Here is a 48,484-nt window from a genome sequence, read left to right on the forward strand (position 1 = left end):
AAAAATGCGGTAGAACATTTCCCGAATCTTATCATTTCTGATGTCTGGAACACCCAGCAAATGCCTGCAAGTTTAGATCTTGAAAGCCAGATTCCTAATACAGGATTTCCACAAACTCCGAAAAACGGAACGTATTTCAGATATGTTTCTATTCCGCCTGATAAAGATTTAGGACTAGAAGTGAAAACCGGAGAACCTCATCCGATGATGCACAAAACGCAGACGCTGGATTATATCATTATTCTTTCCGGAGAATTATATCTGATCATGGAAGAAGGCGAAACGCTGTTGAAACCAGGAGATATTGTGATTCAGAGAGGAACGAATCATGCGTGGAGCAACCGTTCAGATGAACCTTGCATTCAATTAGCAGTTTTAATTGATGGTGAAAAATAATATTCTCGCAGATTCGGCCGATTGTGCAGATCATCCTTCCTAAAAAATCTGTGTGATCTGCAAAATCTGCGAGCACTAATGATTTAAAATATCACTCAGCTTTTCCTTCAAATCTTTTGCTTTAAACTGTCCTTCTTGATAATTAATTAAGTTTTGATTTTCATCTAAAATAATCCACAACGGATAAACAGGCTGATTTTTATTTTTTGATAAAGCCAAAGTCAATTCGTGAATTCCTGAATTTCCGTTAGAAAGATAATTGAATTCTTTTCCCTGAAAATGGATTTTATCTTTCGTTTTTTCAGCTTCAAAATTAATAAAGTAAAAATTTTCATCGATGAGTTTAACCAAATCTTTATCCTTATTTAATTGGAAAAACTCAATCTTACAAATCGAACACCAGCTTGTATATAAATGAATAATGATCGGTTTAGGATTTTCTTTTTGCTGAATCTCCAAATCCGAAAAAGTGCCTGTTTTTATCTGTGAAAGACAAAAACCTGGCACTAACATTAAAAATAAAAATATTGTTACAATTTTCATTTTGTATCATTTTTTCTACCACAAAAGATTTTCGAAACCTTTTTCTAATCATTTCTTTTTCTATCTTTTACTTTAAATTATTATTTCAAAGTATATCTAACTCCCATAAATCCTCGGATTTTCTGCATCGGAGCATATCCGTAAGCCGTATCAAAAGTATAATGATTCGGATTATTGATCGGGTCATCAACATGTTTATCAAACGGATCAAACGGTCGCATCAGAGGATCTTTCGGTGTAAAATTGAACAGGTTTTTTATTCCGCAATACACTTCAAATCCTGATTTGAAACTCTTTGAAACCTGGATATTAGCCAAAGTATAAAAAGGAGAATATTCCGGTCGGAAATCATTCTCTAAAACCGGCAAACGCATCGGCCCGTAAAATTGTCCTGTAAAGTCTATCGTTAAATTATTCTTGAATTTGTATGTCAGATTGTATGTTCCACTCCATTTCGGCGCGTGAAGTTGTTGAACTTTACCTTCTTCCCCATCAAATTTCTGATAAACATCCAGATAAGTAACGCCTAAATTGATATTTAACGGAAAACTGAAACTGTAATCAAGATTCAGAGAAGCACCTCTTGAAATCCCGTAGCCATGAAGATTATCGTAAATAATTTTTTGAGGATCTGTATCAAAATCACCGACAATCTTATTACTGAAATAAGTATAAAAAGCAGAAGCATCCAAATTAATCAATCGGTCTCCTGCAGGGATTTTCCAGACATAATTCAAGTTTCCGTTAATCGATCTTTCAGGTTTTAAATTATCTTTAATCACCACATCACGCGAACCTGTCAACGCCGCATGATCTTCAGTAAATAAATTCACCACACGAAAACCTGTTCCGAAATTAAACCTCAGCGTATGATAAGGATTCGGGGAAAATTTCCATGCAAAACGAGGTGAATGAACAGCATGATGAATTCTGTCATAATCAAATCTGTAACCGAGCAATAACGTATTTTTCTCGTTAATTTCCCATTGATCCTGAACAAAAGTACCCCAAATCGGGGATTTCATAGGCTCATTGGTCAATCCGTCAGACGATAAAGTTCCAGGCGTGTTGTCATCATAAAAAGTTCTTTTAAGAGTTAAACCTACGATCAAGTCATGACTTCCCAATTTTTTATCCCAATAGGTCTGTGCAAAAGCCACTTTTTGAGTCGCGGTGAAAGGATTGGTTCCATAAAAAGAATTCTGATCATGGAAATTATACGAAAACTGGGTTACAATATTCTCTTTCATAGGCCACTGATAAACCCCGAAAGCCTCTACTCTATTCGTATAAATACTTTCGCCATATACTTCATCGCTTCCGCGGTAGGATTTATTCCATTGCATTTCACCTCCGAAACGGTCTTCATACAGATACCTCAAAGCAAAACTTGCCTGTCGGTTTTCCTTTCGTTTAAAATTCCATTTATTAAAAACTGAGATCCTGTTTTGCAAAGTGGCATCGGTAAAATTATCTTTATTTTCATCAAATCTCTTTTCAAAACTAAAGTAATTTAAACTCAATAAAGATGCTACATTTTTGCCTAAATTAAATTTCGTGGAAAGATCAATATTATTTTCGCTCCAGGTACTGGTCATCACATCAACGCTTAATTTGGGAGCTGTCAAGGCATTTTTAGTGATGATATTAATGACTCCGCCCATCGCTTCGGAACCATAAATTGAAGAAGCCGGACCTTTTACCACTTCAATTCTATCAACCAAACTGTTCGGAATTCCACTTAAACCGTATACCGTAGAAAGTGAACTAACAATAGGCATTCCATCAATTAAAATCATCGTGTAAGGTCCTTCCAATCCGTTAATGTGAATATCTCCCGTATTACAAACCGAACAATTCAGCTGAGGTTTTACCCCATTCACCATCGAAATCGCTTCAAAAATACTCGGAGTCGGATTTTTCTGAAAGAATTTCTGACTGTAAATCTCCACAGCCACAGGACTTTTCGACTTGCTTACAGGTTTTATCGTTCCTGTGATTACCACATCATCAATCAATTTGGTTTTGACTTCCTTCTTGTTTACAGTTTTTACCGAATCCTGTTTTATGGATTGATTTAAACTTAAACTATCCGTTTCCTGAGAAAAACAGTAAGTAGATAAAAAGACAACAGAAAATAATATTCGCTTCATGAAATTAAAATTGTTAGACAAAACTAACAATTATTTTTAGAACGACAAAACTCAATGAAAAAATGTTTTTTATTTGAATTCATCAAAAAATATTAAATTTGAGAGTCAACATATAAAAGTAAAATGAGATATCATCAGTCGGGAAATATCCCACCAAAAAGACATACGATTTTCAAATCTCCTGAAGACAAATTTTACTATGAACAACTTTTCGGAACTGAAGGTTTTCATGGGATTTCTTCTTTATTATATCACATTCACCGTCCGACACAGATAAAATCTATTGGCGAACCAAAGGATGTGACCCCGAAAATCGTTGTTGAAAAGAATGTAACGCCTAGAATGTTTAAGGGAATGAATGTAACTCCCGAAGACGATTTTATGGATAGCCGAAAGTTTTTGATGGTAAACAACGACCTGAAAATGGGATTGTCGAAGCCAAGAAAATCGATGGATTATTTCTACAAAAATGCTGAATGTGACGAACTTTTATACGCGCACAGCGGAAGCGGAATTCTAAAAACTTTTGTGGGGAATTTAGAATTTTCGGTGGGTGATTATTTAATTATTCCAAGAGGAACGATCTATCAGGTGGAATTACATTCTGATGACACGGTTTTCTTCGTGGTAGAAAGTCATTCACCTATTTATACTCCAAAAAGATATAGAAACGAATTCGGACAGTTATTAGAACATTCACCTTTCTGCGAAAGAGATATCATTGCTCCTACTTTTGTGGAGCCAAAAGATGAAAAAGGCGAATTTTTAATTAAAGTAAAAAAAGAAAACCAGATCACAGATTTCATTTATGCAACGCATCCATTCGATGTTGTAGGCTGGGACGGTTACTTTTATCCTTATAAATTCAATATCAAAAACTTCGAACCGATTACGGGAAGAATTCACCAACCGCCACCGGTTCATCAAACTTTTGAGGCACATAATTTTGTGGTTTGTTCGTTCTGTGCAAGAATGTACGATTATCATCCACAAGCCATTCCGGCACCTTACAATCATTCAAATATTGATTCTGATGAAGTTTTATTCTACACAGAAGGTGATTTTATGAGCCGTAACCATATTGATTTGATGGACTTTACGCTTCATCCAGGTGGAATCGTTCACGGACCGCATCCAGGAGCAATGGAAAGAAGTATCGGTAAAAAATTCACTGAAGAATATGCCGTGATGGTTGATCCTTTCCGCCCGTTGAAATTAACGGAAGAAGCTTTGAAAGTAGAAGATCCTTCGTATAAAACTTCTTGGTTGGAAGAATAGAAATGTCAGTTTAATCAACAACGAAAATTTATCATTAAAAATAATAGAAAAGATGCTTTAAATGCTTTATTTAGAGCATCTTTTTCCGTATTTTTGTAACATACGGTTAACATTTAATCATCATTATTTAAATGAAAAAATATGTAGTTAATGATGGTTAAAATTAAATCAAAATTACATGTTAGAAAGAATCAGATTAGAAAGTCTCCGCCAGAAAGTTACGACTGTGGAAGACGCTGTTAAGATTATTAAAGACGGTATGACAGTTGGCTCCAGCGGATTTACAAAAGCGGGCGACAGCAAAGCCATTTTACCCGCGTTGGCAGAAAGAGGTAAAACCGAAGATATCAAGATTACGTTGATGACAGGTGCTTCTCTTGGGCACGGAACCGATGGAAAGTTAGCAGAAGCCAATGTTTTAAAAAAGCGAATGCCTTTTCAGGTAGATCCTATTTTAAGAAACAAGATCAACAATGGTGAAATCCTTTTCATCGATCAGCATTTGAGCGAAAGTGCAGAGCTTCTTCACACCAAAAACCTACAAAGCATAGATGTTGCCGTGATTGAAGCGGCTTATATCGAAAGAGATGGAAGTATTGTTCCAACAACTTCGGTAGGAAATTCGGTGACTTTTGCGGCGATGGCTAAAAAAGTGATTATTGAGATCAATACAGAAGTTCCTGAGGAAGTTTATGGTATTCACGATATTTATCAGGCAGAAGATTATCCTTTCAGAAATGTGATCCCAATTGTGGCTCCGTGGAATAAAATCGGAAGAAAAAGTATTCCTGTAGATCCTCATAAAATTGAGGCGATTGTTTTCACCAACCGTAAAGACAGCCCTGCCGATATTGCAGAACCCGATCAAAAAACCACTGCTATCGCCAAACACCTTCTTGCCTTCTTTGAAAATGAAGTGCAGTTAGGTCGTCTTACCGACAGACTTCTTCCGCTTCAAGCAGGCATCGGAAAAGTAGCTAATGCCGTTCTTACCGGTTTTAAAGACAGTAATTTCTATGATTTGACGATGTTTTCTGAAGTGCTTCAGGACAGCACATTTGATTTAATTGATTCAGGGAAACTGAGTTTTGCTTCTGCATCGTCCATCACCGTTTCTCAGGAATGCTATGAAAGAGTTTTAGGAAATCTTTCAAAATATAAAGAAAAGTTTGTTTTAAGACCTCAAAATATTTCCAATACTCCGGGATTGATCAGAAGATTGGGAGTCATTGCCATCAATACTGCGATAGAATTTGATATTTATGGAAACGTAAATTCAACCCATATCGGAGGAACAAAAATCATGAATGGAATCGGAGGTTCTGGAGATTTCGCAAGAAATGCTTACCTAAGTATTTTTGTGACTCAGGCAGCTTCGAAAGAAAATAATATTTCGCACGTTCTTCCAATGGTTTCCCATACCGATCATACGGAACATGATGTTGATATTTTGGTAACCGATGTTGGTTTGGCTGATTTGAGAGGTTTAGCACCAAGAGAAAGAGCACAGAAAATCATCGATAATTGCGTTCATCCAGAATACCGAGAAGAATTGCAATCGTATTTCGACAGAGCTTGTGAAAGAGGTGGTCATACACCACATTTGCTGGAAGAATCTTTCAGCTGGCATTTAAGATTTTCAGAAACCGGCAGCATGAAAAAACAGGTTGCTTCTGAAGTTTTATAATTAAAAATCAATTGTACGTTGACGATATAAAAGGACTGAGTGTAATGCACTTGGTCCTTTCTCATAATTGAACTGAGAAATTAAAATCTTCGAAAAAGAACTTAAGAACTCATAAGTATTGCGCATCCCGATGATAGAGAAATGTTGGAAAAAGCAGCTTACGAAAGGTTTAAACATTAATTTTTAATCTTTCCGTTTGTGATTTAACGGTATCAGAATTTAGAATTTTGGCAGTATTTTTGATCTATTGCTTCATAAACACAGAAATTGAAGACGATATACAATTCGATAAGAGATGAAGTTATACAACATTCTAAAGTAAAAAATTCGGTTTTGGGAAGAGTAACAGAATGGAAAAGAAGCCATTATATTATTCTTTCATAGATTATTAAGGATGAATTATCTAAAGCTGACGAGCTGAAGGGAGGAAAAAAATTTGAGATTGGAAGTACTATTTCTCACGTTACTTTACAACGATTTTTCGAGAACGATTATCAGGATAAAACCCACAACGATTTACGATTTTTAAAAACCTTAGATAAAATCTGTATTTTTTTAGGCTATAAAGACCTAAACTCTTACATACAATTTGTAAAAGAGAAAAAATTATTTAACGAGCAGGAAAATGATCAAAAATTTTATCAGATGGTTTACGATTATTGTGCTACCGTGTTTGAGTTTTATAAAGAATTTCCGAATCATAAAACTGGGATTTTTAAGAATTTAGTTTTTGATGAATCTCCATTTTTAGAGAGAGTTTCACAATTTAGTAAAGAGCTTTGTGAAAGAGATTTTCATTTGGTGACGAAAAATAACCGCTCTAATTATGAAGTTTTTGATCTTCATTTGGTAACCGATGAGCCGGATAAAAAAATCATAGAATCACAGGAATTCTGGAATTTATTGTTCAAAGTAGGTGAAAGTGACGAGGAACATTTTGTGAATCAATTAAACACTCAGATTTATTTCATCCGAAAAATAAATGGTGAATGGAAAATTTGGGACAATTACAACCCCGATGCGGGAAGATTAAATAAGAAATAAACCCAATATACAAAAGAAAGCCGTGGAAATTCTGCGGCTTTCTGGTTTCGAAATATTTTTTTTCTTGCGTTTTTAGTATTACAAAAGTATACATCTTAAGCATTCTACCATAAACTTAAGAATACTTAAATGAACTTTTCTTGATACTTACTATTTAGCTTTACTAACGATTGTTTGTTTATATTTTTCGTATTTGCCGGAAATTTGTAATTTGCATCCTAGAATAAAAGTAAAAATAGAAAATATGTCAACACTTACATTTGCCGAAAAAATTGCTCAAGCAGAGAATTTTTTACCGATCAACGGTACAGATTATATTGAGTTTTATGTAGGAAATGCAAAACAGGCTGCTCATTATTACAAAACCGCTTTTGGTTTCCAGTCTGTAGCTTATGCAGGGCCTGAAACGGGCGTTAGAGATCGTGCTTCTTATGTTCTTCAACAGGGAAAAATAAGATTGATCCTTACGACTGGTCTTAAATCTGATTCGCCTATCAGCGAGCATGTAAAAAAGCATGGTGATGGAGTGAAAATTTTGGCACTTTGGGTAGACGACGCCTATGCAGCTTTCGAAGAAACTACTAAAAGAGGCGGAAAGCCTTATTTAGAGCCTATAACTCTTACAGATGAGCATGGTGAAGTAAAAATGTCCGGTATTTACACTTACGGAGAAACGGTTCACATGTTTATCGAAAGAAAAAATTATAACGGTGCTTTCATGCCTGGTTACGAAAAATGGGAAAGCGATTATAAGCCTGAAGAAGCTGGTTTATTGTATGTTGACCATTGCGTAGGAAATGTAGACTGGGACAGAATGATCCCAACTGTTGAGTGGTACGAAAAAGTAATGGGATTTGTAAACATCCTATCTTTTGACGACAAACAGATCAACACAGAATACTCTGCTTTGATGTCTAAAGTAATGTCAAACGGAAACGGATATGCAAAATTCCCGATCAATGAGCCTGCAGAAGGTAAAAAGAAATCTCAGGTAGAAGAATATCTTGATTTCTACGAAGGTGAAGGTGTACAGCACATCGCAGTTGCTACAAAAGATATTATCCACACCGTAACTGAATTGAAAAAACGTGGTGTAGAATTCCTATCTGCTCCGCCAGAAGCTTATTATGACATGGTTCCTGAAAGAGTGGGCCATATTGACGAAGATCTTAAGAAACTTCAGGATTTAGGTATACTTATTGATCATGATGAGGAAGGATATTTGTTACAAATCTTTACAAAACCTGTAGAAGACCGCCCTACTCTATTCTTCGAAATCATTGAAAGACACGGCGCTCAAAGTTTTGGGGCAGGTAATTTCAAAGCATTGTTCGAAGCATTAGAAAGAGAGCAAGAGAGAAGAGGAAATCTTTAATTTAAATAAAAATAGTATGTTTTGTCAGGATGATGAGTCTTGACAAAACTTTTTGTATAAAACACAGAATTATGAGAAAATTTTTCGTTGGAATTTTATTTATTGGAGCAACATTAGGTGTAAAAGCACAATACGGTACACTAGATCAAATTCTTACCAGACTTGAAGAAAGAAAAGGGGTAAATCAACATTTGGAAAATGTAAATATAGACGGTAAAAAGTTTGTTTACATAAAAGATGAGGCAGACCATACGGAAAGAGATTTTATTATAATCAAAGGGAATAAAGCTACTTACGTTGAGGTTTTTGATGACAAGGCAACCGGAGAAAGCAGCTCGAATGTATTTTCCGGAGATATTGTAAGAAACAAGAAAAACATCATTTCTCTACGGGCAGATATGCTTGAAAATAAAAAAGTTCCTATTCCGGTTACCAAAACTTTGCTATTGACGCAGCAGGATGATATTTTATATCTGATTGACATCAATACCAGAGCCAGATGGATCGATGAAGCCTCTTATTCAAAGGTGAAAAAATAATCAAATTAAAATTCGGGAACTCAAAAAATCCTGAATTTCATCAATTAAATTCTAAACTTATGAAATCATTTGTAGAATATTCATCAAATTCAGACTTTTCAATACATAATATTCCGTTTGGAGTTGCAGTTTTCAACAAAGAATATATCGGATGTTGTACAAGAATCGGAGATCAGGTGATTGATCTTGCGACTTTGTTCGACCTTGGATATTTTGAAGAAATCGAAGGGCTCGACGATAATATCTTTGAAGCATATACCATCAACGAATTTATAGAACTGGGAAAACCGGTGACGAATGCTGTTCGTTTAAAAATTCAGGAATTATTGCAGGAAGGTTCCACATTGTCAAAAGACGAAAAAACCATCGAAGAAGCATTCTACGATTTGGATCAGGTAAAAATGATGATGCCCTTGCACATCCCGAATTATACCGATTTTTACAGTAGCATTGAGCACGCAACCAACGTTGGAAAAATGTTCAGAGATCCTGCCAATGCCTTATTACCAAACTGGAAACATCTTCCGGTAGGTTATCACGGAAGAGCTTCATCTATCGTAGTTTCGGGAACGGAAATCAACCGTCCAAAAGGTCAGATGAAACCTGCAGATGCTGACAAACCGGTTTTCGGACCATGTAAACAATTAGACTTCGAATTGGAAATGGCGTTCGTCATCAACAAAAACACGGAGATGGGCGAAAGCATTTCTACAAAAGATGCCGAAGACGCAATTTTCGGAATGGTTGTTTTCAACGACTGGTCTGCTAGAGATATCCAGTCTTGGGAATACGTTCCACTTGGACCATTTTTAGCTAAAAATTTCGGTTCTTCTATTTCTCCTTGGGTGGTTACCTTGGAAGCTTTAGAGCCATTCAAAACGACTTCTCCTACACAAGATCCTGAAGTTTTAGATTATTTAAAATTTGAAGGAGATAAAAATTACGACATCAATCTTGAAGTATACTTGCAGCCGGAAAATGGTGAGCAAAATCTGATCTCTGAGAGTAATTACAAGCATATGTACTGGAATATGACACAGCAATTGGCGCATCATACCGTAAATGGCTGTAATGTAGAAGTTGGAGATCTATACGCCAGCGGAACAATTTCAGGAAGCGATCCAAAATCTTTCGGTTCTATGCTTGAGTTGACATGGAGAGGGCAAAATCCTTTACAACTAAGCAACGGACAGGAAAGAAAATTCATCGACGACAACGATACCGTAACTATGAAAGCTTGGGCTGAAAAAGACGGTGTGAGAGTAGGTTTCGGTGAAGTTTCAGGTAAAATTATTCCTGCGAAATAATTACAATTTTAAACAAATCATAGAGATGCTTCGATTTCGCTCAGCATGACATCGCTACAAATAGACTGTTAAAATACTACTTTTTATAACAGTTAGTATTAGAGAAATGTCATGCTGAGCTTGTCGAAGCATCTCTTTTCATATCATTAAATACTTAAATTTCAAGTATTAAAAACAAAATAAATGAAAACAGTAAACCCCTCTGAAATAACTCCCGTACAACTTCAGCTCATTATGCAAACAGCCGTTTCACCACGTCCGATTGCATTGGCTTCAACGGTTGACAAAAATGGAACGATAAATTTATCTCCATTCAGTTTTTTCAATATGTTCAGTACGGTTCCTCCGATATTGATTTTTTCACCATCGAGAAGAGTTCGTGATAATACCACAAAACATACTTTAGAAAACGTTTTGGAAGTTCCGGAAGTAGTGATCGGAACAGTGAATTTCCCAATTGTACAGCAGATTTCTTTAGCATCAACAGAATACGGAGACGGCGTAAATGAATTCGTTAAATCCGGTTTAACCATGAAAGATGCTGATTTAGTCCAACCAAAATTAATTGAGGAATGTCCTGTAAATTTTGAATGTAAAGTTTTAGAAGTAAAACCTTTGGGAGATGAGGGCGGTGCCGGAAACTTAGTCATTTGTGAAGTTCAGAAAATTCATATTAGAGAAGAATATCTTAACGAACAAGGAAATCTGGATCAAGCAAAACTGGATATGGTGGCTCGTTTAGGAGGAAATTGGTATTCGAGAAATAATGAAGCAAATCTATTTGAAGTTCCGAAACCATTGGTAACCAAAGGAATTGGTTTCGATCTACTTCCCAATGAAATTAAATTCAGTAAAATCTTTACAGGAAACGACTTGGGAATGTTAGCGAATGTTGAGGTTTTACCTTCCGGAGAATATTATTCCGATGAAAATATTCACCAAGATGCTCAGCAATTATTGCTTGAAAACAAGATTGAGGAAGCCTGGAAAGTTTTAATTAAATAATTTATGGCGGGAAGTCAGGAGCGGGAAGATGGAAGTTTTAAAACCGTAAAAAAAGCAGTATAATTTAAACCTCCATCTTCAAGCTTCCATCCTCCAGCCATTACTCATTCACAATTTTTTCATTGATAAATTCCACACACTTATCAACCACTTCATTCAGATCTTTCGGCATTTCATTCTCTTCCCAAGGCTCTTTAGCTCCAAAAGTATGATTGGCATTTTCAATGAGATATAATTCCGAATTCGGGTTTAAAATATGAAGATGCTCGGCATTTTTTACGCTTACCGATTCATCATTTATCCCGTGAATAATTAAAACGTGAGCTTTTGCCATTTCCGTGGCTCTTTCAACATCAAAACGATGCTCATCTTTTTCAAAATCTTGATAAAACTGATAATAATGAGGCATTTCCTGCTTCGTCCTTCCATTCACCACATAATAAACACCTGCTTCTTTCCATTTTTCAAAAGCTTCATTTTTTGGAAAACGTTCTAAAGTATCGACACTTGCCAAGGTAATCAACCCATTAATTCTTTCATCTTCATACGTTTTAATGATAGAAATCCCTCCTCCCCGACTGTGACCAATCAAAATTATTTTCTGATCATCAACTTTTTCATCAGCAACAAAATAATCTATCACAGCGCCTAAATCTGACAATTCTTTAGAGTAATTATTATTTCCGAAAGCTTCAAGATCGGCAAAATTGTAAGGATCTTCAACCGTTGTTCCGTTGTGGGAAAAATTAAATTTAGCAAAGAAAAATCCGGCTTCTGCAAAATTTTCTGCCATTAAGTCCCAAGCTCCCCAATCTTTATAGCCTTTGTAACCATGTACAAAAATGACTAGCGGTAATTTTTCATTGGTTCCCGGATAATAAGCATCTGCAAGAAAATCTCTTGTTTCAGGGTTGGGGATGATAATATTTTGCCTTTTTGTGATTTGCATATCTTTTTGTTTTGTTGATTTTTATCTCTCGCAGATTACGCAAATCTTTTTATGCGTAAACATCTGCGTTATCTGCGAGAGCAATTTTTAGTTAATAATTAATCAAAATTGATTTTAAACTTAAAAATAGCATAAATAGAAATAAACACAAAGGAAAAACCTTATTTTTGCATCATGTTGGATTTAAGAACGGTAACCGTCATGCGTTACATTCTGCCGCTTCGTGAAGGAGGTTCGCTTCCCGCTTTGGCAGAGGCTGATGATGATTTTAAATATGTTTTGAAATTCCGTGGCGCAGGTCATGGAGTGAAAATGTTGATTTCCGAATTATTAGGTGGAAAAATCACTGAATTATTAGGATTAAAAATTCCGGAATTGGTTTTCATCAATCTTGATGTCGACTTCGGAAGAACGGAAGCAGATGAAGAAATTCAGGATCTTTTGAAAAATTCTGAAGGATTAAATCTCGGACTACATTATCTTTCAGAAGCAATAACCTATGATCCGAGTGTTCAGGTTGATCCTCTTCTTGCCTCAAAAATCGTTTGGATGGATGCCTTTATCACCAATATCGACCGTACTTTCAGGAATACGAATATGTTGATGTGGCACAAAGAATTGTGGATTATCGACAATGGTGCGTCTTTCTATTTTCACCATTCATGGCAGAATTTTGATACGGCGGCAAAAACGCCTTTTAAATATGTAAAAGATCACGTTTTACTTCCAAAAGCTTCAAAACTGGATGAAGCAGACAAATTTGCTAAAGAAGTATTGAATGAAAAAGTTTTCAGAGAAATTGTTGATATGATTCCTGAAGATTGGTTGCATTGGAACGACGCGGAAGAATCGCCGGAGGAAATCCGTGACATCTATTTCAACTTTTTGAAAACCAGATTAGAACATTCTGAAATCTTTTTAAACGAAGCCAAAAATGCAAGAGGATAAAATTTACGAATATGCGGTAATCCGCTTGGTTCCGAAGGTTGAGAGAGAAGAATTTTTCAACATCGGATTGGTGATGTTTTCTAAAAGAGAGAAGTTTATTAAGGTGGAATTTTATTTATGTCCTGATAAATTTAAACTGATGCATAGCAAACTGGATTATGATGATGTGATTCAAAATCTGGAAAGTTTCAAAAAAATTGCAGAAGGAAAAAAAGATGGCGGTCCAATCGCACAGCTCGAAATTCCTGAACGTTTCCGTTGGCTGACGGCAGTTCGAAGTGCTGTTGTGCAGACTTCCAGACCTCATCCTGGAAAATCCAAAGATCTTGAAAAGACGTTTGGTAAACTTTTTGAGGAGTTAGTAAAATAATACTCTTCAAAATAATATTCTATGAAATCATTCAATCGCAATATAATTTACAGGTTTTCTTTAAACCTGTTTTTTGTTTTATGCATCACCTTATTCAATGTTGCCTATTCTCAACCGCCACTTGAGCCGCCAGCTTCTCCAAGTGTTCTCCTGCCTGAAAAAACAGACTTTCAGAAAGATATTCCTTATAAAAATGATGATTCAGGAAAACCTTTACTTCTAGATATTTATAAGCCTAAAAATTCGACATTAGAAAAACTTCCGGTGGTGGTATATGTACACGGTGGTGCATGGGCAAAAGGTGATAAAACAGTAAGAGCCGAAAGCTATATTGAAAGTTTTATTTTAAAATTAATAGAAAAAAACTATGCAGTTATAAGCATTGACAATACTTTGGTGAATGAAACCGTGCATTTTCCTTTACCGGTTCAGGATACGAAAGATGCCGTAAGATGGGTAAGGAAAAATGCTGAAAAATATCACTTTGATGATAACAATATTGGTTTTTACGGGGCTTCCTCAGGTGCCCATTTATCGATGTTATCAGCTTATACAAACGATAACGAATATGTTGGAAGTCCTGAACTTTCTTCTTATTCCGGAAAGGTGAATTATGTGGTCAGTAATTTTGGTCCGACCGATTTAAACAAACTTTTACATACCAGATTAGGCAAAATTCCTGTGACGATTGTGGGTTGGTTTTTTAAGCCTATTGTGGAAATCAGACAAAAATTGGTCATGGGAATTTCAGGATACGATATTCAAACCGAAAAAAGAAAAGCCATAGACTATCTCGAAACAGTATCTCCTATAAATGATGTTGAAAATGCCGTTCCAACCTTTATACTTCATGGAAATAAAGATCGTGTGGCGCCGATAAATCAATCAAAAAAATTGGTTCGAAAACTTAAAAAACAAAATATTGAAACTTCTTTAGTCGTTGTAAAAGACGGAATTCACGGTTTTGGAACTACTGATAAAATATACATGGATCAGCTGAATGATCAAATGGTTAATTTCATTATTTCTCATACTAAATAGAATATTTGACAATTTATTAAACATTATTTTAAAACCATCAATACAAATTTGCTAAATTAATATACATATCATTATTTTTTATATCTAAATTAATTAACTTGGCTTTTGTTTAAATTATTTAAATCAAAACAAATAAAAAATTTAATTATTTACTTATAAAAAACTTAACTGATATGGATTTCCTAAATAACATCAACGCACTTACGCTGGTATTTGTTTCAGTGCTTATCTTCGCTATTGCTTATCGTTTCTACGGAATTTTCATGGCAAATAAAGTATTAAAACTAAATGACAGCCATACCACTCCCGCGGTAGAATTTGCCGATGGAAAAGATTATGTGGCGACCAATAAAAATGTACTTTTTGGTCATCATTTTGCCGCTATTGCGGCGGCAGGGCCTCTGGTTGGCCCTGTTTTAGCAGCCCAATTCGGTTATCTTCCGGGAGCTTTATGGATTTTAATAGGCTGTGTTTTGGGAGGCGGTGTGCATGATATGGTTGTTCTCTTCGCTTCGGTTCGTCATAAAGGACAAAGTCTAGCAACGATTGCTTCCAAAGAAATCGGGAAAACAACAGGAACGGTAGCGGGTTTTGCCATTTTATTTATCTTGATTCTTACCCTTGCTGGATTGTCGCTTGCCTGTATCAATGCAATGCACGAAGCTTCTTGGTCATTATTTACCGTTGTGATTACGATGCCGATTGCCATTATTATGGGATTAATTATGCGTTACCGAAAAAATTCAGTGACTTTTGCGAGTATTTTGGGTGGAATTTTATTGATTGCAGGAATTATCGGCGGACATAATCTGATGCAGAATGAAACCATGAACAATCTCTTTTCATGGGATATTACAACGATTTCCATTGCCATTCCTTTGTATGGATTTTTGGCTTCAGTTTTACCGGTTTGGTTGCTTTTGGTTCCGAGAGATTATCTTTCAACTTATCTAAAAATCGGGACTATTATTATGTTGGCGATTGGAGTTATCGTGATCCATCCAACCGTTCAAATGCCGGCTTTAACACAATTTGTAAACGGTGGTGGTCCGGTCATTGGCGGTCCGGTTTTACCTTTTATATTTATTGTAATTGCCTGTGGAGCGATTTCTGGATTTCATGCGGTTATTGCGACGGGTACCACTCCAAAAATGCTGAACAGAGAAAGAGAAATTCTTTTTGTGGGCTACGGAGCGATGCTGGTAGAAGGTTTTGTAGCTTTAATGGCTTTGATTGCGGCTTGTACCTTAATGCCGGGTGATTATTTTGCCATCAATACGCCGAAAGATTCTTATGATGCTTTTCTTGCTGCTCATCCATCCTTACATGGTGTTGATATAGATTATTTTTCTCAAAAGATCGGCATTGACCTTCACGGAAGAACAGGAGGAGCCGTTTCCTTAGCTGTTGGAATGGCTCATATTTTCAATAAAATCCCTTACATGGATCAGTTAATGGCCTATTGGTATAACTTCGCCATTATGTTTGAAGCAGTGTTTATTCTGACTGCGATTGACGCCGGAACGAGGGTGGGAAGATTTTTCCTTCAGGAAATGTTAGGTTCCGTTATTCCAAAATTTAATGATAAAAATTGGATGCCTGGAATTATCATCAGCAGCCTTCTTTTCACTTTCGCCTGGGGATATTTGGTTTTTACAGGAAATGTAAGCAGCATCTGGCCATTATTCGGAATTAGTAATCAACTGTTGGCAGCGTGCGGACTGATTGTCTGTACCACCATGCTGATTCGTTTGAATAGAGGAAAATACGCCTTATGTTCAGCCATTCCAGGGATTTTTATGGCAATCATTACTTTTTGGGCAGGTTACATTCAGGTGATGACGATTTACATTCCGAAAGAACAGTATTTATTGGCAATATTAGCCGTTGTTGCAATGGTATTAATGCTGATCGTCTTCATAAGAGCTTTTAGAAAATGGTATCAGCTTTTAAAAATTGATAAAACTGAAATTGATTTCTACGGAGAATCGGTGAAAGAACTTGTCGAGAGATAGTTTTTGGTTGATGGTTATTAGTTAGTGGTTGATGGTTGATTGATCTTCTTGAATACGAAGTCTGTCTATATTTTTTTATAAAATTTGAATAGTCGACAACTCCCCTAGCCCTGATTGTAACGGCATCCTTTTTGGTTGCGGGCGCAGCGAAGCGAAGCCCGTAACCGAAAAGATACAGTGGAAAGCAGGATAAAGCTCCCAATAAAAATTTAGACATATCTATCTAAATCACTATCAACTAGAAACCATCAACCAATAACTAATTCATCGGTTCCTCATACAACTGGCTTCCCCAAAACTGAATATCCCTTTCCGGTAAATTGGAATGGAAATAAATCTCTTTCATTTCTTCAATGATTTTTGCCACAGCCTCCGGATCAGTAGTCCGGATTCTTGTTTCGTGATTATCCTTTACACCACTTCCTGTAAAATTGAGTGAGCCGAGATACGCAACTTCATCATCAATAATATATATTTTACTGTGAATAAAAGTTTTATTGGAAGAATTGCTGCTATTGGGTGAAACAAAAACCTTGAAAGGAAAAAGCTGTTTATAAGTATAATGAAACACTTTTGTCCTCCTGATTTTTTTAACGACAGAATCTCTGATCAGAAATAGTAAAATAACAACTGCAAAACCATACGCGAACTTAAAATTGTTTAAAAGGTACATTAAAGGAAGCAAAACTATGCCTAAACCAATCATCGCAAAAAGCAATGTTCCGGATAAACTTTTAAGATTATCTCTTGTCTCTTTTGCTTTCTCATCGGTATGTCTGTGTTGAATGATTAACTTATGAATATTCTTGTCATGCCCATAAAAATCTTCGATTTCATCGCTGGTGATAAGCCTGATTTTAATTCCTCTTGAATGAAGATGAATCAGTTCTTTAATTAAAAAAGGAGAAAGATAAGGCGAAACAATTTTCACATTTTTTTGTGCATTTCTGATGTCTTGCATCATTTTCCCACCAGCACCTTTTCCTATATAAATATCGCAAACCGCATTGTTGTAAAACATACCCATCGTTCGAAATCAATTTTATTTTCACATCAAAGAAATAAAAATAAAAAAACTTTGCAAAATTATTGGGCTGGAAGTTAGAAGAAGGAAGCTGGAGGTTTAAAAATGATATGCACATTTTTTGACATCAAACTTCCCTCTTCCAACTTCAAGCAATTCAACATTTACTTTTTCAGCTTCTCAATTCTTTTGATTTCGTTGAGCAATAACGGAAATGCAGGGTGCGCCATTCCACCGTGATCAAAGCCCTGAAGTTCATATAAAGTCGTTTCTTTATGACCTTTCAGTTTCATCATTCGTGCCATGTAAGCGTTTTCTTCGTATCTCCCCAACAATTCTTTTTCGCGATCGCCTGTGATTAACAATAAAGGTGGGGCATCGGCTCTGATAAAATGAAGCGGTGCAAAATCATCAATTCTAGCATCCAATTCATCAATTCCTTTTTCTTTTCTTGCTGTAAAATGTGAAACCATCTGTCCGCTGAAAGGAATAATTCCAGCCAATTTATTTGCATCAATTCCGTACTTTTCTAAATACATTTTGTTCAAACCAACCATTATTGCCAAATATCCTCCCGCCGAATGTCCGGAAATAAAGATTTTATTATTATCACCTCCATAATTTTTAATATTCTTAAAAACCCAAGCTGAAGCAGCGGCCGCATCTTCAATATATTTCGGAGCATTTACTTTTGGAGAAAGTCTGTAATTTACACCGATCACAGCAACTCCTTTGTTCTTTAACTGTTCAGGAATTTCTTTTTGCCCGCCTGTCAAACCTCCACCGTGAAACCAAATTACAGTCGGGAAGTTTTTAATATTTTTCGGAATATAAATATCTAAAACACATCGTTCATTAATGTAAGCATCCGATTTATTGGTTTGTTCATCATAGTAATGAATATTATTCTCTAAACGATATTCCTGAGAAAATATAGGAATAGAAAATATAGTTACAATGAAAATAATCAAAATTTTACGCATCATAAAAACTTTTTAAAGCCTAAATATACGAATTTCACATTGTCTCAATTTGAGAAATAATTAAATTTTATCTAAATCAGAATTTGAATTATTTAATTTTTTAATGAAATCAAATACTTCACCAATAATTATTAATTTAAATTAAAATACATCAATTAATTATTTAATATTCAACCATATCTATTTATATTTACACAATAAAACATAAACACAATGATAAAACTCAATTTACTTGAAGAGACTCGCTTTGAAAAACTTCCAGTGAGCGTTTTCGAAACTAATAAAATCGCATCCATTACTATTGCGCACAGAATTGCATCCATTATCCAAAAAAAACAATCTGAAAATACTTTTGCCGTCTTAGGATTAGCAACCGGGGCAACACCTGTTTTGGTTTATGCAGAATTAGTAAGACTCCATAAAGAAGAAGGTTTAAGTTTTAAGAATGTAATTACCTTTAATCTGGATGAATATTACCCCATGCAGCCGAATGCAGTTCAAAGTTATGTCACTTTTATGAATGAAAATCTTTTCAATCATATTGATATTGAAAAAGAAAATATTCATATTCCAGACGGCACCTTAACATTAGAAGAAATTCCATCTTTTTGCCTTGAATACGAAAAGAAAATTGAACGTTTAGGCGGTTTGGATATTCAGATTTTAGGAATCGGAAGAACAGGACATATTGGTTTTAATGAACCGGGTTCTGCGCCCAATTCCGGAACGCGATTAGTAACATTGGATGATCTGACAATAAGAGATGCCGCGAAAGATTTCGGTGGAAAAAGCTTTGTTCCCACAAAAGCAATCACCATGGGAATTGGAACTATTTTTAAGGCTAAAGAAATTATTCTCATGGCCTGGAGCCGTAAAAAAGCTTCCATCATCAAAAAAGCCGTGGAAGGAAATATTTCGGGTGAAGTTCCTGCAACGTATCTTCAACTTTCTAATAATGTGGAATTTATTTTGGATCAGGATGCCGCTTCTGAGCTTACACGATTTGATACCCCTTGGCTTGTAAAAGATTGTATCTGGACGGATGATTTGATTCACAAAGCGGTTATTTGGTTAGCCAATACATTAGATAAACCTGTTTTAAAACTGACCGAAGACGATTACAATAACAATGGAATGGCACAGTTGGCGACTGAAAAAGGTCCCGTTTATAATATTAATATTCAGATTTTTAATAAACTTCAACATACCATTACCGGTTGGCCCGGCGGAAAACCGAACGCCGATGATTCTCAACGACCGGAAAGAGCCGAACCAGCGAAGAAAAGAGTAATTATATTTTCACCTCATCCCGATGATGATGTGATCTCGATGGGCGGAACATTTATACGTTTGGTCGATCAAAAACATGATGTGCATGTGGCGTATCAAACGTCTGGAAATACGGCCGTTTGGGATGATGATGTTCTTCGCTTTGTTGAATTCAATATCGATTTCACTGAAAAAATGGGAATTGATAATGCTAAACTGAAAACGCTTTATCAGGATATGCGGACTTTTTTCAGTAAAAAGCAACCCAATGAAACAGATACTCCCGAAATTCAAACTATTAAAGGATTAATTCGGAAAGGAGAAGCTATTGCCGGCGCGAGATATTGCGGTTTGGATGACGAACATATTCATTTTCAGTCGTTACCGTTTTATGAAATTCGAAAATATCAAAAAAATTCAGATACTCAGAAAGATGTTGAATTAACGATGGATTTAATGAAGAAAATTAAACCTCATCAGGTTTTTGCGGCAGGTGATTTTGAAGATCCACACGGAACGCATTTGGTTTGTTTTAATATTATTTTAGAAGCTTTAAAAGAATTACGAAAAACCGAAGACTGGCCAAAAGATTGCTGGTTGTGGATGTATCGCGGCGCATGGCATGAATTTGAAACTCATGAAATTGAAATGGCAGTTCCGATAAGTCCAAAAGAATTGGAACGTAAAAAACAGGCCATTTTTAAACATCAAAGTCAGAAAGATAAAGCCGTTTTTCCGGGAGATGATTCCAGAGAATTTTGGCAACGCGCCGAAGACAGGAATCGGGAAACAGCGAAAGCTTATGATAAACTTGGTCTGGCAGAATATGAAGCAATGGAAGCCTTTGTACGTTGGAAGTTTTAATGATGAATGTATAACAATTTTTAATTTTTTAGCCTGTTTCTTTTTTTGGAAGCAGGCTTTTTTATAAAACAAAACGGATTCAAATAAATTTGAATCCGTTCCGAAGAAATTTTTAAAACATGTTTAAAAATTAAAGTTCAGTCTTGAAAAGACATATCTTCCGTTTTGTCCAAACTGCGATGTAGAACGCGAATAGATAAACTGATCGTTATTTGTAGAAGCCGGTAAATTTTTCGTTGGATAAATATCAAAAAGATTATTAACCCCAAGCGTAAGACCAACATTTTTTGTAAACTGATAAGCTACCGAAACATCTGTAATAATTTTTGCAGTGATCTGCTGATGCTCGTTAGCTCCTACTATCCCGTCTCCATTGGCATCAATGATATCTGCTCCGGTTACTTTTCCAAAGTAGGTATTTCTAAGATAAAAAGTTGCACCTCTCCAAGCTAGATTATGAGATAAACTCGCTTTTACACGCGGAACCGCTTCTTCTAGATACACTCTTGATTTTTCAGAGAAGAATGTACTCTCCAAATTTGAAGACTGCAATAATCCCGAAGAATGAATGCCTCCTACTCTTCTGGTCTGGTTTAAATTAATCGCAAAACTGTTATCCAATTTAACTCCTGAAAACCGTGTATTATGAGCTATGACAACATCTAAACCTTTTGTCTCCGTGTCAATCGCATTTGCAAAAAATTGTCCTGCATTTACGCCAGCTGCATCAAAAGCCTCCTGAGCTGCTGTAGGAACATTCGCTCTGGTAAACTGATCGGTGAGAATTACTCTGTCATTAATTCTTGTAAAATACCCATCTGCCGTTACCGTAATACTTGCGGCTGGAATTCTATAGGTTAATCCTGCACTTACAGATTTTGATGTTTCCTGTTTTAATTTAGGAATTCCCAATAATCCTGTAATTTTTGAATCATTGCTAAAAGTACCAACTTCCAATAACTGATTATTGGTAAATAACGTAGAAGTTACATTATAATAAATCTGATGAATAGAAGGCGCTCTGAAACCTGTAGAACCTGCAAATCTGAAGTTTAAATTATCTGCTAGTTTAATTCTGGAAGCTAATTTATAGTTAAATGTAGACCCGAAATCTGAATAATTTTCATATCTGGCTGCAGCATCTACCAACAACCCATCGGTAAAGTTTAATTCAACATCAGCATATCCTGCAACGGATTGTCTGTTTTTGTTCACTGCATTTTCAGGTCTGAAACCTGCAAAAACCTGAGAGCTCCCCGCTAAAACATTTCCGAAGAAATCTGTTGGTCTTGTCCCGGCTGTACCGTCCCAAATATTTCCGTTGACATCATAGGTTGAATACGAAGCTTCTTCCCCCGCCGTAATTTTAAAATTTTCATAACGGTGCTCGGCTCCAAATGCCACGTTAATTCCGCTCCAAACATCGTATTTTTTGGAGAAATCTAAATTAATGGTATTTTGAGAAAAACGTAAACCTCCTGCATCAAATTCATTCGGAGAATTAAACCTCAACGAAGTATTTCCTGTATTTTGTATATTATAATCAAAAGAGTTTTGTCCGAATGTATTGCTGAAATCTACATTCCAACCATTCCAATCTCCTTTAATTCCTGCAGACAGCGATAAATCCTGAATATCTGTTCCGATTTGTGGTAAATATCCGTTGATATACTGTCCCGTAAATGTGCGGCTTTGATTGGGTCTTCTGTAAAAGCCGCCTGAAGTTCCACTTCTGAAACTGTATCCTCCAAAAGTATACACCTTCCAGTTATCATTAATTGGGATTTCAATATTGGCAAAAAGCTGATGGTTATTCAATTTAGATTGCCCTACCTGCATATTGAAGTCTTTTCTCGTCAATCCTCTTGCGTCTAATTCCTGATTCGTTACATCCTGCGTTAAAAGTCCCTGTAAAGCAGAAATGGTATTCGCTCCCTGAATCTGACTTTGAAAAGCTGAAGAAAAATAATCTACTCCCTGCGCATATTGATGAATATAATTGACCAATTGGGAAGAATTGGGAGTGGTATTGATGTTGGTAAACAATGAAGAAAGATTTACACCATCATTTAAAGCACGTTTTTCAATGGCATTATAGGCATTGAAAATAGTTCCGCTTTCTGTTCCTGCTCTATATGTTGGATTTCTGAATTGAGACGTCCAAGTAATATTATAAAAACCACCTTTTTTTCCAATTTTATTTCCGTAATTTAAATCAACCTGAATATTCTGACCGTCAAAATCTCCCGTGTGATCATTCGCTGTGGGCGTAAGATTTCCACCATAAGAAACCTGTCCTGCCAATTTTCCGGTATCTCTTTTCAATTCTAAATTGATCACTCCGGCAATCGCATCAGAACCATACTGAGCAGAAGCTCCATCTCTTAAAACTTCAATTCTATTCAGTGCAAAAGAAGGAATTGCGTTCAAATCTGTTCCCACTGTTCCTCTTCCTGGCGAACCATTTACATTCACTAATGCCGAGGTATGACGTCTTTTACCATTCACCAAAACCAATACCTGGTCCGGTCCCAAACCACGAAGTTGAGCAGGATCCAAATGATCCGTACCATCTGCATTGGTCTGAATGGTTGAAGTAAACGAAGGCGCTACCGCATTTAAAATTTGAGAAATATTGGTTTGAGGTAAAACTACCGAAGATTCTTTAAGATTGAAAACATCCACAGGAACCGGGCTGTCTGTCTTAGACCTTGCTCCGCCTCGTGAACCTAAAATTACCACTTCTTCTACATTGGCCGTCTTCACCGTATCTTTTTGCACAGGTTCTTTTTCCTGAGCATAGGCATAAGTTCCTAAGAAAAATAAGACTGAAGCCGAAAAAACTGTCTTTCTATTGAGCATACACTTTCCTGTTAAATTAATTGATTTGTATTTTTTTAAGTGGACAAATGTAAAGCATATTTATAAGTCTACAAAATTAATAGACTAATAAATTATAAAAAATGTTAATAGTTTAATTCTATTTTTAAGAAAAATTTAGCGGTTAGAAGCTAGGAGTCAGAAGATGGAGGTATGCAAGAGCATAAAAAATCAAAACTTTCCCTTTGCTTTTCTTTGAATTCTATTATCATATAGTAAATGAAGAACTCAATGAACTTCTAGCTTCCGCCTTCCAGCCAAATTTCAAAATCATGTTAAATCTTGGTAAGTTTCGCGAATTTTAAGATAAGATTTTTTTCGCCTTCATGCTGGAAAAAAACTTTAGCCTTGATATTCTGAGGATCTGTTCCATCAAGGAAAGTGACTTCACCAATCCCGAATCTGTCATGACGAACTCTGTCTCCCACAATAATATCCTGCGAAGAAGCTCCGCTTGGATTGATAATTTTTGCGGTTCCGACGGGTTTTAATTTTCTAGGTTCTGCAATCGGTTTAGAGTTTTCACCTCTTTCAATGGTCTTCTTTTCTACTTTTTTGAAGCTTCTCATTTCGGAAGGATGTTCGTCGAAAATATTAGACTTAACTCCTGAATTGTTAATAAAACGCTTCTCAATTGCAGGATTTACAAATTCAATATATTGTTCATCAATTTCACTTAAAAATCTTGAGGGCTCTGCATCCGTAATTTTTCCCCACTGAAAACGAGAAACAGCATAAGAGAAAAAGACCTGTTTTTCAGCTCTCGTTAAAGCCACATAGAACAAACGTCTTTCTTCTTCCAAATCTTCTCTGGTTGTGGAACTCATGAAACTCGGGAAAAGATTTTCTTCCAAACCAACTAGATTCACAACCGGAAACTCAAGCCCTTTTGAAAGGTGAATCGTCATTAAAGAAACCATATCATCTTCGTCATCTTTCTTCTGAGTATCTGCAGAAAGTGCGATGTTTTCAAGGAAATTCGGTAAACTTGGGTCTCCATCTTCCAGCTGCATCTGTTCTTCAATGAAACCCTGCATAGAGTTCATCAATTCCTGAACGTTTTCAACACGGGAAATACCTTCCGGCGTCTGGTCGTCTTTTAAAAATTTGATTAAACCACTTCGCTTTGCCACTTCCATCGCTACATTATAAGCCGTTTCAGTTTTTAATAATACCTGAAACGCTTTAATCATCGACCAGAAATCATTCAATTTATTTAAAACTCCATTATTAAAACCTAACTGTGGAGCGTAAATTGGAAGGCTATCCAATACTTTAGAAACTGGTAGGTTTTGAGAATCTGCAAAAACAATCAGTTTATTCTGCGTTGTCTCACCAATTCCTCTTGTAGGATAATTAATGATCCTCATTAAAGCTTCAGAATCATTTTCGTTCACCAAAAGACGCAGGTATCCGATTAAATCTTTAACCTCTTTTCTTTGGTAAAAAGATAAACCTCCATACACTTTGTACGGAATATTTTTACGTCTCAACGCATCTTCAAAAGCACGAGTCTGAGAGTTTGTTCTGTATAAAATTGCAAAATCGCTGTACTTTCTCTGCTCACGATTTCTGATTTCCCAAATATTTCCGGCAACGAAATTGGCTTCATCTGCATCAGACATTGAGCGATATACCTTTATCTTTTCGCCTTCTTCATTTTCACTGAAAACATTTTTCTTAAACTGCTGAAGGTTTTTGGCGATTACTACATTGGCTGCGTTTACGATATTCTGTGTAGAACGGTAGTTTTGCTCCAGCGAAACCGTAACAGCATCAGGATAATCTTTTTTAAAGTTGAGGATATTATAAATATTTGCGCCACGGAAAGAGTAAATGGACTGTGCATCGTCTCCTACCACACAAATATTTTCGAATTTTGAAGCTAATGCTTTTACAATTAAATACTGCGAGTGGTTCGTATCCTGGTACTCATCTACCAAAATATATCTGAATCTGTCCTGATATTTGGCTAAAACTTCCGGAAAACGCGTCAGTAATTCATTGGTTTTCAACAACAGATCATCAAAATCCATGGAACCGTTTTTGAAACACTGCTCAACATATTTTTGATAAATCTGTCCGATGAATTTCATATTGGCTTTTTCATCAGCTTCCATTAATTCGGGATTGTTGTAATACGCTTTTACCGTGATCAGATTATTTTTATAAGTCGAAATTCTTGCCTGAACTTTTTTAGGTTTATACAAATCAGCATCAATATTCATGTCTTTCAACACTTTTTTGATGACATTCAAAGCATCCTGCTGATCGTAAATGGTAAAATTGGAAGGATAGCCTAAATAATGCGCCTCACTTCTCAGAATTCTTGCAAAGACAGAGTGAAAAGTTCCCATCCAAAGGCTTCTTGCATTGCTTTGCCCTACCACTTTTGCAATACGTTCCTTCATTTCTTTTGCTGCCTTGTTGGTAAAGGTAAGTGCCAGAATATTGAAAGGGTCGATACCGTTTGTAATTAAATGAGCAATACGCATCGTTAAAACACGTGTTTTCCCGGAACCGGCTCCCGCAAGCACCATTAATGGCCCCTGTAATGTGGTAACGGCTTCAAATTGTGATTCATTCAGTCCTTTCAAGTAATCCTCCATGCTGCAAAAAAAAATTTAGGAACACAAAATTAGTGTATTCTATGGAGAATTCAAATTTTAGATGTCGATAGAAAATTTATACTCATCATTCAACTAAGATTTAGGAATAAAAAAACATCAATTCTGTGTAACAAATAATACATTATTCACACTAATTAGCAAACAATTTCTATTTTATGAAAAAACGACTTATTTCTGCTGCTGCAGTTGCTTTCTTCGGAATGGCTTTGAATGCTCAGCAAATCAAATTCGAAGAATATGATCTTCCAAACGGGTTACACGTAATTCTTCATCAGGACAATTCTGCGCCGGTAGTTACTACAGGAGTAATGTACCACGTTGGAGCAAAGGATGAAGTAAAAGGAAGAACAGGTTTTGCTCACTTCTTTGAGCACCTTTTATTTGAAGGAACTCCGAACATCAAAAGAGGTGATTGGTTTAAAATCGTTTCATCAAACGGAGGACAAAACAATGCCAATACAACGAACGATAGAACATATTATTACGAAACTTTTCCTTCCAACAACGAGCAATTAGGACTTTGGATGGAATCTGAAAGAATGCGTCATGCGGTAATCAATCAAATTGGTGTAGATACGCAGAGAGAGGTTGTAAAAGAAGAAAAAAGATTGAGAATGGATAACCAGCCTTATGGTAATTTATTCTCCACAATTCAGAAAAATTTATTCACGAATCATCCATACAACTGGCCTACGATTGGGTCTATGGAAGATTTGAACTCAGCAAAATTAGACGAGTTTCAAGCTTTCTACAAAAAATTCTATGTTCCGAACAACGCTACTTTAGTAGTTGCGGGAGATATTAAACCGGAGCAGACCAAAAAATGGATTCAGGATTATTACGGAGCTATTCCTAAAGGCACAGTTTATCCAAAAGATTTCCCTAAAGATGCGCCTATTACTCAGGAAAAAGAAGTGACGGCTACAGACCCGAATATTCAGCTTCCTGCGTATATTTTCGCTTACAGAACTCCAGGAAACAAAGAAAAAGATGCTTATATTTTAGATATGCTTTCTACGTATTTAAGCAGCGGAAAATCTTCAGTTTTATATAAAAAATTGGTAGATCAGGAGAAAAAAGCACTGGAAGTAGCTGCTTTCAACCAAGGTCTTGAAGATTACGGTATTTTTGCATTCTTTGCCATCCCGATGGGGCAAACATCAAAACAAACACTTCAAACAGATATTGATGCTGAAATTAAAAAGCTTCAGACGACTTTAATTTCTCAGGACGATTATCAAAAGCTTCAAAATAAATTTGAAAACCAGTTTGTAAACGCCAATTCCAGCATTCAGGGAATCGCGGCTTCATTGGCTACCAACCACGTATTGATGGGCGATACCAACCTTATCAACAAAGAAATAGACATCTACAGATCGATCACCAGAGAAGATCTTCAAAATGCGGCTAAAAAATATCTTAATCCTAACCAAAGAGTAATCATTAACTACGTTCCTGAAAAGAAGTAATTTCTGAATTTTAGGTTGAATAATGATTATCAAAAACAATTTTTTACAAATGAAAAAACAATTAACATATATAGCTGCAGCATTTTTCTTTACCGGAATGATCTCTGCACAAAAAATAGATATTAATGCAATGCCGAAAGCGGGACCAACCCCAGCGATTAACATTGCGAAACCAAAAACTTTCCAGCTAAGCAACGGCCTTACGGTAATGGTTGTAGAAAACAACAAATTGCCAAGAGTAAGTGCTACCCTTACAATGGACAGAGCTCCTTATCATGAAGGAAATGTAACGGGGGTTAGCCAAATCATGGCAGAACAGTTCGAAAACGGAACGACCAACATGAGCAAAGATGCTTTCAACAGTAAGGTTGATTATTTGGGAGCGAACCTAAATTTCAGCTCCGGAGGTGCTTTTGCTAATTCACTTTCAAAATATTTCCCTGAGGTATTAAATTTAATGGCTGATGCGATTGCTAATCCTAAATTTTCTGCTGAAGAAATTCAAAATTCTAAAGAAAGAGCCATTGAAGGCTTAAAAACCAATGAAAAAAGTGCGTCTGCCATTGCTTCAAGAGTTTCTAATGCTTTGATGTACGGAAAAAATACAGCAAGAGGTGAGTTTGAAACGGTTGAATCGATCAACAAAATTCAGTTAGCCGATGTTCAAAATATTTACAAAAAATATTACGCTCCAGACAATGCTTATTTAGTAATTGTTGGAGATGTAAAGTTTGACCAGGTAAAACCATTGGTTGAAAAAGCATTTAACGGATGGAAAAAGGCAAACACACCAGCTACTCAGCTTGAGCCGGCTTCTAATGTTGCTAAAACTGAAATTAATGTAGTTGACGTTCCTTCTGCGGTACAATCTGTTGTTTCATTAAACAACCTGAACACGCTTAAAATGAAAGACGCCAATTACTTCCCTGCAACAATCGCCAACTACATTCTTGGAGGTGGTGGTGAAGCTAGACTTTTCATGAATCTTCGTGAGAAAAATGGCTTTACTTATGGTGCTTACTCAAGCATGACAGCGAGCAAATATTCTCCGGAATTCTCTGCTGAAGCAAGTGTAAGAAACGAAGTGACGGATAAAGCTGTAAAGGAATTCATGAATGAATTGAATGCAATTTCTACAGTAAAACCTGAAGAATTGGCAAATGCAAAAGCTAAACTGAAAGGTGCTTTCATCATGTCTTTAGAAAAACCTGAAAACATTGCAAGATTTGCTTTAAACCAAAAAGTTCAGGATTTACCTTCTGATTTCTATACAAACTATTTGAAATCTATTGATAAAGTAACTTCTGCAGATGTAACCAACGCTGTAAAAGCGACTATTTTACCAAACCAAAGCAGAATTTTCATCGCTGGTAAAGCATCTGATATTTCTGAAGGATTGGAAAAACTAGGTTATCCTGTAAAATATTATGATAAAGATGCGAATCCTGTAGCAAAACCAACAGCTCAAAAAGTAGATGCTAATGTAACGTTAGGTTCTGTTGCTGATAAATACATCAACGCTATCGGAGGTGCTGCAGCAGTTCAGAAAATCACTTCTATTTCTACCGAAGCAACAACTAAAGTTCAGGGAATGGATATGGCGATGAAAATGACTCAGGCTAAAGGAGGAAAGATGGCGATGAACATCAGCATGATGGGCAACACAATCCAGAAAATTGTTTTTGACGGAAAAGACGGTTATATGGAAGCTCAGGGACAAAAGAAAACGCTTGACGATAAGCAAAAAGCTGAAATGTCTAAAGAAACAGAACTTTTCCCAGAATTAGGTTTTGCTAAAAATTCTACATTGAAACTAGGAGGAATCGAAAAGTACAACAATGAAGATTCTTACGTAGTGAAAGGTGATAAAGTAACTTATTATTACAGTGTAGCTACAGGTTTGAAAACGGGTGAAGTAAAAGCTGGCGAAGGAGGTTCTATCCCTACAAGCTATGCAGATTACAAAGATGTTTCCGGTGTTAAACTTCCATTTACAATCATCCAGAATATGGGTGGAATGGATATTAATCTAGCCGTAAAATCTTACGTTTTAAACCAGGCTAAAGATTCTGATTTTAAATAAGAACAGCCTTATTTTATATAAAAAACGGCAACAATTGTTGTCGTTTTTATTTTTACCACAATCTTTTTTTGCTATTCGGTAAAAAAAGATTAAATTTGCCCATTCAAAAAGATATCAAAATTAATGGATACTATATTTACACTATTGATGGTTCTTATTATGATCGCCAGCATTTTACTGGTAATCGTTGTTATGGCTCAAAACCCAAAAGGTGGAGGTCTTTCAAGTACTTTTGGAGGTGCATCTTCTGCACAGTTCGGAGTACAAAGAACCAATGATTTCATGGAAAAAGCAACATGGACTCTAGGAGGAACAATTATCGTTCTTATTCTTTTAAGTGTTGTAATCACCGGAAAACCATCAGTTGCAGCTCCTTCAGCACCTCAACCTGTAAAAACGGAAGCTCCTGCAAAATCTACTGCTCCAGCTTCTACAACGACTCCGGCTCAAACTCCGGCAGCTCCAGCTAAATAAATAATAAAATATTATATACAAAAAAGCAACTCGTTTGAGTTGCTTTTGTTTTTTATCTTCTATCCTCTATCCTTTCACAAAAGAATTCCAATATTCATTTTGATCTTTCATAAATAAACATTCTATAAAAGAATCTAAGGACATCATATATAATGTTTTTTCATCCATCTTTTCAAATTCTGAATTAAAAAAAGACTGATCGAGTTGTAAATTTTCCCTGTTGATCACTAAAATATTTTTAGGATTATAAAAAGGATAATTTTTAATATCAACATTAGTTGTTACTAATTTTCTTCCGGATGCCAAAACCTCAAAAGTACGTATGGTTAAACCATTCTGAAAAGGTTTATTGATATCAAGCACCGATTTTGTTTTCTTATAATAATCAATAATTTGCTGATGGCTTAATTTATCAAAGCTAAGTTTTTTATTATCGAATTGTTTTAGATTTTTATCCATTAATTTTCTCAATCTAAAAGCAATTCTGCCCAGCGCATAGTAATAGAAAAATGATCTTAATTTTAATTGATTAGCAATCGTTTTCACTTTTTCACCAACAATATATCTATCTGTATGGGCACTCCCGATAAAAATAATATCATATTCCGAAGATTGAGTATTTTGATTTAAATTTTTATACTCATCAAGATAAAATAATGGTCTGAAACTTAAATTATAGGTTACCGAATCATTTCTTTCAAAAGTAAACTTTTTATCGAAATACTTTAAGTTAGAAATAAGTGTAGGATACTCTTTTAAAGGATCAAAATTATAATACACCATTTCCATTTCAGGATTAAGTGCCTTTATTTTTTCAAGAAAATAAGTGGGAACAGCTTCCCCCTTTATTAAAAGAAAATAATCATATTTCTTATGCTGAATATCATTGATAATTTTAGCATAATAATGATTAATAACCGATTGATAAAGATTTTTATTAAAACGAATGATTCCTTTTGTAAAATTAGAATTAGAAGGTCTTTCATCATAAAAATCTATCTCAGCGCCAAGCTCAGAAAGTCTTTTGGCAATCGCTTTTTCGTACTGAAAAAAACTTACTGCTAAAAAAAGAATCTTTTTACCTTTGAGATTTATCATTTCAAAAGACCTTTACGTTTCATTTCTTCAAGTGATTCCTGAAGTTTTACATCCTGAATATCCTGTTGTAAAACCCAATTGGTAAATCTGGAAAGTCCTTCTTCCAGAGATATTTTAGGTTCAAAATTTAATTTTGACTGAATCTTACTGATGTCTGCAAAATTATGTCTGATATCTCCAATTCTGAACTGCCCGGAAATAGTAATTCCAACGTTCTTTTTATAAAGTTTACGCAGATATTCTGCAATTTCAATAACTGTTGTTTGAACACCGGTTCCTACATTGAAAACCTCATCATTTGCGGCTTCATTTTCAATTGATTTTATGATCGCATCTACAGCATCGTCTACATGAATAAAGTCTCGCGATTCTTTTCCGTCTTCAAAAACATTAATATCATTATCATTAAGAATTTGTGATGAAAAGATAGAAAGAATACCTGTGTAAGGGTTTAAAAGAGATTGCCCTTCGCCATATACATTTTGAAATCTCAACGAAACAGCTGCAATCCCGATGGACGAACAAGCTGTCATCACCATTTGCTCTTGGCTTTGCTTAGTAATCCCGTAGATAGATACCGGATGAATTTTCGAATCTTCATCGGTTGGAAGGGAAGAAAGTAATTCTCCATCAGCAGATCTCATCTCGAAATCTCCAATTTCCATATCTTTTGCTTTTCTGGAATTTGGAAAAACTTCACCTAATACAGGATGTCTATATTTTCCTTCACCATAGATTGCTCTTGAAGATGCTACAACAATTTTTTTCACAGAATTGGGTTCATTTACAAGAATATCAAGCATTTTAGAAGTTCCCGAAACATTCACTTCGGTATATCTTTCTATTCGGTACATAGATTGGCCCGTTCCTGTTTCTGCAGCCAAATGAATAATTACATCCTGATTTTCAATAGCTTTTCGCCAATCATCAGCATGAATAACATCACCTTTTATAAAATTAACCTTATCCTTGATACTTTTAAACAAAGGGGAAGTTATGTCCGGATATTCACCATGAATTTGTGGAGACAGATTATCTAAAACCGTTATTTCGTAGCCTTTATTTTTCAACTCTAAAGAAAGCTTACTCCCGATAAAACCCGCTCCTCCTGTGATAAGTACTTTCATTATTAGTTTTTCTTTGTGTTTAAATTATAACAAAATTGTCTGAACAACAAAAGTAGATATTTTGCCTTGTAAAAAAAATGATAAAAAGTATATTGAGGTAAACTTAAATATTTCAAAGCGTACATTTCTTTCAAATTTCGTTTATAACCATTCTTCATTTCTTTTAAATTGGCTGACAAACCAGAAACGCCAAAAGTTCGTTTTCCGCCACCTGCAATCACCAAACTTTCATCCAAAATATACATTTTATTATTTCTGGAAATTTTCATCCAATAGTTTACATCTTCAGCATATCGTTGATCATCATTGAAAAAACCTGTATTTGCTATAACTTTTCGTTTAAAAATTACAGTAGAAGGCTGGGCTTCATTTCTTATCAATAATTTACTAAACGTTATTTCTGCCAAATTATTAACAACTTCGTAAGGTAAAAGTATTTTATGATTATTTCTTCTTGACGCTAAAAAATCAATGTCTAAATTTTTATTATTTAAATAATTTAATTGTTTTTCTATTTTATCTGAATGCCATTCATCATCAGAATCCAGTAAAGCTACAAGTTCACCTTTTGAATGTTTCAAACCTATATTTCTTGCCTTAGAAACACCTCCATTTTCCTGATTGATTAATTGTAAATTCATTTCAGGATTTTCTTTCACGTATGTTTTTACAATATTTTCACTTTCATCTGAAGAACCGTCATTAACAACAATCACTTCAAATTCATTCACACCAATTGTCTGCGCTTTAATAGAATTTAAAGCATTTACAATTGTTCTTTCGGCATTATATATCGGAATAATTACGGAAATCATTTGTTATGTTTGAGGTTTTTGACTTTTAAAAAACGTCAACCCCATTGCAATAATCATAAATGGCATTGACATATTGAAAAAACTGAGATCAAAATTAGAATTAATTATCAAATCATCATATCCCAGAATTATCATAAAGTATAAAAAGGGTAACAAAATACAAATAAACAACAACCCTCCTCCCCACAAAATAATATGCTGAAAAGATTTTACTTTAAAAGATAAAATAATGGCTATTATGATGTAAAATACACTTATTATCATCGGTTGTTTTCCTCCTTGCAGAATAAACGGATTATGTTTTATCATTAAATCGAAGCTATCTGCCTGATGAAAAAACAAGTATAAAACTCCAGAAATAGTAATTAATAAACTTGTGATAAATAGAAGTTTATCTTTAACAGAAAATTTAAAAAAAGGTTTAAATAAGAGAAATATCAACGGAATTATTACTGAAAAACGGGTCAAAATCATCAATGAAGTTAATATAGCAACCGTACTTATTTTAAAATTTTTCTTTTCAATAAAATTTTTCCAGATCAAATAGATAAAACCAACGAGAATAATAAAATTTGAAAATAAGTCACTCTTCGTATAGATTTCCCACAAATAACTTGGAGAAATAGTCAGTAAAATTAAAATGACCAACCTCTGTTTATATTCCTTAAAAATTTTAAAGATTAAATAAGAAAGTAAGAGAAAACAAAAAGACTGTAAGTAACCAACACTTCCAAAAAGAAGATAAAAAGGCATTCCGAGAATAATCAAAAAAGGTAAATTAGAAGATTCTCTTCCCATATAATCCTTGACTGCATAAGGATATTCATTATTAAAAATAGCCCTGATCCCGATTTCCATAGCGTCCCATCGATCGACATTCAGAGATTTTCCGTCTATAAAATAATTGATACCAACACTCCCAATAAAAAAAACACTCAGTAAAATCCAAAATAAAATTTTATAAACAGACTCTTTGCAATTGATCTTATTATAAAAGTTGACAATAGCCAAAATACCAATAAAAAAGGCAGTCAGTATAGGAATATTATACTTTTCACCATATTTCAAAATAAAAAAAGTATTGATAAAAAGATAAATTATAAAAGGATAATATTTACCTAAATTATTTAAAATATGATGGGATGAAATCTTCAAAATAATCGTTATTAGTTTAATTCAAAATTATCACGCACCACTTTCACTATACGGCAACCTATTAACAATCGATCTTCCCAACGAAACCTCATCCGCATACTCCAATTCATCGCCTACAGAAATTCCTCTTGCAATACTTGAAAAATTTACGTTAAAACTCTTGAATTTCTTATAAATATAATAAGCTGTAGTATCTCCTTCCATCGTTGCACTGAGAGCAAAAATGAGTTCTTTTACCCTTCCGCTGTTTAATTTTTTTTCAATACTCGGTATATTCAACTGGTGAGGTCCGATTCCTTCCATAGGCGAAATTTTACCGCCAAGAATAAGATATTTTCCGGTATATTTTCCGGTATTTTCGATTGCAATTACATCACGAACATCCTCTACGATGCAGATTACCTCGTCATTTCTTTTATCATTACTACAAATCTCACAAATTTCAAAATCTGAGAAATTATGGCATTCTTTGCAATATTTTATTTCATTTACAAGATTGATCAGAGAATTTCCCAAGCTCGTCGCGCGGGAATTAGGCTGTTTCAATAAATGCAATGCTAAACGTAAAGCCGTTTTTCTGCCAATTCCGGGTAATCCGGAAATTTCATCCACTGCTTTTGCCAAAACTTTACTTGGGTAATCCATCAGACAAAAATAGTGATTATTGTTGATAATTCTAAGGTGATAGTTTTCAGTTTAAATTAACAAATTAAAAAGAATTTCACATCAAAAAAGACATATTTATCCCTTTTTCAGGCTTCTTATCTTAAATTAAAAATATTATCTTTGGAAAACTAAATATTAACTTGAAAAAATAAACAATGGTACTTAACAATCTAAACTACCCGTTAGATTTCAAATTCAAAATTTCCACATTAGCAAGTGATTTCAACATCACAGATAAAAACGGAAATTACGTGGCTTACGTTCGTCAGAAAATGTTTAAACTAAAAGAAGACGTTATCGTTTTCAATGACGAAAGCAAATCGAAAGAACTTTTCAGAATCAGAGCCAATAAATGGATCGATTTTAATGCTTCTTATTCTTTAAACGAAGTACAGACAGGAAAAAGCTACGGAAGATTGGCAAGAAAAGGAATGCGTTCTATCTGGAAAGCAAGCTACGATATTTTGGATGCCGCCGATCAGCCAAAATTCAAAATTCAGGAAGACAATGCCTGGGTAAGATTTTTTGACGGAATGGTAGGTGAAATCCCAATTATCGGGATGTTTACAGGATATTTCCTAAATCCTTCTTACACAATTACAGGAATGGATGGAAAAGCTTATTTTAAACTAAAAAAAATGCCGTCTTTCTTTGGAAGAAGATTTCAGCTTGACAGATTAATTGATATTGATGATGAAGACGAAAGTATCGTCATTCTTTCATTATTGATGATGACTCTCTTGGAAAGAGCAAGAGGATAAATAAAATAAACCACAAACAATGAAATACGTAATCATTTTCATTTCGGCGTTCTTATTAGTCGCCTGTAAAAAAGACAAAGAAGCCACTTTGGGATCTGCAGTTTCAGATTCAGTAAAAGTAGTTCAGGATTCTGCCAATGTAAAAAACTCTTCCGAAAAAATTTTAGTTGAAACTTTTGATTTTCCGACTGAAATTAAAGAATGTTCTTGCTATTTCGCCAGAAATAAAGCTGATTTTGAAAACGAAAAATACATTTATGCAGACGATGCAGGAAAAACAGCTTATATGAAATTGGACGGTAAAAGATTGGTAATGAATCTGATCTCATCCAGCGACATGGAAGTTGATGAAGTCTTAACAAAAGAAATTGAAAATGAAGACTATAAAATCTCTGTAAAAGGCAGGAAAATAAAGGGTGAAGAAGCTTTATTATTTGAAGGTACACTTACCATCGAAAAACCTGATGGCACAGTGGAAACAATGCCTATTTACGGCGAATGTGGTTGTTAAATTAAGTAAAGAAACGGAAAAAATTAAGCTAATTCGCTTTAAACCGTTTTATCATAACAAAAAAGAGTGCTTCTGTTTACGGAAGCATTTTTTATTTCGTAATTTTGAGAAAAATAAAAATTTCATGGAGCTATCTAATATAGAACCGCAAATAATCTGGAAGAATTTTTCCAAGTTAAATGCTGTTCCGAGACCATCAAAAAAAGAAGAAAAAGTAATTGCTTTCATCAAAGAATTCGGTGAAAATCTAGGATTGGAAACTACGGTAGATGAAGTAGGAAACGTAATTATTAAAAAACCAGCTACTGCGGGAATGGAAAACCGTAAATCGATTGTGATGCAATCGCATTTAGATATGGTTTGCCAGAAAAACAATGATGTAAATTTTGATTTTGAAACAGAAGGAATTAAAATGGAAGTTGATGGCGACTGGGTAAAGGCAAAAGGAACCACTTTGGGCGCAGATAACGGTTTGGGCGTTGCTACGATCATGTCAATCTTAGAAAGTTCAGACATTCCTCATCCAGATTTGGAGGCACTTTTCACTATTGATGAAGAAACGGGAATGACAGGAGCTTTAGGTTTAAAACCTGGACAATTAACTGGTCAAATTTTGTTAAATCTTGACACCGAAGAAGATGATGAAATCGATATCGGTTGTGCAGGTGGAATTGATGTTACGATTTCTCAAAACTACGAAACAGAAGCTGCTAACGGACAAGTTGTAAGATTTGAAGTGAAAGGTCTTCAAGGTGGACACTCCGGAATGGATATCCACAAAGGTTTCGGAAATGCGAATGTAATCTTAGGAAGACTTCTTTATAAAGCATTGGAAAAAGAAAACATCCAACTAATTTCTATTGACGGAGGTGGATTGAGAAACGCGATTCCGAGAGAAGGTGTTGCTATTGCTTCTGTGAGAAATGCTCAGGAATTTATCGAAGAAGTGACTAATAGTCTTAAAAAGGAAATTTTAGAAGAATTTGCAAGCGTAGAGCCAAATCTTCAAATCAATATTGAAAATGCAACGTCTTCTGATAAAGCTATTTCTGAAGCAGATTCAAAGAAAATTATTTTGACGTTAAAATCTCTTCACAATGGGGTTTACAGAATGAGCCCGGATGTAAAAGATTTGGTAGAATCTTCAAATAATGTTGCAAGAGTTGAATTAAAAGAAGGTGGTTTGAAAATTTTAAATCTTTCAAGATCATCGGTAGATTCATCAAAAGATTCAGTTGCGGAACAATTGAAATCTGTTGCAGAATTGGCTGGAATGAATACAGTTTTCAGTGGTTCCTATCCAGGTTGGAAACCAAAACCAGGTTCTGAAATTGTTCAGCTGATGGAGAAAATCTACACTGAAAAGTTTAACGAAAAACCTAATGTTGTAGCTTGTCACGCAGGTTTAGAATGTGGAATCATCGGAGCGAATTATCCTGAAATGGAAATGGTAAGTTTCGGACCAACGATTCGTGGAGCGCACTCTCCGGATGAAAAAGCGAATATTTCTTCCACTCAGAAATTCTGGGCATTTACGAAAGATATTTTAGCAAATATTCCTCAAAAATAAAATTGTAAAATTGCTATATTGAATCTCCAAAGTCGTTTTGATTTTGGAGATTTTTAGCTTTAATCTAAATATATTTAATTCAATTGAAATAAAAATGCTTCGACCAGCTCAGCATGACATCTCTAATACAAATCGTTTTATTAAACGGTAAATTTATAGGGGTGTCATGCTGAGCTGGTCGAAGCATCCAAACAAAATGTAAAAATTTAACAATGAAAAGTATTACAGTATTCTGCGGATCAAGTTTTGGTTCGGACGAAATCTATAAAGAACAGGCAACTTTGTTGGGACAAACTTTAGCAAAGCAAAATATTCAATTGGTTTATGGAGGGGCGGCAACGGGCTTAATGGGGACTGTTGCTAACGGCGCTTTGAATGCCGGCGGAAAAGTAATTGGAGTTCTCCCCCATTTTTTACAATCAAAAGAAATTGCTCACAAACAGCTGACTGAATTGATTTTGGTTGAAACCATGCACGAAAGAAAAACCAAAATGCATGAACTTTGCGACGGTGTAATTGTTCTTCCTGGAGGTTACGGAACGTTGGAGGAGCTTTTCGAAATGATCACTTGGGCCCAACTCGGGCTTCATAAAAAACCAATCGCCGTTTTGAATATCAACGGATTTTATGAGGATTTGATTAAACTGATTCAAACGATGGTTGATAAAGGATTCTTAAAGCAGATTAATCGAGATATGCTGTTGATTAGTAATGATATTGATGAATTATTGAATATGATGAGGAATTATGAAGCTCCGACGGTTGGAAAGTGGATTTCGAAAAAGGAAATTTAAAATTACACAGTTTATCTAAAAATCATTAAATTTGATATAAAATATTAAAAATTATGAATTTAGAAGCACGTAAAATATCGCTTGTTCAAGAATTTTTAAGGATTGATAATGAAGAAATCATCAGTGCTTTGGAAAATGTACTGCACAAAATTAAGTCTGAAAATTTTGATGAAAGTTTAAAACCAATGTCTGTAGATCAATTTAATGATGAAATTGATAAAGCCATTGATGACGAAGCTAATGATAGAATAATTAATATAAAAGATTTAAAAAATAAGATCCAACAGTGGGATTAGATATCTTTTGGACTCAGCTCGCAGAGAATAAACTGTATGATATTTTTCAATATTATAAATTTAAGGCCGGAGCAAAAACTGCAAAGAAAATTATTAATAAAATTATTGATAAAACCTTAATTTTAGAAGAGAATTCTAAAGCTGGACAAGTTGAAGAATTGTTATCAGAACGGAAACATGAATTCAGATATTTAGTTTCAAGTAATTATAAAATAATTTATTACATAAACTTTGAAACAAATAAAATCATTATTGCCAATATTTTTGACAAAAGGCAAAATCCATCAAAATTAAAGGAAACATTATAAACAAAAAACTCCCGAAGAAAAATCTTCAGGAGTTTTATATTTTAAATTAAAAATTTTCTAAGGGTAAGGAGCAATTTCTACTTCAAGACCTTCCATTTCCATCACCATGTGCAATTGGCAACCCAATCTGCTGTTCTCTTTTACATGGAAAGCTTCAGCAAGCATTGCATCTTCTTCATCGCCCATTGGCTCAAGCCCTGGATCATTTATTACGTAAACCTGACAAGACGCGCACATTGCCATTCCTCCACACACTCCGATAGTTCCTTCTTCTGCCAATTCATACGAACGGATGATTTCCATTAAATTCATGGACATATCCGTAGGTGCTACCACATCATGAGTCACCCCTTCCCTATCGGTGATCTTTATATTTATATCGCTCATTTTTTGTTGATTGTTGATTTGTTTGTAGTTGATGGCATTTGTCATTCTTAACTACTCACCTTCAACCGCAACAAATTTAGTCAATTTTTTTCACAACTGCTTTCTCAGCCTCTTTTCTACTTCCGTCGAATCCGTCTACACCACTCACTGTTGTATATTTCAAAACGAATTTTTTACCCGGATTCAGTCTGTTATAAACACTCTGACACATTAAAGTCGCTTCGTGGAAACCACAAAGAATCAGTTTTAATTTCCCTGGATATGTATTGATATCACCGATAGCATAGATTCCATCGATGTTTGTTTGATAGTCTAAAGCGTTATTAACAACGATTGCGTTTTTCTCGATATTCAATCCCCAGTTTCCGATTTCTCCCAACTTTGGAGTTAAACCAAATAAAGGAATGAAATAATCTGTTTCCATATCATAAGGATCCTGACCGTCAATAGCAACCGTAATCGCTTCTACTTTACCATCACCTTTTACTCCAGTAACTTCAGCAGGCGTGATTAATTTAATTTTTCCCTGATTTTTAAGCTCCTGAACTTTTTCAACAGAATCCAAAGCACCACGGAATTCATTTCTTCGGTGAATCAACGTTACTTCACTTGCCACATTAGAAAGGAAAATACTCCAGTCAAGCGCAGAATCTCCACCTCCGGCGATCACCACTTTTTTATCTCTGAAATGCTCAGGCTCTTTTACAAAATATTCAAGACCTTTTTCTTCATAATCCGCTAGATTTTCGAAAGCCGGTTTTCTAGGTTCAAAAGTACCTAAACCACCTGCAATAGCGATCGCTTTACATCTGTGAACAGTTCCTTTATTAGTTACAACTTCAAACCATTCATCATCCACTTTGGTATAAGAAACAGCTGTTTCTCCCAATGTGAATCCCGGTTGAAACTGCTTGATCTGCTCCATTAAATTATCTACTAATTCTCCAGCATTTACCGATGGATAACCAGGGATATCAAAAATCGGCTTTTTAGGATACAATTCTGCCAATTGTCCTCCGGGTTGAGGAAGTGCATCAATAATATGGCATTTCATTTTTAGCAAACCTGCTTCAAAAACAGCAAACAATCCCGTTGGCCCAGCCCCAATAATCAATATATCTGTAGTTATCATAGTATAAAAGATAATTTAATAATATGTATGTCTGCAAATTTACTAATTTTAATGCGAAGCATATTTAATTCATTCTAAATAAAAACCTGAGATTTATCAAATATGTTTCGAAATCTTATTTGGCAACCTTTTTGTAACTGAGTAATCATGAAAAAAACTTCATTTTTTTTAGCAATATTTATATTTTGTCTGAGTTTTGGCCAGATTAATAATATTGCAGATGGCGAATCTCTGACTTTTAGGATCCATTATGGAATCTTAAATGCCGGAAGTGCCAATCTCACCGCTAGAAAAACCGTTTATAAAGGTATTCCGCATTTGTACGTAAAAGGAACCGGAGTAACCACAGGAGCTGTAAAAACATTCTTTAAAGTGGAGGATCTCTATGAAAGTTACATCAACATCAGTACAGAACTACCGAGTTTTTATGTGAGAAATGTACGGGAAGGCGGTTATACACAACATTACGAAACAACGTTTAATCATAGTAATAATACTTTAATTTTAACCGATAAAAAAAATCCGGCTAATGGTTCTAAGGTTTTAAAATCTGTAAAAGGTGTTCAGGATATGCTTTCCTGCTTTTATTATTTAAGAAGTAAAAGTGCTGCAGAATTGAGAATAGGAACCGTGATTAGTATGAATGTTTGGATTGATGATGAAATGTTTCCTTTTCAACTAAAGGTGGTGGGAACAGAAAATTTAAAGACAAAATTCGGAACGATTAATTGTTTAAAAATCACACCATCGGTACAAAGCGGAAGGGTTTTCAAGGAAAAAGAAGGCGTTACCATGTGGGTTTCTAATGATGCCAATCACGTTCCGATGTTGTTAAAAGCAGAATTGGCTGTGGGTTCTTTAAAAGCCAGTATTGATGATATTAAAAATGTGAAATATCCTTTAAAATTCATAAAATAAAAACATATCACTTGTTTGTTAGTGAAGAATGTCTGTAAAAATTTTTACAGACATTTTTTTATTTGATGTAATAGAATTCAATTCCCGATTGTCATAATTATATAAGACTCAATAACCAAGAAAAATCAAATATCATAAAAGCGAAACGCTATTTTTGAATGTTTTATTGTAGGCGCTTCGTGAGAAGTCGAAGCGTCTTTTTCAGAGACACTGTGTAAATTTTCAATACTCGTTTTTAATTACGTTTTGTTTCTAATGTCAGTAATTAAAAACTAAAACCTCCGATTAATTCGGAGGTTTGTTTTTGGAACTTTGTGAAATAATTTTCTTTCATCATTTGTGTTTTTTTATAACACCAAATCACTTTTAATTTTTTTAAATCATTAATGTCTGTCAAAACCAATGATTATTTTTTTCATCATATTGTTATTATAGAATTATCAATATGCGAACCAACTGTGCCAAAAATTTGTCGATTTACTTCGCCTTAGTTGTAGATATTCTTCGACAGATTTTATCTTGAAAGACAATAAAAAAAACCTTCGATAGATTTCGAAGGTTAAAGATTTTTCATCCGTTTTAGTGCGAAATAATTTTTTTTCGTCATTTGCTTATGTCAAAAACCAAATAACTTTTTTCTCTTTTGTCTGATACAAAAATACCAACATCGAAGATTATTTTCATTATAAAAGCTGTCGATATACTTCGCTGATCCCGTAGATATTTTTCTACAACTTACATTGATTTTTTCCACAAAAAAACCTTCGTGTCGACTCGAAGGTTTTACATTTTCATTTGTGTTTTTGTACGAAATAATTCTTTTTCATCATTTGTGTTTTTTATAACACCAAATCACTTTTAAATTTTTAAAATCATTAATGTCTGTCAAAACCAATGATTATTTTTTCATCATATTGTTATTATATAATTATCAATATGCGAACCAACCGTGCCAAAAATTTGTCGATTTACTTCGCTTGCATCGTAGATATTATTCGACAGATTTTTCATTGTTGAAAGACAAGAAAAAACCTCCGAAAAAATTCCGGAGGTTATATTTTTACCATTTTAATGTAATGGAAGACTTTTGATTTTTTCTCATCATTTGTGCTTTAGAGAAATCAAAAGTCCTTTGTTTATTCTTTTAATAGTTTTTACCCTTTGTGTTGATACAAAGATAGAAACAGAAGAATATATTCTCTAAATAAATGATGTAGATAAATGTCGTTTGCCTTGTAGATTTTTATCTATTTAAACTATTGACTGTTTCGGATGAGCTCGATAAGTTCTACGAGATTTTCTATTTCAAGCTTATCAAAAATCCTTCTTTTAATAGTACTTACAGTATTTTGTTTTACATCTAGCTTGCCTGCAATTTCAAGGTTTCCCAATCCTTCAGCATACATTTCTGCAATTTGTAATTCTCTTTCTGTTAATGATGATAAAGGATTTACCATATTAGGATTTTTCATTGAATTTACCAGCAAAGCCTGCGTTGTAGTAGAAATATATTCGCCATCGCTAATCATTTTCTTAATAGCATGCTCTATTACTTCTTCTTCATTCATTTTGCTGAGAAAACCATCAGCTCCGGCATTCAGATAACGCAGCGAATGTGTATTCTCATCAATTCCGGTAAAAATCAAGATTTTAATTTCCGGTTTTAGGGTTTTTATTTCGCCTAAAAAGCTTAAACTATTTCCATCCGGAAAGTGAGCGTCTATAATGGCAATATCAATCGGATTCTGCTTTACAGATTCTATGGCTTGTTGTAATGTTGATGCCTGAAAAATATTCTGAGCCAACTCCATATCTTCTAGTAAAAAGACAATGCCCTGTCTTATCAGACTATGATCGTCTGCAAGCAGGAAGTTGATTGATCTATTATCTAGTTGATTCATTTCTTACTATTTAAATTCACAGAAAAAGTAACCGTTGTGCCTTTTCCCAATTCGCTTTCCACAAAAATATTTCCTGAGTATAAAGCTACGATTTCTTTACATAAGCTCAACCCCAAACCAGCACCGAGATTTTCTACATCTTCCGATAAAACGCCTTGGTAATAGGGTTCAAATATTTTTTCTAGATCCGATTGAGAAATTCCGGCTCCGGTGTCATTTATTTTAGTTGTCATGGTTATTGTGTTATCATCAATCTTTTCCGTATTTACCGTTACGCTTATCTGTCCGTTTTCGGTAAATTTATTCGCGTTTCCAAGAATATTCATAAAAACCTGATTGATCTTCTTGTTATCAGAATAAACGGTAATATCCGGGTTTATATTTTCATTGATGACAAATTTATTGTTTCTCGTTTCAATATACGGCTCAATAGAGCTTAAAATCGAAGTAATTTCATTTTTAAGATTAAAATCTACAGGAATTAATTTATTTTCAACCGCCTGATTTTTGGTATATTCTAAAATCTGATTAGCCTGCATCAACAAAGTATCATTGGTAAAACTGATAGATTTAAGATATTCTTTAATTTTCTCATCATCCGTTTTTTTATTAATCCTATTAAGGAAAAGGCCAATTATTTTTAATGGCGATCTTAGTTCATGACTTAACATTCCTAAGATTCTGTTTTTAAAATTCAAATTTTCATTAATCTGTTTGTTGGCCGCATTCAATTGTTTTTCATAGACAAAAGCAATTCTTGTTAAAATCATAATTAAAACAGATACGATAAACATCAAAATCATAGCACCAAATATCAAATACGTTCTGATCTTGTTGTTTTTAGAATTTTGCGTCTCATATTCCTTCTCCAAATCCTGTTTAGATGCCTTGATCGAATTTTCATAAATCCCCATCAATCCGTTGCTATACATCAGAAGATTGCTGAACATTTTATAAAACTGATCATTCCCTTTTTGCTTCTCCTTTACATTCACCTGAATTTTTTTCACCTCACCGGAATAATGGTGATCTACGACATTTATAATGCTGTCCAGTTCTTTTTTAATTGTGGAAGCATCCAACTTTTTGCCCTGTTTTACGGTAATCACCGTGCTTTCCTTTCTTACACTTTCCTTCCCCGAAATAGCATCACCCAAACGTCCGAATAATCCTTTTTTCTTTATAGAATCTGTGTATGTTTTGGTCTCGACATCAAATTTATCTAAATTATAATCCAGATCATATTTTTTCAGCTGTGGCAAATCATTATTTATCTTAAAATTAGATTTTGTTGAATATTGATAAGTAGAATCAATCAACAACTTCAAATTTTTAAGTTCCAACGAATCTTTTTTCTGCGAAGCATTATTCTTCAATCTTGGATATTTCTGTTCAAAACGACTGATGCTATCCAAATTATTACCAAGCTTATTTAACGATTTAAAGTAAGAATCTAAATACGTATTATCTTCGCTTACCACATACTTTTGAAGAAAATCCTGAGCGTTCATAAGCTCTTTTCGGGAGTCATCCGTTAAATTCTCCAATAAGTGAATTTCTTTCAGCTGTTTTTCAATAAAAATTAAATTCTTTCTATTAACAAATTCATTATAAAAAAACGCCGCTATAATCAACTGTATTAATAAAATACATAATATAAGGGAATAATGAATAATTTTTCTAAATCTAAAATTCAATGACTTCAACATTTTCACTTGAGTTATCGTATAAAATTAATAAAAAAAATCCTGTAAAAATATTGTTTTACAGGATTTTGAATTTGTTTAAGTTTAAATTATATATTTACAACGTTTTAAACTGCTCTAAAGTTCTTACATCATTCTCAAAGAACATTCTGATGTCGCTCATTTGATAAAGAAGCATTACGATTCTTTCGATTCCCATTCCAAAAGCATATCCCGAATACTTTTCAGAATCGATATTTACGTTTTTCAAAACGGCAGGATCTACCATTCCGCAACCCATAATTTCTAACCAACCTGTTCCTTTCGTGATTCTGTAATCGGTCTCAGAGTTTAATCCCCAATACACATCAATCTCGGCACTTGGCTCTGTGAACGGGAAATAAGAAGGTCTTAATCTGATCTTAGATTTTCCGAAAAGCTCAGTTGTGAAGAACTGAATCGTTTGTTTTAAATCTGCAAAACTTACATTTTCATCAATATACAATCCCTCAATTTGATGGAAAATACAGTGCGAACGTGAAGAAACTGCTTCATTTCTGAAAACTCTTCCCGGAGATAAAATCCTGATTGGTGGCTGATTTTCCTCCATATATCTGATCTGTACCGACGAAGTATGCGTTCTCAACAAAATATCTGGGTTTTGCTCGATGAAGAAAGTATCCTGCATATCTCTTGCCGGGTGATATTCCGGAAGATTCAAAGCGGTGAAGTTGTGCCAGTCATCCTCAATTTCCGGTCCGTCTGCCACAGCAAATCCTATAGACTTGAAAATCTCAATGATTCTGTTTTTCACCAAATTAATTGGATGTCTAGAACCTAAATCCAACGGAAAAGCAGGTCTCGTAAGATCCTCTTTTTCAAGGATAATAGAAGATGCAGAAGCATTTTTTAAATCCTCCAATTTTACGTTAACAGCATTCTTCAGAGTATTGATTTTCTGTCCGAATTCTTTCTTCTGGTCGTTAGGTATTGATTTTAAGTTTTCATAAAAATCATTTAGAACACCTTTTTTACCATTGTACTTGATTCGGAAGTTTTCAATTTCCTCTTTAGATGTAGCATTAAAGCCATTTACCTCAACGAGTAATTCTTCTATCTTTTCTATCATTGTTTTACCCTTTCAAAATGTTTTGCAAAAATACGGTTTTTCGATGGAATAATTTTCCTATAATTAAAAAAATCTGCCCCTTATTCGGAGGCAGACTTCAATCACTTATTTCACTTAAATAAAAAAATTATTTTTTTTCTAAAGCTTTTACGCTGATCTGAAGAGTCACATCATCCTTGATAACCCCATTTTCGGCAGGTGCCTGAAACTTCACTCCAAACTCTTCTCGCTTAATATCTTTCGGCTCTGTAGCAATACTTACCACACCTTCCTTCACAGATACATTAGCCTTAAACTGAACAGGTTTTGTAATCCCTTTGATCGTTAAATTACCATCCAAAAGCGTGTTGTAATCACCTTCTGCAGACGGAGTAACTTTTGTAATTTCATAAGAAGCCGTCGGAAATTTTTCTACTTCAAAGAAATCACCACTTTTTAAATGACCATTCAATTTTCCTAATTGTTCAGCATTATCTTTTAAATCAACCGATGTAAGAGAATTCATATCAGCTACAAATTTTCCACTTTCAAGACCGCCTTCTTTTACGGTAACATCGCCACTTTCGAACTTAATCGTTCCGAAATGGCTTGTGCTTTCAGATTTAAAAATTTTATATCCCTTCCACTCTACTTTACTGTTTAAAGTATCCAATGTAAACTGGTTACCATCTTTAGTTGTCGTCACTTCATTACCATCAGTGGTCACAGGTTTTTCTTTATTACAAGAAACCATAACTGCAGCGGCAAAAAGTGCGGGAATTCCCAATGAAAACAGCTTTTTCTTCATGATTTTTAAATTTTTAATACTTCCGCTAATATAATAAAAAAAATCAATTTTTCCTAAAAACGATTCATTTCATTACATTTGTAATATGCTTTTAGAAATTAATAATTTACACTTTTCATACGCAAAGGAAAAACCTTTGTTTAATAATCTGAATCTAAAATTTGAAGGAGGAAAAATCATCGCATTGGCGGGAGAAAGCGGCTGCGGAAAGTCAACGTTGTTAAGTTTGATTTACGGACTTTTAGATTGGGAAAGTGGTGAAATTATTTTTGATGGCGTGAAGCTTTTAGGCCCGAAAGGAAACATTGTTCCCGGCGAATCTGAAATGAAATTTGTTGCCCAAAATTTCGATTTGATGCCCTATGCAACGGTAGCTGAAAATGTGGGGAAATTTATTTCTAATATTAATTTAGCCAAGAAAAAAGAAATCGTAGCCGAACTTCTTGAAGTGGTAGGATTAGAAGAATACGCCCATATTTTACCTAAATATTTAAGCGGCGGACAACAGCAAAGAGTTGCCATCGCGAGAGCGCTTTCCGTGCTTCCGAAATTATTGATTCTTGATGAACCTTTCAGCAATTTAGATTTTCCACGAAAAATTGAATTGCGCGAAAAATTATTCAGATATGTAAAACAAAACAATATTTCATTAATTATTTCTACCCATGAACTTCAAGATATTATTCCGTGGTTAGATCAGATTGTGGTGCTTCAGGAAGGAAGATTGATACAGAATGACAGTCCGCAAGAAACGTTCAAAAATCCTTACAATTCTTATGTTGCTAAACTTTTTGGCGAAGTGAATATTTTTAATGAAACTGAAATTGCAGATTTTCAACTTTCTAAATTTTCTTATTATCCGAAAGAGGTTAAAATTTCTGAAAATGGTTTTGAAGCCGAAGTTTTAGAAAGTCGATTTGCCGGAAATCATTATTGGAATAAACTAAAAGTAAAAAATAAAGAACTGGTGGTTTACACAGATATGAGAATTGAAAATTTTGTTACAATTTCCTTTGTTTAAACCTGAAATTTAATTGAATGACAGCTTACCTAGCCCTGATCGCAACATTTGTTTGAGCTCATTTTTGTAGTTTCGGCGAAGCGGCTCCGCCGCTTCG

42 protein-coding genes (1 of these 42 running past the window's edge) are annotated in these 48,484 nt (G+C 34.6%); 24 read left to right on the forward strand and 18 right to left on the reverse strand.

Going from position 1 to position 48,484, the window contains the following annotated elements; genetic code table 11:
* Nucleotides 1-396, forward strand: the 3' portion of a protein-coding gene (locus ABEG63_RS06945; RefSeq protein WP_346583919.1) for a cupin domain-containing protein. Its footprint begins 75 nt before the window's first position; the window shows 396 of its 471 coding nt (coding positions 76-471); its start codon lies off the left edge, out of view; the stop codon is at nucleotides 394-396.
* A 75-nt stretch (nucleotides 397-471) separates the two neighbouring features.
* Here the strand turns inward: ABEG63_RS06945 and ABEG63_RS06950 are convergent, their stop codons facing one another.
* Both ABEG63_RS06950 and ABEG63_RS06955 read right to left on the reverse strand, forming a co-directional pair.
* A complete protein-coding gene (locus ABEG63_RS06950; protein ID WP_346583920.1) occupies nucleotides 472-939 on the reverse strand; it encodes a thiol:disulfide interchange protein in 468 nt (155 codons plus the stop codon).
* Between the two features lie 80 nt (nucleotides 940-1,019).
* The gene (locus ABEG63_RS06955) at nucleotides 1,020-3,092 is read right to left on the reverse strand and encodes a TonB-dependent receptor (protein ID WP_346583921.1); all 2,073 of its coding nucleotides are present in this window, start codon (nucleotides 3,090-3,092) and stop codon (nucleotides 1,020-1,022) included.
* 123 nt (nucleotides 3,093-3,215) lie between these two features.
* Between ABEG63_RS06955 and ABEG63_RS06960 the strand changes: the two genes are divergently transcribed.
* The 7 genes from ABEG63_RS06960 to ABEG63_RS06990 all read left to right on the forward strand — a co-directional run bounded on the left by ABEG63_RS06960 (nucleotide 3,216) and on the right by ABEG63_RS06990 (nucleotide 11,327).
* Nucleotides 3,216-4,370, forward strand: a complete 1,155-nt coding sequence (locus ABEG63_RS06960) for a homogentisate 1,2-dioxygenase (RefSeq protein WP_312389880.1) — start codon at nucleotides 3,216-3,218, stop codon at nucleotides 4,368-4,370.
* Nucleotides 4,371-4,548: 178 nt separating this feature from the next.
* Nucleotides 4,549-6,057 carry a succinate CoA transferase gene (locus ABEG63_RS06965; RefSeq protein ID WP_346583922.1) on the forward strand — a complete coding sequence of 503 codons (1,509 nt, stop codon included), beginning with the start codon at nucleotides 4,549-4,551 and terminating at the stop codon, nucleotides 6,055-6,057.
* Between the two features lie 645 nt (nucleotides 6,058-6,702).
* Nucleotides 6,703-7,101 carry a hypothetical protein gene (locus ABEG63_RS06970; RefSeq protein WP_346583923.1) on the forward strand — a complete coding sequence of 133 codons (399 nt, stop codon included), beginning with the start codon at nucleotides 6,703-6,705 and terminating at the stop codon, nucleotides 7,099-7,101.
* 244 nt (nucleotides 7,102-7,345) lie between these two features.
* Nucleotides 7,346-8,476: a 4-hydroxyphenylpyruvate dioxygenase gene (gene hppD / locus ABEG63_RS06975; protein ID WP_312389874.1), complete on the forward strand. Its 1,131-nt coding sequence runs from the start codon at nucleotides 7,346-7,348 to the stop codon at nucleotides 8,474-8,476.
* Between the two features lie 71 nt (nucleotides 8,477-8,547).
* Nucleotides 8,548-9,015, forward strand: a complete 468-nt coding sequence (locus ABEG63_RS06980; RefSeq protein WP_312389872.1) for a hypothetical protein — start codon at nucleotides 8,548-8,550, stop codon at nucleotides 9,013-9,015.
* A gap of 59 nt (nucleotides 9,016-9,074) precedes the next feature.
* Entirely contained in the window at nucleotides 9,075-10,322 is a 1,248-nt protein-coding gene (fahA, locus tag ABEG63_RS06985; RefSeq protein WP_346583924.1) for a fumarylacetoacetase, read from the forward strand.
* Between the two features lie 183 nt (nucleotides 10,323-10,505).
* Nucleotides 10,506-11,327 (forward strand): flavin reductase family protein, encoded by an 822-nt coding sequence (locus ABEG63_RS06990; protein ID WP_346583925.1) that lies wholly within the window; start codon nucleotides 10,506-10,508, stop codon nucleotides 11,325-11,327.
* A gap of 100 nt (nucleotides 11,328-11,427) precedes the next feature.
* On the opposite strand, the gene ABEG63_RS06995 is transcribed toward ABEG63_RS06990, so the two are convergent.
* A complete protein-coding gene (locus tag ABEG63_RS06995) occupies nucleotides 11,428-12,276 on the reverse strand; it encodes an alpha/beta fold hydrolase (RefSeq protein WP_346583926.1) in 849 nt (282 codons plus the stop codon).
* Nucleotides 12,277-12,450: 174 nt separating this feature from the next.
* On the opposite strand from ABEG63_RS06995, the gene ABEG63_RS07000 reads away from it, so the two are divergent.
* From ABEG63_RS07000 to ABEG63_RS07015, 4 genes are all read left to right on the forward strand, one after another.
* Nucleotides 12,451-13,224 (forward strand): HipA family kinase, encoded by a 774-nt coding sequence (locus ABEG63_RS07000; protein WP_346583927.1) that lies wholly within the window; start codon nucleotides 12,451-12,453, stop codon nucleotides 13,222-13,224.
* A complete protein-coding gene (locus ABEG63_RS07005; protein ID WP_267404929.1) occupies nucleotides 13,211-13,594 on the forward strand; it encodes a DUF3037 domain-containing protein in 384 nt (127 codons plus the stop codon). The genes ABEG63_RS07000 and ABEG63_RS07005 overlap by 14 nt, the downstream gene beginning before the upstream one ends.
* 21 nt (nucleotides 13,595-13,615) lie before the next feature.
* Nucleotides 13,616-14,635, forward strand: a complete 1,020-nt coding sequence (locus ABEG63_RS07010; protein ID WP_346583928.1) for an alpha/beta hydrolase — start codon at nucleotides 13,616-13,618, stop codon at nucleotides 14,633-14,635.
* Nucleotides 14,636-14,808: 173 nt separating this feature from the next.
* Nucleotides 14,809-16,650: a carbon starvation protein A gene (locus ABEG63_RS07015; RefSeq protein WP_346583929.1), complete on the forward strand. Its 1,842-nt coding sequence runs from the start codon at nucleotides 14,809-14,811 to the stop codon at nucleotides 16,648-16,650.
* A 259-nt stretch (nucleotides 16,651-16,909) separates the two neighbouring features.
* Here ABEG63_RS07015 and ABEG63_RS07020 read toward each other — a convergent pair whose 3' ends face one another.
* Together ABEG63_RS07020 and ABEG63_RS07025 are read right to left on the reverse strand one after the other, a co-directional pair.
* The gene (locus tag ABEG63_RS07020; RefSeq protein ID WP_346583930.1) at nucleotides 16,910-17,671 is read right to left on the reverse strand and encodes a phospholipase D family protein; all 762 of its coding nucleotides are present in this window, start codon (nucleotides 17,669-17,671) and stop codon (nucleotides 16,910-16,912) included.
* A 167-nt stretch (nucleotides 17,672-17,838) separates the two neighbouring features.
* Nucleotides 17,839-18,657, reverse strand: coding sequence for an alpha/beta hydrolase (locus ABEG63_RS07025; RefSeq protein WP_346584072.1), 819 nt, complete (start codon nucleotides 18,655-18,657; stop codon nucleotides 17,839-17,841).
* A 213-nt stretch (nucleotides 18,658-18,870) separates the two neighbouring features.
* Between ABEG63_RS07025 and nagB the strand changes: the two genes are divergently transcribed.
* On the forward strand, nucleotides 18,871-20,790 hold the full coding sequence (nagB, locus tag ABEG63_RS07030; RefSeq protein WP_346583931.1) for a glucosamine-6-phosphate deaminase: 1,920 nt from the start codon (nucleotides 18,871-18,873) through the stop codon (nucleotides 20,788-20,790).
* A 123-nt stretch (nucleotides 20,791-20,913) separates the two neighbouring features.
* Here nagB and ABEG63_RS07035 read toward each other — a convergent pair whose 3' ends face one another.
* Both ABEG63_RS07035 and ABEG63_RS07040 read right to left on the reverse strand, forming a co-directional pair.
* Nucleotides 20,914-23,652, reverse strand: coding sequence for a TonB-dependent receptor (locus ABEG63_RS07035; protein WP_346583932.1), 2,739 nt, complete (start codon nucleotides 23,650-23,652; stop codon nucleotides 20,914-20,916).
* Nucleotides 23,653-23,945: 293 nt separating this feature from the next.
* The gene (locus tag ABEG63_RS07040) at nucleotides 23,946-26,279 is read right to left on the reverse strand and encodes a UvrD-helicase domain-containing protein (protein WP_267404921.1); all 2,334 of its coding nucleotides are present in this window, start codon (nucleotides 26,277-26,279) and stop codon (nucleotides 23,946-23,948) included.
* Between the two features lie 176 nt (nucleotides 26,280-26,455).
* On the opposite strand from ABEG63_RS07040, the gene ABEG63_RS07045 reads away from it, so the two are divergent.
* The 3 genes from ABEG63_RS07045 (at nucleotide 26,456) to secG (ending at nucleotide 30,326) form a co-directional block, all read left to right on the forward strand.
* Nucleotides 26,456-27,769: a pitrilysin family protein gene (locus ABEG63_RS07045; protein WP_267404919.1), complete on the forward strand. Its 1,314-nt coding sequence runs from the start codon at nucleotides 26,456-26,458 to the stop codon at nucleotides 27,767-27,769.
* A 49-nt stretch (nucleotides 27,770-27,818) separates the two neighbouring features.
* Entirely contained in the window at nucleotides 27,819-29,852 is a 2,034-nt protein-coding gene (locus ABEG63_RS07050) for a pitrilysin family protein (RefSeq protein WP_346583933.1), read from the forward strand.
* 123 nt (nucleotides 29,853-29,975) lie between these two features.
* On the forward strand, nucleotides 29,976-30,326 hold the full coding sequence (secG, locus tag ABEG63_RS07055; protein ID WP_346583934.1) for a preprotein translocase subunit SecG: 351 nt from the start codon (nucleotides 29,976-29,978) through the stop codon (nucleotides 30,324-30,326).
* 66 nt (nucleotides 30,327-30,392) lie between these two features.
* On the opposite strand, the gene ABEG63_RS07060 is transcribed toward secG, so the two are convergent.
* The 5 genes from ABEG63_RS07060 to recR are packed head-to-tail and all read right to left on the reverse strand — an operon-like array spanning nucleotide 30,393 to nucleotide 35,166.
* Nucleotides 30,393-31,424: a hypothetical protein gene (locus ABEG63_RS07060; protein ID WP_346583935.1), complete on the reverse strand. Its 1,032-nt coding sequence runs from the start codon at nucleotides 31,422-31,424 to the stop codon at nucleotides 30,393-30,395.
* Complete coding sequence (locus ABEG63_RS07065) at nucleotides 31,421-32,551, reverse strand: NAD-dependent epimerase/dehydratase family protein (RefSeq protein WP_346583936.1); 1,131 nt, start codon at nucleotides 32,549-32,551, stop codon at nucleotides 31,421-31,423. Before ABEG63_RS07065 ends, ABEG63_RS07060 begins: the two co-directional genes overlap by 4 nt.
* Nucleotides 32,552-32,553: 2 nt before the next feature.
* A complete protein-coding gene (locus ABEG63_RS07070) occupies nucleotides 32,554-33,366 on the reverse strand; it encodes a glycosyltransferase family A protein (RefSeq protein ID WP_267404913.1) in 813 nt (270 codons plus the stop codon).
* Between the two features lie 3 nt (nucleotides 33,367-33,369).
* A complete protein-coding gene (locus tag ABEG63_RS07075) occupies nucleotides 33,370-34,521 on the reverse strand; it encodes a hypothetical protein (RefSeq protein WP_346583937.1) in 1,152 nt (383 codons plus the stop codon).
* 30 nt (nucleotides 34,522-34,551) lie between these two features.
* Complete coding sequence (gene recR, locus ABEG63_RS07080) at nucleotides 34,552-35,166, reverse strand: recombination mediator RecR (RefSeq protein ID WP_346583938.1); 615 nt, start codon at nucleotides 35,164-35,166, stop codon at nucleotides 34,552-34,554.
* A gap of 176 nt (nucleotides 35,167-35,342) precedes the next feature.
* Here recR and ABEG63_RS07085 point away from each other — a divergent pair, with 176 nt between their 5' ends.
* The 6 genes from ABEG63_RS07085 (at nucleotide 35,343) to ABEG63_RS07110 (ending at nucleotide 39,427) form a co-directional block, all read left to right on the forward strand.
* Nucleotides 35,343-35,948, forward strand: a complete 606-nt coding sequence (locus tag ABEG63_RS07085) for a hypothetical protein (RefSeq protein ID WP_346583939.1) — start codon at nucleotides 35,343-35,345, stop codon at nucleotides 35,946-35,948.
* Nucleotides 35,949-35,967: 19 nt separating this feature from the next.
* Nucleotides 35,968-36,459, forward strand: a complete 492-nt coding sequence (locus ABEG63_RS07090) for a hypothetical protein (protein WP_346583940.1) — start codon at nucleotides 35,968-35,970, stop codon at nucleotides 36,457-36,459.
* A gap of 124 nt (nucleotides 36,460-36,583) precedes the next feature.
* Complete coding sequence (locus ABEG63_RS07095) at nucleotides 36,584-38,029, forward strand: aminoacyl-histidine dipeptidase (RefSeq protein ID WP_346583941.1); 1,446 nt, start codon at nucleotides 36,584-36,586, stop codon at nucleotides 38,027-38,029.
* Nucleotides 38,030-38,241: 212 nt separating this feature from the next.
* The gene (locus tag ABEG63_RS07100; RefSeq protein ID WP_346583942.1) at nucleotides 38,242-38,823 is read left to right on the forward strand and encodes a TIGR00730 family Rossman fold protein; all 582 of its coding nucleotides are present in this window, start codon (nucleotides 38,242-38,244) and stop codon (nucleotides 38,821-38,823) included.
* Nucleotides 38,824-38,876: 53 nt separating this feature from the next.
* The gene (locus ABEG63_RS07105; protein WP_267404906.1) at nucleotides 38,877-39,119 is read left to right on the forward strand and encodes a hypothetical protein; all 243 of its coding nucleotides are present in this window, start codon (nucleotides 38,877-38,879) and stop codon (nucleotides 39,117-39,119) included.
* A complete protein-coding gene (locus ABEG63_RS07110; protein ID WP_346583943.1) occupies nucleotides 39,110-39,427 on the forward strand; it encodes a type II toxin-antitoxin system RelE/ParE family toxin in 318 nt (105 codons plus the stop codon). The genes ABEG63_RS07105 and ABEG63_RS07110 overlap by 10 nt, the downstream gene beginning before the upstream one ends.
* 57 nt (nucleotides 39,428-39,484) lie before the next feature.
* Here the strand turns inward: ABEG63_RS07110 and ABEG63_RS07115 are convergent, their stop codons facing one another.
* Both ABEG63_RS07115 and ABEG63_RS07120 read right to left on the reverse strand, forming a co-directional pair.
* Nucleotides 39,485-39,814, reverse strand: coding sequence for a 2Fe-2S iron-sulfur cluster-binding protein (locus ABEG63_RS07115; protein ID WP_267404904.1), 330 nt, complete (start codon nucleotides 39,812-39,814; stop codon nucleotides 39,485-39,487).
* 76 nt (nucleotides 39,815-39,890) lie between these two features.
* Entirely contained in the window at nucleotides 39,891-40,946 is a 1,056-nt protein-coding gene (locus ABEG63_RS07120) for an NAD(P)/FAD-dependent oxidoreductase (RefSeq protein WP_346583944.1), read from the reverse strand.
* A 147-nt stretch (nucleotides 40,947-41,093) separates the two neighbouring features.
* Between ABEG63_RS07120 and ABEG63_RS07125 the strand changes: the two genes are divergently transcribed.
* On the forward strand, nucleotides 41,094-41,864 hold the full coding sequence (locus ABEG63_RS07125; protein ID WP_346583945.1) for a DUF3108 domain-containing protein: 771 nt from the start codon (nucleotides 41,094-41,096) through the stop codon (nucleotides 41,862-41,864).
* Between the two features lie 1,256 nt (nucleotides 41,865-43,120).
* Here ABEG63_RS07125 and ABEG63_RS07130 read toward each other — a convergent pair.
* The 4 genes from ABEG63_RS07130 to ABEG63_RS07145 all read right to left on the reverse strand — a co-directional run bounded on the left by ABEG63_RS07130 (nucleotide 43,121) and on the right by ABEG63_RS07145 (nucleotide 47,366).
* Nucleotides 43,121-43,765, reverse strand: a complete 645-nt coding sequence (locus ABEG63_RS07130) for a response regulator transcription factor (RefSeq protein WP_267404901.1) — start codon at nucleotides 43,763-43,765, stop codon at nucleotides 43,121-43,123.
* Entirely contained in the window at nucleotides 43,762-45,312 is a 1,551-nt protein-coding gene (locus ABEG63_RS07135) for a HAMP domain-containing sensor histidine kinase (RefSeq protein ID WP_346583946.1), read from the reverse strand. Before ABEG63_RS07135 ends, ABEG63_RS07130 begins: the two co-directional genes overlap by 4 nt.
* 256 nt (nucleotides 45,313-45,568) lie before the next feature.
* Nucleotides 45,569-46,579 carry a phenylalanine--tRNA ligase subunit alpha gene (pheS, locus tag ABEG63_RS07140; RefSeq protein ID WP_346583947.1) on the reverse strand — a complete coding sequence of 337 codons (1,011 nt, stop codon included), beginning with the start codon at nucleotides 46,577-46,579 and terminating at the stop codon, nucleotides 45,569-45,571.
* A gap of 127 nt (nucleotides 46,580-46,706) precedes the next feature.
* Entirely contained in the window at nucleotides 46,707-47,366 is a 660-nt protein-coding gene (locus ABEG63_RS07145) for a YceI family protein (protein WP_346583948.1), read from the reverse strand.
* Between the two features lie 85 nt (nucleotides 47,367-47,451).
* Between ABEG63_RS07145 and ABEG63_RS07150 the strand changes: the two genes are divergently transcribed.
* The gene (locus tag ABEG63_RS07150) at nucleotides 47,452-48,387 is read left to right on the forward strand and encodes an ABC transporter ATP-binding protein (protein WP_346583949.1); all 936 of its coding nucleotides are present in this window, start codon (nucleotides 47,452-47,454) and stop codon (nucleotides 48,385-48,387) included.
* Nucleotides 48,388-48,484: the final 97 nt, after the last annotated feature.

This window comes from Chryseobacterium sp. C39-AII1 (assembly GCF_039672645.1).
Classification (GTDB): domain Bacteria; phylum Bacteroidota; class Bacteroidia; order Flavobacteriales; family Weeksellaceae; genus Chryseobacterium.

Coding starts and splice junctions, on each gene's coding strand:
- pheS (WP_346583947.1), bottom strand. CDS start 46,579: ATGATAGAAAAGATAGAAGAATTACTCGTTGAGGTAAATGGCTTTAAT.
- ABEG63_RS07045 (WP_267404919.1), top strand. CDS start 26,456: ATGAAAAAACGACTTATTTCTGCTGCTGCAGTTGCTTTCTTCGGAATG.
- ABEG63_RS07065 (WP_346583936.1), bottom strand. CDS start 32,551: ATGAAAGTACTTATCACAGGAGGAGCGGGTTTTATCGGGAGTAAGCTT.
- nagB (WP_346583931.1), top strand. CDS start 18,871: ATGATAAAACTCAATTTACTTGAAGAGACTCGCTTTGAAAAACTTCCA.
- ABEG63_RS06980 (WP_312389872.1), top strand. CDS start 8,548: ATGAGAAAATTTTTCGTTGGAATTTTATTTATTGGAGCAACATTAGGT.
- ABEG63_RS07150 (WP_346583949.1), top strand. CDS start 47,452: ATGCTTTTAGAAATTAATAATTTACACTTTTCATACGCAAAGGAAAAA.
- ABEG63_RS06950 (WP_346583920.1), bottom strand. CDS start 939: ATGAAAATTGTAACAATATTTTTATTTTTAATGTTAGTGCCAGGTTTT.
- ABEG63_RS07035 (WP_346583932.1), bottom strand. CDS start 23,652: ATGCTCAATAGAAAGACAGTTTTTTCGGCTTCAGTCTTATTTTTCTTA.
- ABEG63_RS07015 (WP_346583929.1), top strand. CDS start 14,809: ATGGATTTCCTAAATAACATCAACGCACTTACGCTGGTATTTGTTTCA.
- ABEG63_RS07020 (WP_346583930.1), bottom strand. CDS start 17,671: ATGTTTTACAACAATGCGGTTTGCGATATTTATATAGGAAAAGGTGCT.
- ABEG63_RS07125 (WP_346583945.1), top strand. CDS start 41,094: ATGAAAAAAACTTCATTTTTTTTAGCAATATTTATATTTTGTCTGAGT.
- ABEG63_RS07060 (WP_346583935.1), bottom strand. CDS start 31,424: ATGATAAATCTCAAAGGTAAAAAGATTCTTTTTTTAGCAGTAAGTTTT.
- ABEG63_RS07095 (WP_346583941.1), top strand. CDS start 36,584: ATGGAGCTATCTAATATAGAACCGCAAATAATCTGGAAGAATTTTTCC.
- ABEG63_RS07050 (WP_346583933.1), top strand. CDS start 27,819: ATGAAAAAACAATTAACATATATAGCTGCAGCATTTTTCTTTACCGGA.
- ABEG63_RS07040 (WP_267404921.1), bottom strand. CDS start 26,279: ATGGAGGATTACTTGAAAGGACTGAATGAATCACAATTTGAAGCCGTT.
- ABEG63_RS06955 (WP_346583921.1), bottom strand. CDS start 3,092: ATGAAGCGAATATTATTTTCTGTTGTCTTTTTATCTACTTACTGTTTT.
- ABEG63_RS07010 (WP_346583928.1), top strand. CDS start 13,616: ATGAAATCATTCAATCGCAATATAATTTACAGGTTTTCTTTAAACCTG.
- ABEG63_RS06960 (WP_312389880.1), top strand. CDS start 3,216: ATGAGATATCATCAGTCGGGAAATATCCCACCAAAAAGACATACGATT.
- ABEG63_RS06965 (WP_346583922.1), top strand. CDS start 4,549: ATGTTAGAAAGAATCAGATTAGAAAGTCTCCGCCAGAAAGTTACGACT.
- ABEG63_RS07005 (WP_267404929.1), top strand. CDS start 13,211: ATGCAAGAGGATAAAATTTACGAATATGCGGTAATCCGCTTGGTTCCG.
- ABEG63_RS07100 (WP_346583942.1), top strand. CDS start 38,242: ATGAAAAGTATTACAGTATTCTGCGGATCAAGTTTTGGTTCGGACGAA.
- fahA (WP_346583924.1), top strand. CDS start 9,075: ATGAAATCATTTGTAGAATATTCATCAAATTCAGACTTTTCAATACAT.
- ABEG63_RS07120 (WP_346583944.1), bottom strand. CDS start 40,946: ATGATAACTACAGATATATTGATTATTGGGGCTGGGCCAACGGGATTG.
- ABEG63_RS06970 (WP_346583923.1), top strand. CDS start 6,703: ATGGTTTACGATTATTGTGCTACCGTGTTTGAGTTTTATAAAGAATTT.
- ABEG63_RS06990 (WP_346583925.1), top strand. CDS start 10,506: ATGAAAACAGTAAACCCCTCTGAAATAACTCCCGTACAACTTCAGCTC.
- ABEG63_RS07025 (WP_346584072.1), bottom strand. CDS start 18,657: ATGCGTAAAATTTTGATTATTTTCATTGTAACTATATTTTCTATTCCT.
- ABEG63_RS07115 (WP_267404904.1), bottom strand. CDS start 39,814: ATGAGCGATATAAATATAAAGATCACCGATAGGGAAGGGGTGACTCAT.
- ABEG63_RS07070 (WP_267404913.1), bottom strand. CDS start 33,366: ATGATTTCCGTAATTATTCCGATATATAATGCCGAAAGAACAATTGTA.
- ABEG63_RS07105 (WP_267404906.1), top strand. CDS start 38,877: ATGAATTTAGAAGCACGTAAAATATCGCTTGTTCAAGAATTTTTAAGG.
- ABEG63_RS07000 (WP_346583927.1), top strand. CDS start 12,451: ATGTTGGATTTAAGAACGGTAACCGTCATGCGTTACATTCTGCCGCTT.
- ABEG63_RS07085 (WP_346583939.1), top strand. CDS start 35,343: ATGGTACTTAACAATCTAAACTACCCGTTAGATTTCAAATTCAAAATT.
- ABEG63_RS07090 (WP_346583940.1), top strand. CDS start 35,968: ATGAAATACGTAATCATTTTCATTTCGGCGTTCTTATTAGTCGCCTGT.
- recR (WP_346583938.1), bottom strand. CDS start 35,166: ATGGATTACCCAAGTAAAGTTTTGGCAAAAGCAGTGGATGAAATTTCC.
- ABEG63_RS06995 (WP_346583926.1), bottom strand. CDS start 12,276: ATGCAAATCACAAAAAGGCAAAATATTATCATCCCCAACCCTGAAACA.
- ABEG63_RS07145 (WP_346583948.1), bottom strand. CDS start 47,366: ATGAAGAAAAAGCTGTTTTCATTGGGAATTCCCGCACTTTTTGCCGCT.
- secG (WP_346583934.1), top strand. CDS start 29,976: ATGGATACTATATTTACACTATTGATGGTTCTTATTATGATCGCCAGC.
- ABEG63_RS07130 (WP_267404901.1), bottom strand. CDS start 43,765: ATGAATCAACTAGATAATAGATCAATCAACTTCCTGCTTGCAGACGAT.
- hppD (WP_312389874.1), top strand. CDS start 7,346: ATGTCAACACTTACATTTGCCGAAAAAATTGCTCAAGCAGAGAATTTT.